Consider the following 57,671-nt stretch of genomic DNA (forward strand, 5'->3'; position numbering starts at 1 on the left):
GGCAAAAGGATTAAAACTATGTGAGTTTGCTCATATTTTGGGGCTTTTGCCACAACATCATATAATTAATATGTGTTAAATTTTAATTAAACATTGTATTAACTTGGGGATAGCCATTTATTTTTTGTTAAATGTATGCTATTATACACAAGTATTTTATGATTATGAGAGTATAATAGAGGTTATTTATGAAGATACTATTTGTTTCGCTTGGCTGCGATAAGAATCTTGTTGATACTGAGAATATGCTTGGCATCTTAAAGAATAAGGGATTTGAGTTCACTGATGATGAATGGGAAGCTGATATTATAGCAATTAATACCTGCTGTTTTATAGGCGATGCCAAGCAGGAAAGTATTAATACAATACTTGAGATGGCAGAACATAAGAAAGATGCCAGATGTAAGGTGCTTGTAGTTGCAGGCTGTCTTGCACACAGATATCAGGATGAGATTATTAAGGAAATTCCGGAAGTAGATGCATTTGTTGGAACATCTTCTTATGATAAGATTGCTGATATGATTAATTCTGTACTTGAAGAAAAGGGCATATCTAATTTTGTTGAAGATGCGAACAGAATGCCAATGGTTGAAGCTGATAGAATTGTGACAACCCCGGGTTATTATGAGTATTTAAAGATTGCAGAGGGTTGTGATAAGCACTGTACTTACTGTGTAATACCTAAGGTAAGGGGAAGCTTTAGAAGCTTTCCTATTGAGTATCTTGTTAACCAGACTAAGAAGCTCGTTGAGGGCGGTGTTAAAGAGATTATACTTGTTGCACAGGAAACAACTCTTTATGGAGTTGATTTATATGGAAAGAAGTCGCTTCCTAAGCTTTTACATAATCTTGGCTTAATAGAAGGACTTGAATGGATAAGAATTCTTTACTGTTATCCGGAAGAGATTAATGATGAGCTTATAGAAGCTATTAAAAATGAGCCAAAGGTCTGTCATTATCTTGATATGCCTATACAGCACGCAAGCGACAATATTCTTAAGCGTATGGGTAGAAGAACTTCAAAGCAGGAGCTTACAGATATTGTTGCAAAGCTTAGAAGTGAGATTCCTGATATTGCCTTAAGAACTACACTTATTACAGGCTTTCCTGGTGAGACAGATGTGGATCACGAGGAAGTTATGCAGTTTATAGATGAGTGTGAGTTTGACAGATTAGGTGTATTTACATATTCTAGAGAAGAAGATACTGTAGCCGCACAGATGCCTGACCAGATTGATGAAGCAATTAAGGAAAAATACAGAGATGAGTTAATGCAGTTACAGCAGGAAATATCAGCAGACAGGTCAGCCGCTATGATTGGACGAACTGTGAGAGTTATGATTGAAGGCTTTATACCAGAAGATAATACATATGTTGGACGTTCATACAAAGATGCACCTAATGTTGATGGTCTTGTATTTGTTGAATGTGACAGAGAGCTTATGTCAGGTGATTTCATTGATGTTAAGATTACAGGCTCAACCGAATATGATCTTATTGGAACTATTGTTGAATAATTAACATCACAGATATTAATATGCACAATGCAGTAAGATTATATGCAGAAGTGTAGGAATGGAGAGTATTATGAATTTACCTAACAAATTAACAATTTTAAGAATGATTATGATTCCTGTATTTCTTGTTGTATTATATATACCGGGATTGGGAATGGCTGGAAATATAGCAGCTGCGGCAATATTTATACTTGCAAGCATTACAGATTTTCTTGATGGAAAGATTGCAAGAAAGTACAATCTTGTAACTAACTTTGGAAAGTTTATGGATCCACTTGCTGATAAGCTTTTAGTGTGTTCAGCACTTATTGCACTTGTTGATTTTGATAAAGTTGCTGCCTGGATTGTAATAATTATTATTGCAAGAGAATTTATAATAAGTGGTTTCAGGCTTATCGCGGCTGATAATGGTGTTGTTATTGCAGCAAGCTACTGGGGCAAGTTTAAGACAACTTTCCAGATGATAATGATAATTCTTCTTATATTAGACCTGAATTATCCATTTAGCGGGGTTGTTAATATGGTAGTCACATATATTGCCCTTATACTTACGGTTGTTTCACTGATTGATTATATTGTAAAGAATTATAAAATCTTTATAGAGGGTTCTAATAATTAGTTGATATTGATAAGCTGTTTTATTAAAAATTGATAAAGACAGATTAATTAATAAACAGAGGTGATTGTTAATTGCTGATTGATATGGAATAGCTATTCGATGTTTTTATGTGTTAAATGTTTATGGTTAATATTTGCAGATGATGGTTCGGGTGTATTGTGCATCCGAACCATTGTTGAATTATGAAGGGATTAATAAAAGGAGTCGAAACGAAATATGAAATTAGAGGAAGAAGTTGTTAAGAAATTAAAAGAGTGCAACTGCCTGCTGACAACTGCTGAGTCCTGCACAGGCGGTATGGTTGCATCTTCAATTGTAAATGTAAGCGGTGCATCAGAAATATTTCACGAAGGCTATATTACTTATTGCGATGAAGCTAAGCACAAAATACTTGGTGTCAGCAATGATACACTGCAACGATATAAAGCGGTGAGCAGTAATACAGCCTGTGAAATGGCAGACGGAGCATTAAAAGCCGCCAATGCGGATATAGCTGTATCAGTGACAGGCGTTGCAGGTCCGTCTATGGAAGACGATAAACCTGTAGGTCTTGTATATATTGGAATAGCACATAATTGCAGAAGCTATGCTAAAGAATTCAACTTTACAGGTGACAGGGAGACTGTACGCAAAAAAGCCTGTGAGAAAGCTTTGGATATGATACTGAAAGAATTGTCATAGATATAGGCCGGATATGATCGAAGTATAATATGAAATCATATTTAATATGATTTGAAGTACGATTTAAGATTATATTTAATATGATTTGAAGTGCGATTTAAAATAATATTTAATCTGTAATTTGAAATGATATAAATGTTATTATATCAATAAAAATATATTGGTAAAATATTATTTATATCTTTACATAAAGGACGATATATGATAGGATATATGTATCCAATATGTTACATAGTAATAATAATTAAGACTTGGTCTAAGACTGCAATTATAATTTGAATTAGGTTGAATTGATTTGGATTAAGCTGAATTAGGTTGTAATTAGATTTTAAGTTAAGTTGACATTATATAATTGGCCTGGATTATGATTAACGTTTTGCAACGCTGTAATGTACTGGCTGGTATAGATTTCAGGTGAATATATACAGTGTTTAATTAAATTTACTATTTTACAGAATGAATGTTCGAAAAGCTATTGACAAATGACACAGTATATAATATTATCATTAAAGACGAACGAATGTTCATTGATATGGAGGTATTTATAATTGGTTAATAATGAAGATAAGATGAAAGCACTTGATGCTGCGATTTCTAATATTGAGAAACAGTTTGGTAAGGGTTCTGTAATGAAGCTTGGTGATTCAGCTACTAATATGAATGTTGAATGTATTCCGACAGGTTCATTAAGCCTTGATATAGCACTTGGTTTAGGTGGAGTGCCTAAGGGAAGAGTTGTTGAGATATATGGTCCTGAATCATCAGGTAAGACAACAGTAGCACTTCATATGGTTGCAGAAGTTCAGAAGCGTGGCGGTATAGCTGGATTTATAGATGCAGAGCACGCACTTGACCCTGTATATGCTAAGAATATAGGTGTAGATATTGATAATTTATATATATCACAGCCCGACAGTGGTGAGCAGGCACTTGAGATATGTGAGACAATGGTAAGATCTGGTGCTATTGATATCGTTATTGTCGATTCAGTAGCTGCACTTGTACCTAAGGCTGAGATTGATGGTGATATGGGTGATTCACATGTAGGTTTACAGGCAAGACTTATGTCACAGGCTTTAAGAAAGCTTACTCCTGTTGTAAGTAAGAATAATTGTGTTGTTATATTTATCAACCAGTTAAGAGAGAAAGTTGGAGTTATGTTCGGTAACCCAGAGACAACCACAGGTGGACGTGCACTTAAGTTCTATGCGTCTGTAAGACTAGATGTCCGTAAGATAGAGACATTAAAGTCTGGTGGAGAAGTTATTGGTAACCGTACAAGGGTTAAGATAGTTAAGAACAAGGTTGCACCTCCATTCAGGGAAGCGGAATTTGACATAATGTTTGGTAAAGGAATATCAACAGAGGGCGATTTAATTGATTTAGCTTCTAATGTGGGAATTGTACAGAAGAGTGGAGCTTGGTTTTCATATAATGGAGAGAAGATTGGACAGGGTAGAGAGAATGCTAAGCAGTTTCTTCTTAACAATCCGGAATTAAAGGATGAGATAGATAAGAAAGTTCGTGCCCATTATGGAATAGGTGAAGAAGCTGATACGGCAGAAGCAGAAGATACTAAAGCTAAGTCTAAGAAAAAGACTGGCGAGAAAGAGGCGGAAGAAGTAAATGTATAATGATGAAGTTTCTTCAGATATACAATATTTAGTCACTTCGATTGTCGATGTTAATAAACAACGCAGGAGAGTATTTGTTAATTACGAACCTGCGTTCGTTTTATATAACTCAGAGATAAGAAAGTATCAGATTAAAGTGGACAGTGTTATTATGTCCGATATTTACAATGAGATAATAACTATACTTACTAAAAGAGCTAAGATAAGGGCGATGGCTCTGCTTAAGAGCCACGATTATACAGAAGGCAGGCTAAGGGAGAAGCTACAGGCTAATGGTTATCCTAAGTGCTGTATTGATGAGACTGTAGCATATATATATTCATATGGTTATATTGATGACAGAAGATTTGCTGATAATTATATAATATCGAGGTCATCTTCTAAATCAAGGCGTGTGATTGAGACATCTTTGTTAAAGCTTGGTGTTTCTGCTGATATTATTAAAGAAGCCTGTGATGAATTTTATTGTGAGGAAGATGATTATGCAAAGGAGATTAATGTAATAATCGGACATATCAATAAAAAGATTAATTCAATTGATATTAAAGATTATAATCAATTACAGAAATTAAAAGCTTCACTTTACAGAAAGGGCTTTAGGCTTGATGATATCAATAAAGCACTTGATATGGTATGTGATACTAATGAGTATTAATAGGCCGGATAATATATGCAAGATAATGACAAGTTAGGTTGATGTAACCTTGACATAATGCCGTTTAGAGTATAATATTAGTATGTTGTATTTTTTGTACAATGAAAACTTAATAAGGAGGTGCTCCTGTGTCATTTATTCCGGCAGTTGTCACATTTTTTGTTACACTTGTGATAGTCGCACCTATTACCTGGGTTGTATCTAGTAAAGCCATCAATAAAAGCAATGATGAAAAGATTGGCAATGCGAACGAAAGAGCCAGAGAAATAATAGATGAAGCGTTGAAAGCGGCTGAGACTAAGAAGAAAGAGGCACTCTTAGAAGTTAAAGAAGAATCTTTAAAGACTAAGAATGAGCTTGAGAAAGAGACTAAGGAAAGACGTGCAGAAATTCAGAAGTACGAGAAGAGAGTCCTTTCTAAAGAAGAAACTCTTGACAGAAAGATTGAAGCAGTAGAGAAGCGTGACTTAGGTATTACCAGAAAAGAAGAAGAACTTGGTAAACAAAGACAGAAGGTTGACGAACTTGAAAAGAAAAGACAGCAGGAACTTGAAAGAATCTCTGGATTAACCTCCGAACAGGCAAAAGAATATCTATTAAAAACTGTTGAAGATGAAGTTAAACATGATACTGCTGTAATGGTTAAGACATTAGAAAGCAGGGCAAAAGAGGAAGCAGATAAAAAGGCAAAGGAATTAGTGGTTAATGCAATTCAAAGATGTGCCGCTGACCACGTTGCCGAGACAACTATATCAGTTGTACAGCTTCCTAATGATGAAATGAAAGGCCGCATTATTGGTAGAGAGGGTCGTAATATAAGAACTCTTGAAACACTTACTGGTGTAGAACTTATAATTGATGATACACCTGAGGCTGTAGTTTTATCAGGCTTTGATCCAATTAGAAGGGAGATTGCAAGAATCGCTCTTGAGAAGCTTATTCTTGATGGAAGGATTCATCCAGCAAGAATTGAGGAGATGGTTGAAAAAGCCCAGAAAGAAGTTGAAACATTAATTAAAGAAGAAGGTGAAGCTGCAACCCTTGAGGTTGGTGTCCATGGAATTCATCCTGAATTGGTTCGCTTACTTGGTAAGTTAAGATACAGAACCAGTTATGGTCAGAATGTATTAAAACATTCAATTGAAGTAGCTCAGATTACAGGATTGTTAGCCAGCGAATTAGGTCTTGATGTAAAGATGGCAAAGAGAGCTGGTTTATTACATGATATAGGTAAAGCTGTCGACCATGAAATGGAAGGTTCACATATTCAGTTGGGTGTTGACCTCTGTAGAAGATACAAGGAATCAGCACTTGTTATTAATGCGGTAGAAGCTCATCATGGTGACGTTGAACCAGAAAGTTTAATAGCCTGTCTTGTACAAGCTGCTGATACAATCTCAGCCGCAAGACCTGGTGCTAGAAGAGAGACGTTAGAAACTTACACAAACAGATTAAAACAATTAGAAGATATTACCAACTCATATAAGGGAGTTGAGAAGTCTTTTGCTATTCAGGCAGGTAGAGAGGTTCGAGTAATGGTTGTTCCTGAAGTGATTAGTGATTCAGATATGGTATTACTTGCAAGGGATATTTCTAAACAGATTGAAAATCAGATGGAATATCCAGGACAGATTAAAGTTAGTATTGTAAGAGAATCAAGAGCTGTTGATTACGCTAAGTAATTACGAACATATTTAAAGAACCAGAGAAGCTACCAAGAATTCAAAATTCTTGGCAGCTTCTTTTTTTATGTTTTGTATTAGTATTTACTATAATATTTCGTCTTATACTATTGTGTAGCCTTTTATTGATGTCAAATTGGTGAATAGACTAAATTACCTTTTGATTTTAAGTGTTAATATGCCAGAATTAAACATATGGCAGTTATATACAATAATTATTACAATGCTTATTGAAATGTAATTCTTAGTATAAAATTCAAAGGCTGACTTAATAATATTAAGCTAACACTTAATTTTATTAATAAAATTCTTAAAAATGTCTAATTAATTAATATTTTTAATCAAAATTCATAAATATAATGTGAAAACTATTGCTAAAAAATCATCTTCATAGTATAGTATTTAAGACCTTTTAATTATGAAATGGAGGATTAATATGCAGTACAACGAAATGAGCAAAGAACAGTTATTACAGTTAAAGGCTGAACTTGATGAAAGATACAAGGAAGCAAAGGCTAAGGGACTTAACCTTAATATGTCAAGAGGTAAGCCATCAGCAACGCAGCTTAATGTAACAATGGATATGCTTGATGTAATCAATAGTTCATCTGACTTAAAGTCAGAGGACGGAACAGATTGTAGAAATTATGGTGTTCTTGATGGAATTCCTGAAGCTAAGAAGCTTATGGCAGATATGATGGGAACAACACCTGAACACGTTATTATATATGGTAATGCAAGTCTTAATATTATGTATGATCAGGTATCAAGAGCGTATACACACGGTATTCTTGGAAATACACCTTGGTGCAAGCTTGATAAAGTAAAGTGGCTCTGTCCAGTTCCAGGCTATGACAGACATTTTGCTATAACAGAAAGATTTGGAATTGAAATGATTAATATTCCAATGTCTGTTGATGGACCTGATATGGATATGATAGAGAAGCTTGTAAGCGAAGATGAGTCTATTAAGGGTATCTGGTGTGTACCTAAGTATTCAAATCCTCAAGGCTACACATACTCAGATGAGACAGTAAAGAGAATGGCAGCATTAAAGCCAGCAGCTAAGGACTTTAGAATATTCTGGGATAATGCGTATGTTATTCATCATCTTTATGATGACAAGCAGGATGAAATCCTTGATATTATTTCTGAATGTGAGAAAGCTGGAAATCCAGACATGGTATTTGAATTTGCCTCTACATCTAAGGTTACATTCCCAGGTTCAGGTGTGGCAGCACTTGCAACATCAAAGGATAATGTAGCTGATATTAAGAAGCAGATGACAATTCAGACAATTGGTCACGATAAGATTAACCAGTTAAGACACGTAAGATATTTCAAGAATGTTGCAGGTCTTAAGGAACATATGAAGAAGCACGCTGAATTTATGCGTCCAAAGTTTGAAGCTACTTTAAAGGTGCTTGAAGATGAACTTACAGGTCTTGGAATTGGTACTTGGTCAGAGCCAAGAGGAGGATACTTCATATCATTTGATGCTATGGAAGGCTGCGCTAAGGCAATAGTTGCAAAGTGTAAAGAAGCAGGTGTTATCCTTACAAACGCAGGTGCTACATTCCCTTATGGAAAAGATCCTAAGGACAGCAATATAAGAATTGCACCATCTTTCCCTACACCAGAGGAAATGTCTGAAGCAGCAGAATTATTTGTATTATGTACAAAATTAGTAAGTGTAGAAAAGCTTCTTGAGCAGAAGTAATTTAATAGAAGAACATTAATAAAATGTTGATAAAAATTAAAACTAAATCCTGAAAGGAGCAGGCAGTATGGCAAAGATAGGCTTTATTGGAATGGGTAATATGGGATATGCTATGCTTAAAGGTGTCCTTAATGTATTTGAACCATCAGATATTATATTTACCTGTCCAGACCTTGATAAATGTAAAAGAATAAGTGATGAAACAGGTGTCAAATATGCTGAGAGCAATGCAGAGTGTGCTAACAATGCCCAGTATATAGTATTAGCAGTTAAGCCACAGGTATATAGTGCTGTAATGAAGAATATAGTTAATGTCATAAGAGAAGACAGCGTTGTTATATCTATAGCACCTGGAATTACAATAGACTCTATTAAGGATAATCTTGGAATTAATACTAAGGTTGTAAGAGCAATGCCTAATACACCCGCTCTTGTCGGAGAAGGGATGACTGGTGTATCATACAATAAAGATGAATTTTCATTTGAACAGAGAGATGTTGTAGACAGATTTTTTAATTCATTTGGAAAGATTGTCTATGTTGATGAGAAGCTTATGGATGTTATTGTATGTGCAAGTGGAAGTTCGCCAGCATATGTATATATGTTTATTGAAGCACTTGCTGATAGTGCTGTCAAATATGGAATTAAGAGAGATGATGCTTATAAATTAGTTGCACAGACAGTTCTTGGCTCAGCTAAGATGGTTCTTGAAACTAACGAGCATCCGGGAGTGTTAAAGGATAAAGTATGCTCACCGGGTGGTACAACAATAGCTGGTGTAGCAGCACTTGAAGAACACAATTTCCGTAATGCTGTCATAAAAGCCACAGATGCATGTTATGATAAGTGTCATAATATTAAATAATAAAAATGAGGATTCAATATGGAACATATAAAAAGAGTTGGCAGAGAGTTGATGTATAAAGGTTCAATGCTTGAATTTTATAAAGATACGATTGTTACACCAGACGGCAAGACAGTGTATTGGGATCATATTGAGCATAAGGGAGCTGCGGCTGTTGTTGCTGTTCGTGATGATGGCAGAATTATTATGGTAAGGCAGTTTCGTAATTCACCAGATAAAGAAACTCTTGAAATACCAGCAGGAGGAATTAATAAGGGTGAACCTGTCAAGACTGCGGCAATAAGAGAGTTGGAAGAAGAAACAGGGTATAAAGCTGACCCTGATAATGTAAGAAAGCTTATATCTATAATTACGGCAGTTGCTTTCTGCAATGAAAAGGTTGATATATATGTGGCTGATAAGCTTACAAAGTCAGTACAGCAGCTTGACGAAGAAGAATATATTAATGTTGAGTATTATACATTGCAGGAATTAAAAGATATGATTATGAACGGAATAATAGAAGATTCCAAGACAATATCTGCTATACTTGCATATGAGCAGACATTATAAATGAAGTAAATAAAGTAATTAAAACAATCAAATGATTAAATTCAATAATTAAATTCAATAATCAAAACATATTAAAAGAAATCCCGGCATATAAATAGCCTGACCTGATAAATAAGGAGGCGTTTATATGGCTGGGATTTTTTTAAAACGATACAGATATATGTTGGCAGTTATGGTGGGAGTTATTGCTGGGACACTGATAGCTAATTATGCAATAATAAATATAACGGATAAGGTTGGAGTACTGAATAATGATTTCAGATTATCTATTATTGATATGAAGGTAAATAATGTGGCGTTGTGGCAATATATTTTCAAAACGAGAATAAAAGAATTTGCACTTCTTATATTACTGCTTATTACACCTGTTGCAGTTCCGGCAGTATATATAATTTTCGGAATTATTGGAATGAGCGTTGGAATGGTTGTGAGCGTAAGTGTAATGAATATGGGGATAAAAGGAATGTTTGTATACATAGTGATGACATTTCCACATTATATAATATATGCCATTACTATATTCATACTAATATCCATATGGGAAACCAGCAGAGGGTCATATGTGAATATTAATATAAGGAAAATAGCAATGGCATTATTAGTCAGTTTTATATTATTGTTGGCAGGCACGTTGTTCGAAGCCTACGTAAATCCGGGGTGTCTGAAAATGTTACTTGAGCATATCAGCTATTGTGTATAATAACTTTTCAGATTCTTCCCAGCCAAGGCAAGGGTCTGTTATTGATTTGCCATATACACCTTCGCCGACTTTCTGGCAGCCAGGTTCAATATAACTTTCAATCATAACACCCTTAACAAGCTGTTTAACATCATTTGAATGATTGCGGCTGTGAATTACTTCTTTAGTAATTCTTATCTGTTCAGCATACATTTTGCCAGAGTTGCTGTGGTTAGCATCAACGATACAAGCTGGATTGAGTAAATCCTTAGTCTTATACATATTGGCAAGTCTTATTAAATCTTCATAATGGTAGTTAGGAATGTTCTGTCCGTGTTTGTTGACAGCACCTCTTAATATAGTGTGAGCCAGAGGATTACCAGGTGTTTCAACTTCCCAGTTTCTGTATATGAAAGACTGCTTTGCCTGAGCAGCGATTACAGAGTTAAGCATAACTGAGAAATCACCGCTTGTAGGGTTCTTCATACCAGCAGGAACGTCCATACCACTTACAGTAAGTCTGTGCTGCTGGTCTTCAACAGATCTTGCACCAACGGCAACATATGAGAGTACATCAGCAAGGAACCAGTAATTCTCAGGGTATAACATTTCATCGGCTGGCATAAGTTCTGTTTCTTCCATAACTCTTATGTGCATTTTTCTGATAGCAACAAGTCCAGCAAGAAGGTCAGGCTTTTTCTCTGGGTCAGGCTGGTGGAGCATACCTTTATAGCCAGTGCCTGTGGTTCTTGGCTTGTTAGTATATACTCTTGGAATGATTAGTACTTTGTCAGCAATCTTTTCCTGAACTTTTTTAAGTCTTAATGTATAGTCTAATACAGCGTCCTCGTTATCGGCAGAACAAGGTCCGATTATAGCAAGAAATTTATCTGACCTGCCAGTAATTACATCGGCAATTTCTTTATCTCGTTCTTTCTTTAATTCAGCAACCCTTTCAGGAACTGGAAAATCACGCTTGATATCCGTTGGTGTAGGAAGCTTTCGTATAAATTCAAAACTCATTATTATATCTCCTTGTATTATATTAATAACCGCAGGCAATAACTGCTGCCTGCATTCTTATTTTAAGAATTCTGCTAATAATAATAGCATAAATTACAGAAAAATGTTAGTATATAATCAAATACAATGTTACGAAACAGAAATTCACAAAAATGTAAAATAAAGCAGAGTGTTACAATTAAAAATCAATTGTTTGAGGAGTGATAGCTATGAGAATGTTTGATATAATATCCAAGAAAAAATATAATGAATCATTGTCAAAAGAAGAAATTGATTATGTTATTAATGAATATACCAATGGCACAATTCCGGATTATCAGATGTCGGCACTTCTTATGGCGATATATTTTAATGGAATGAATTATGAGGAAACAACCAATCTTACGCTTGCGATGGCACATAGCGGTGATATGATGGATTTGTCAGAGATAGGCGGCATTAATGTAGATAAACACAGCACAGGCGGTGTTGGTGATAAGACAACACTTATACTTGCACCAATGGTAGCTGCCTGTGGAGGCAAGGTTGCCAAGATGAGCGGACGTGGACTTGGCAATACTGGCGGAACAATTGATAAGCTAGAGAGTATTAAAGGCTTCAGGACTAAGTTAAGTGAAGAAGAATTTATTGATAATATTAAAGAGATAGGACTTGCACTTACAGGACAGACAGGCAATCTTGCTCCGGCAGATAAGAAGATATATGCTTTAAGGGACGTTACTGCCATTGTTGACAGCATACCGCTTATAGCAAGCAGTATAATGAGCAAAAAGATTGCCGCAGGTGCAGGGGCGATTGTGCTTGATGTTAAAGTCGGAAGCGGTGCATTTATGAAAAATATGCAGGATGCCGAGGAACTTGCAGAAGAGATGGTTAAGATAGGAAGTCTTGCTGGCAGAAACACAATAGCAGTAATATCAGATATGGATGAACCGCTGGGCCTTGCTGTAGGTAATGCACTGGAGGTTGCGGAAGCGGTAAAGACTTTAAAGAAAGAAGGTCCAGAAGACCTTATTAATCTCTGCCTTGAATTAGGCACACAGATGCTTATTGCTTCTAAAGTAGAAGAAAATGCAGACAAGGCACGAGGTATGTTACAGAATTCCATAGATGATGGAAGTGCATATAATAAATTCTTGGAATTCATTAAACGTCAGGGTGGGGATATAACTGTATTTGACGATTTAGATGAATTTACAGAATGTAATTATAAAATAGAGGTTAAAGCAGATAAAGAAGGCTATGTTCAAAGAATTGAGTCAGAACTTATAGGAGAAGCCTCGATGATATTAGGTGGCGGAAGAATGACAAAAGAAGATGTTATAGATTATTCTGTCGGCGTAAAGCTGTCAGCCAAGCGCGGAGATTATGTAAAATGTGGTGACTGCCTTGCCACAATCTATGCCGCCAATAAAGATAAAATATTAGAGGCAGAGGGCTTAATTATCAAAGCATTTGAAATATCAGAGGATATTGTAAAGACAAGTCCGCTTATTAAACGAATTATTAGTTGTAAAAATATATAAATAATGGTATTATATTATATAAAATGAGCTGGATGATATTATTGTAAGTTATCCATAATCATATTTGAACAAGAAAAGGAGACATAAAAATGGAAGTAAGACCAGGAGCAAATCCTGCTGATGTCAAGAACTATGACACAGACAGATTAAGACATGACTTTTTAATTCAGAATTTATTTGTAGCTGATGAGATTAAGACAATCTACAGTCAGATTGACAGAATTATAGTAGGAGCTGCTACACCAGTTAATAAGGAACTTGTTCTTGAAGCAGGTGCTGAACTTAGAGCTAAGTATTTCCTTGAAAGAAGAGAGATGGGTATCATTAACATCGGTGGTAACGGAACAGTTACAGTAGATGGCAAGGAATATAACTTCAAATATAAAGACGGTATGTACATAGGTATGGGTGCTAAGGATATCTCGTTCAAGAGTGAAGACCCTAAGAACCCGGCTAAGTTCTATCTTAACAGTGCACCAGCACATAAGACATACCCAACAGTATTTATTGATCCAGCTAAGGACATTTTACCTGAGAATAAAAAGGAACTTGGATGTCTTGAGAGTGCTAACCATAGAACAATCAATAAGTATATCCTTCCAGGACAGGTTGAAAGCTGCCAGTTAGAGATGGGTATGACTTGCCTTGAACCAGGAAGCGTATGGAACACAATGCCATGTCATACACATGACAGAAGAATGGAAGTATATCTTTACTTTGAAGTTCCGGAAGATGCTGTTGTATTCCACTATATGGGTGAGCCAACAGAGACAAGACACATTGTTATGAGAAATGAAGAAGCTGTTATATCACCAAGCTGGTCAATTCACTCAGCTTCAGCTACTCACGCTTATACATTCATCTGGGGTATGGTTGGTGAGAACCAGGACTTCGATGATATGGATGATGTAGATATGAAGGATCTTAGATAATCAGAATGTCTTTATGATTGCTTAACAAGATTATTTTATTGTTATTGATTGATATATAAAGAGTAGCTGTATTATTATAGGTTACATACACATTATGCTGTTTAATATTATTAATGGCATAATCCATTATGATGGATGATTCTCATAGAGGTATGGAGTATATTGTGATATTCCATATGCTCTGGAGTTCATTGATATAATATTAAGAGAAAAGGAGATTTTAAAATGTCAGTAAATTTTTCACTTGAAGGAAAAGTTGCTTTAGTTACAGGTGCTTCTTATGGTATCGGTTTTGCTATCGCTAGCGGAATGGCTAAGGCAGGTGCTACAATCGTATTTAACGATATTAAGCAGGAATTAGTAGATAAGGGATTAGCAGCTTACAAGGAAGCTGGTATCGATGCTCACGGTTATGTATGTGACGTAACTAATGAAGAGAAGGTTAACGCTATGGTTGCTCAGATTGCTAAGGATGTAGCTCCTATCGATATCCTTGTTAACAATGCTGGTATCATTAAGAGAATTCCAATGTGCGATATGACAGCTGCTGAATTCAGACAGGTTATCGACGTTGACCTTAATGCACCATTTATCGTATCTAAGGCAGTTATTCCATCAATGATCGAAAGAGGTCACGGTAAGATTATTAACATCTGCTCTATGATGTCAGAGTTAGGCCGTGAAACAGTATCAGCTTATGCTGCTGCTAAGGGTGGTCTTAAGATGCTTACAAGAAATATTTGTTCTGAGTATGGTCAGTACAATATCCAGTGTAATGGTATTGGACCTGGTTACATCGAGACACCTCAGACAGCTCCATTAAGAGAAAGACAGGCTGATGGTTCTAGACATCCATTCGATCAGTTCATCTGTGCTAAGACACCTGCTAACAGATGGTTAAAGCCAGAAGAATTAGCTGGTCCAGCTGTATTCCTTGCTTCAGAAGCTTCAGATGCCGTTAACGGACATATTCTTTATGTTGATGGTGGTATCCTTGCTTACATCGGAAAGCAGCCACAGTAATAAATAATATTACATATTACAAGCACGATGTGCGTGTATAGATAATGACAGAAGAGTCTGAAACAAGTTTGCTTGTTTCAGACTCTTTTTGGTTTTAAACTTCAACAGGAATATACAGAAAGAATATTTCTTGAAATTCCTGAAATTCTTGAAATTCTTAAAATTCAACAAAAATTTGACTGTCAAAATATTCGTTCATATGATACAATTACTATAAAAGTTTTACAAATATGAGAGGAGAACATTTTAATGAAACTTGAAGTAAGAAACCTGACAAAGTCTTTTGAAGGTAATCAGGTTCTACACGGCATTTCTTTTGAAGTTGAAAGTGGCAGTGCACTTGGACTTCTTGGAAGAAATGGAGCAGGTAAGACAACTACGATAAGAATTATTATGGATGTCTTTAAAGCAGATGAGGGTGAGGTATATCTTGACGATGAGCCGTTTAACCCTAAGAAGCATCTTATAGGGTATCTGCCAGAAGAGAGAGGGTTATATCCTAAGAAGACAGTGCTTGAACAGATAGTATATCTTACAAGACTTAGAGGACTTTCCAAGAAAGAGGCAGTCAATAATGCAAAGAAGTGGCTAAAGCGTCTTGAGATAGATGAGTATGCCAACAGAAAGTTAGAGACATTATCCAAGGGTAATCAGCAGAAAGTACAGCTTGCTTCAACACTTGCGTGTGAACCAGAGATAGTTATACTCGATGAGCCATTTAGCGGGCTTGATCCGGTGAATTCAAAGATACTTCAGGATGTTGTGACAGAAGTCATAAACGAAGGAAGAATAGTTATATTTTCAAGCCACCAGATGAGTTATGTAGAGGAGTTCTGTCGTGACATAGCGATAATAGATAAGGGAAATATAGCACTTGCAGGCAATCTTAAAGACATTAAGAGACAGTATGGCGAGAATCAGCTGGTTATATCAGATGTTAATATGGGGCTTGATGAGTTGTCACAGATTATAAAAGACAATGTGTCTGACATAATAACAGAGACTGGAAGAACAAGAGAGGAGATTATTGTAAGGAATATAAATGGCGTGTCAAGGGCGGATATTCTTAAAAGAATGATTGCGTGTGGTATAGAAATTGAGCATTTTGAAACTTATAAGCCATCTCTTAATGATATATTTGTATCTCTTGTAGGTGATGATATTGAAGACGACAAAGTGGTAGATTATAAGAATAATAGTAATGATGATAATAGTTATAATAGAGATAATGTTGATGAGTTACCGCAAGGCGAAAGCAGTGAACATAAAAAGGCTGTTGAGGGAGGTGTACGCTGATGAAAAAGTTAGGTGTAGTTCTTCAATATGAGCTTATGACTTATATTAAGAATAAGTCGTATGTAATCAGTACGGTTGTTATAGCTGTTATAGCTGCTGCTATTATGTTTGTGCCAAGATTTATAGATATAAGTGCCATCACAGGAATTACTAATAGTACAGAACAGAATTCTGGTGATTCTGACAGCGATAAAGATAATGTTGATGGTAAGAGTGATTCTGATAAAGATAATAAAGCAGACAATAATAAAGATGTAATTCTTATATATGATGAGTCTGGAACATTTTCAGATATTCAGATAATTCAGGCGGCTTTTGATGATATGAAGGTTGAAAAAGTGTCATCAGAAAGTGAATTAAAGGATAAAGTGTCAGATGAAGAAGTCAAGGCAGGCTTTGTGGTTCACAGTCTTACAGATTATGAGTATATTGTATACAATAAGAGTATGACTGACAGCATTGATATGCAGTTTAATCAGGTACTTACAGCACTTAACCAGATGGTGTACTGCAGTATCCATAATCTTGATTATGAGCAGATAATAACGGCATTTAATCCAGAGATTAACAGTCAGACAGTTGTTCTTGGCAAGGATATGGGAAATAATTATTTTTATTGTTATGCACTCATTATCATTATATTTATGATAATAATATTCTATGGTGTTATGGTTGCGACATCAGTTACTCAGGAGAAGTCCAACAGGACTATAGAGGTGCTTGTAACAAGTGCTGATACTAAGATTTTATTTTTTGGAAAGGTGCTTGCTGGTACAATAGCTTCGTTATGTCAGGCTGGAATACTTATGCTTGCGATTGTCGGTGCATATAAGTTTAATCAGAGTGCGTGGGGCGGAATGTTAGATATGTTACTTGATATTCCTGCAAATGTACTTGTTACCTATGCGTTATTCGGACTTGGCGGTGTACTTTTCTATACATTTATATATGGAGCATTTGGTGCACTTGTTTCTAAGACAGAGGATATTAATAAGAGTGCCGGAAGCATACAGATGGTTATTATGATTGTATACTTTATTACTCTTTTTCAGCTTATGAATATAGATGGTATTGCTATGAAGGTATTGTCATATCTGCCAATCAGTTCATACAGTGCGATGTTTGCCCGTGTTGCAATGGGAAATGTAGCTGTGTGGGAAGTTGTTGTTTCATTTATAATACTTGTAGCAAGCATTATAGGTGTTGGTATGATAGGTTCATCAATATACAGAATGGGAACGCTTAGATATGGCAATCCAATTAAGATAACTACAGCAATAAAGAGCCTTCGCAAGCAGAAGAATAAATAATCGGAATATTTTATACAAGAAATAATTAATACCTCCAGATATTCATGTCATATCTGGAGGTATTATTATACATAAAACAATATGTGAGATAATCAGGGCTGCATACAGGTATTGATATAATGGCTTAACATATTGTAAATATAATTATAACTTTATAGTTTCTCCACCTGGTATCTCAATGACACGGACATTATTAACAGCAACCCAGACAGAACAGGCACTTGGGTTATAGATATATTCATTATCGGCGAATATCTGAAGCCTGTCAAAGGCTTCGTTGTAATCTACGATTTCGATGTTAGTAGCATACCATATATCATCACGGTGACCAATCATTTCACAGAATTCTTCCATAACTTCCCAATTGTTATTACGTTCAAATTCAAAGCTGTGTCCCCATACATACATCATATATAGGTACTGCTTTTTAGTAAGCTTCATAAAACGCTTGCCAAACTCAACAAGATTATGATTGTGGTGGCAGGTTGGTATCCAGTTCATATAATCTGTTGGCATAGAAAAGCCATTTTCATCACCAAGAAGAATAGGACCTTCACAATCGTTGGCATATTCGAGTGCTGATTTGACAACAGCGTACTGGTCAGTGGCTGGTCGTATATATTTAATGCCAAGGTCAGCAGCAATAGAAGTAATAAGCTTGTTGCCGGCTCCATTAGGAAGAGCCATTCCTCTTACGGGTTTATGTATTATTTTCTCAATATTAGTCTTATCTTCAAGAATTTCCCTTGCTATCTCATAGCTACCACATCTGTTCATAGTAGGGTGTGTGCATGTATGAAGGGCTATTTCATGATTGTCATATAAATCATTCCATTCGCTTGCAGGCAGTCTGATTGGCATATCTGTTAACCCTGAATTGACATTGAAGGTAGCACGTATGCCGTTCTTGTTAAATATATCAACTAGTCTTTTATCTTCAAGCTTGCCGTCATCGTAGCTTAATGTTAATACCTTGAATTTACCTCCTGGAAAGCATTTGTATATTCTGTTCATAATAATCCTCCATTCTTGTATATATTAACATAATGTATACAATCTCATATTTTATAATTATACTATATTAACATTAGTGTGTCATTATTTTGTTAATCAAATACACAAAAAATACAATAATCAATTATAATTTCTTGACTTTTTGTGTTATTTTACTAATAAATGAAACTTTTTTGATGTTTTCATTACAATATATATTGTATCTTTGAATTTCTTTATCATTAATGTTAACACATACATTTCCAATAATACACTCGTTATTAACCGGTGCAGCAATGCTTGATGGAATATTGTACACGACTTCTACATTATCATTATCGCTTATGCAGGCAGACAGTTTTTTATCAAATAGTATATCAATGGAACTTTTAGAGCCGTTTTTAATCTTTATATTAAAGACTTTAGGGCAGATAAGTATGTCCTGCTTTGTATAGCTGGCTCTGGCGTAGTCAAGAAGATGTTTTGCGTCAGACCATTTATAAGTCTTGTTGTCAGGCCAGCCACAGGCAAGCAGGGCAACAATAAATGTCCTGTCGTTATCCTTATAGGCACACACATAGCAGTAGCCGGCATCGCCAGTAAAGCCCGTCTTGCCGGATATAATGTTATCATACATATTAAGAAAAGCATTGGTATTGCTTACAGAATATTTTCTGCCGGAAAGACTTGTAAAACTGTAATCGTGAGTCTGTGTTATAGAAAGGAAATGTTCGTTTTTAATGCAGTAGGACATAACAACTGCTAATTCATAGGCTGTTGTCGAGTGAATGCCTGCATCATCAGAAGCATCAAGACCATTAGGCGTTATATAATGCGTGCTATTACAGCCAAGACTGGTGGCTTTTCTATTCATTAAATTAGTAAATACCAGCACAAGTGCTTTGCTTTGTTCTTTGGATATATTCTCAATAAAATGTGAGTTATAAGAGTAGTCATTTATAAAAGAAATGTCAAAGGTAAGTTCGTTGCGTTCTTTATCGGTTAAAGAACAGATATAATAGTAGGCGGTATTTTCTGCAATTATAACGGCGGTATCATTATGGGAACGAAGCATAAGGGAATAGTACAGGTCTTTTATTGAAAACTGTTCGCCTTTTACAGCATTAAGTTGTACATCTGGCATAGAAGCCGCATATGCAGAAGTGGTGGCAATATAATCATCAGGACATATCTCAAGGGCGGTTATTAATGTCATAATCTTGGTGGTGCTTGCCATAGGTGCTTTGGTGTCAGCATTTTTACCATATAGAAGCCTGTTAGTATCGGCATCTATTACTGCTGCAAATCTGGCGTGTATTTCATTATCTTTCAGAGATGAGTCGTTTTCTTTAGCATTTACACGATTAAATGGAGTTAAGACGATTGAAATAATCAGACATATTAAAATTATGAATTTTAATGGCTGTATAAGCTTTTGAAAAAAATAAGCAACTGCTGATAGCATAAATAAGAAACCCGGTTATTATAATTAATAAATTATACACTTTTATTTTGCTATTATACCTAAAATGAGTTATTATATATTTACTACATAAATAATCATATTAATTTACAGAGGTGCGTATGAGCTACATAGAATTTGATGATGTAAAGAAGATTTATAAAATGGGTGATGTAAAGATAAAAGCACTTAACGGTGCAAGCTTTACGATAGATAAGGGAGAGTTTGCAGTTATAGCAGGTGCGAGTGGTGCAGGTAAGAGTACAATACTTAATCTTATGGGCGGTATGGATACAGCTACGACAGGAAAGATTATTGTAGATAAAGAGATTGTGTCAAAGTTCACAGCTAAGAGGCTTACAACATACAGAAGATATGATATAGGATTTGTATTCCAGTTCTATAATCTTGTACAAAATCTTACTGTAAGGGAAAATGTTGAGCTTGCAACACAGATATGTAAGAATCCGCTTGACGTTGATGAGGTTATAGAAGCAGTGGGACTTAAGGAAAGAAGTTCTAACTTTCCGGCACAGTTATCAGGTGGTGAACAGCAGAGAGTTGCAATAGCAAGAGCGTTGGCCAAAAATCCAAAGCTTCTGTTATGCGATGAACCTACGGGAGCACTTGATTATAATACAGGCAAGCAGATATTAAAGCTGTTGCAGGATACATGCCGTGAAAGAGGTGTTACAGTTGTAGTTATAACACATAATCTTGCACTGACAGCTATGGGTGATAAGGTTATCAAAGTGAAAAATGGAGTAGTTGACAGTGTGACTGTCAATGAAAATCCGCTTCCAATAGAGCAGATAGAATGGTAGTTAATATGGAAAGGCGGAATTAACATAATGGGAAAGTCGGTATTTAAAGATTTAATAAGAGAGATAAAAGGTTCGCTTGGAAGATTTATTTCAATAATGGCAATCACAGCCATAGGAGCTGCATTTTTTGCAGGAGTCACAGCATCTTCGGGCGATATGAAGCGTTCGTCAGATAACTATTATGATGAATATAATATGAATGATATAAGAATAATATCATCTATAGGGCTTACAGATGATGATTTGCAAGTAATTGCAAAAGTGCAGGGAGTAAAGGCAGTATATGGTGCCAACAGCAAAGATGTGCTCATCAATTATGATGATAAAGAGTCAGTTGCACATGTTTTAAGTATTCCTCTTAATGCGGATGATAATGATGACAGCTATATTAACAGACTTCGCATTAAAGAGGGAAGACTGCCACAGAATGATAAAGAATGTGTTGTGAAGTACGAGTCTACAAGGGAAGCTGTCAAAGTGGGCGATGTATTAAAATTTAAGTCTGGAACTTCTGATGATATTAACGATACATTTAAGGATACTGAATATACAGTTGTAGGAGTAGTGTATTCGCCTTGTTTTGTTTCTTATGATTTAGGTTCGTCTGATATTGGTAACGGCAATATCAGCTATTGTGTATATGTTGGGGATGATGAATTTAAGAATGATTATTATACTGAGGCTTACGCTGTAGTAGACGGAGCAAAAGAGCTTGATACATATTCTGATGAATATGATAAAAAGGTTGAAAATGTACAGAACAGAATTAAGAATATAGCAGCAGGACAGCTTGATAACAGGAAGAAGGATATAAAAGAAGAATTTGCCAAAGCCAAGGAAGATAAGAAACAGGAACTGCTTGATACAATAAGACAGAAGGTAACAGAGTCTATTACGAAGCAGTATCAGGAATATTATCCGGGATATGATGTGTCTTCAATGATAGCACCTTATATTGAACCAGCGTATATTAAAGCAGTTCAAGAGTTTGACTTTGATGCGGTATATGCAAAGTATGATGAGCAGATGAATGAAACTTTGAATAACTCTGACGACTGGGAATGGTATGTGCTTACAAGACAGTCGCAATATTCGTATAGGGATTATGAGTCGAGTGCTGACAGAATGAAAGCTATAGCTACAGTATTCCCATTGTTCTTTATAATTGTTGCAGGTCTTGTGTGTCTTACAACAATGACAAGAATGGTAGAAGAACAGAGAAGTTTAATCGGAACATACAAGGCTTTAGGTTATGGAAAAGGTACTATAGTATTCAAGTTCGTTGCCTATGCTTTTATAGCTTCCTTTGCTGGAAGTGTAATAGGCTGTATTGTTGGTTTAAAGCTGTTTCCGTATATAATATATAATTCGTGGAACATAATATACCAGATGCCGCATATAACTTATGCAAGCCATACATTATTATCTGTGGCAGTTATTATCTGTCTTGTAGCGGTAACATTTCTTGCGGCATTCTATTCGTGTTACAATGATCTTTCAGAAGTGCCGGCTATACTTATGAGACCTAAAGCTCCTAAGAGTGGAAGAAAGATATTGTTAGAGCATACATTTATATGGAAGCATCTTTCATTTACAAGGAAGGTTACTATGCGTAATATATTCCTGTATAAGAAAAGATTTTTTATGACAGTAATCGGAATCGCAGGATGTACAGCGTTGACAACGGCAGGTTTTGGAATTAAGGACAGTATACAGTGTGTTATTGATAACCAGTATGAACAGATACTGCATTATGATAATGTAATTACATTTAAGAGTGATGTTGAAAGTGAAGAAATTAACAATATAATATCATCTATAAAGAAAGATGAATATTATAAAGAATACACTACAGATTATGGATATACTGCTGATGTGAAAGCATTAGGTGGTGGTGACAGTTATTCAACCGAGATAACTGTTGTTGATAATACAGATAAGTATAGTGATTTTGTTACATTCAGGACAAGAAAGAAGCATAACCAGTTAGAACTTAATGATGATGGTGTTATTATATCTGAAAAGCTTGCAAAGGATCTGAATGTTTCTGTTGGTGATAATATTACTATATGTGATATTAATGATAGGCAGGCAGCAGTTAAGGTGACTGGAATTATGGAAATATATATTAATAATTATATTTTTATGACATCAGGTTATTTCAATGATACATTTGGCTATACACCAGATAATAACAGAGTGTTAGGTATACTTGATGATGACAGTGATAATGTTCAGGCTGTTATCGGAGAACGATATTTGTCTAATTCAGCAGTTAAGTCGCTTACATTCTTAAAGGTTAATATGTCAAGATTTGAGAATATGATACAGTCCCTGGATCTTGTTACATGGGTGCTTATAATATCTGCAGGTATGCTGGCGTTTGTTGTATTGTATAATCTTACTAATGTTAATATATCTGAGCGAATAAGGGAGATTGCGACAATAAAAGTTCTTGGCTTTTATGATAATGAAGTTGGAGAGTATATATACAGGGAGAATATCATACTTACACTTATAGGCGGTCTTGCAGGACTTTTATTAGGAAGAGCACTTCATACATACATAATGACAACAATAGAATTAGACGGAGTAATGTTTGGAACAAGAATTAATTTAAGTTCATTCCTGTTATCATATGGAATTACATTAATTTTTTCATTGATTATTAATGCAATTATGTATCCGTCACTTAAGAAAATTCCAATGGTGGAATCTTTAAAGTCAATAGAATAATTCGTGATTGCTGATAAAGGATTTAATTGAGAATTTAATTAATGATTTGATGAATAATTTAGTGCAGTAATTAAAGAATAGATAAGCTGACAAGCCTGCACAAATAATGGTAATATTAATAAGAGCCTCCACATATATTGTGAAAAACGATATATGTGGAGGTTATTTTTGTATGGGGGATATTGGACAAATTATAAAAATTCTGCCGCCAGCTCTGGCTGACAAGCTTAGACTGCATACGTTGTCATTTAGCAGGCTCAACGAGCTAAGATTAAGAGTTGGCAGAAATGTAACTTTAATATATGACAATAAAGAGATAATGTATGATATTAAGGTTACCAAGGACTGCATAATGAAAATGCTGGAATTAGCTTCCAATTACTCTATCTATGCGTATGAGCAAAGTTTCAAACAGGGGTTTATTACAATAGAGGGAGGGCATAGGATTGGGATATCAGGACATGCGATTATAGAGAATAATGTCATTAAGAATTTTAATTACATAACCTTTCTTTGTATAAGGGTGGCACATGAGGTTATAGGGTGTAGTAATAAGGTTGTTGATTTCGTATATGGAGGAGGTATTGACCATACGCTTATTATTTCACCGCCGGGTTGTGGCAAGACAACGCTTTTAAGGGATCTTGTAAGAAATATATCTGATAATGACAGGCTTCATATTAATGTAAGTCTTATAGATGAAAGACAGGAGATAGCAGGCTGCTATATGGGAATCCCGCAGAATAATATAGGCAGACGTACAGATGTATATGATGGCTGTCCAAAAGATGCAGGAATGATGATGGCAATCAGGGCTATGTCGCCGGGTATAATAGCTGTAGATGAGATAGGTGGGCAGAATGATGTGCAGGCAATTAAATACTGCATAGCCTGTGGCTGTACGATTATTGCTACAATTCACGGTTATTCGCTTGAAAATGTAATGAACAAGCCTTTTATGGGTGAGCTTATAAGTTCTGATTACTTTAACAAGATAATAATATTGTCAGGAAGAATGGGAAAGGGGACGGTGGAGCAATGTTTAAATTATCGGGAGCAGCACTCATAATAACTGCATGTACATATTATGGCTTTTATTTAAGCAGTAACCTATATATGAGAACACGGATTATACAATCGCTAATAACAGCCCTTCATTATATTAAGGCACAGATAGGTTATGCTTCAAGCACGCTCCCTGACATATTCAGGGATTTATCTGTTAATTCTGATAACTGCTATGTTCAGGAAATGTTCAGTTATGCAGCGAAGACATTAAGTGATGAGGGCATTGTTACATATGAAGCTGTGTGGGAGGTAGCTGTAAATGTACTTAACAGGAGAAAAATATTAAAAAAAGACGAACTTAATGTAATGTATGAATTGTCGCATTTTAATTCGTATATTGATAAAAATATGCAGGTTCAAAATCTGGAATTATCAATTGAAAGGCTCAAAAGAATAAATGAAAATGTGGCAATGGATATTGCACCGAGAATGAAAATCTGCAGGATTGGTGGAATAACAGCAGGAGTGTTTATAGCAATAATGCTGATATGAACACAGCATAATAAAGAATGGGGATGTGTATGGAAATTAATTTGATATTTAAAATAGCTGCCGTTGGAATAATAATCTCTATACTTAATCAGATATTAAAGCATAGTGGAAGAGATGACCAGGCTTTCTTAACAGGGCTTGCGGGACTTCTGCTTGTGCTTTATTGGATACTTCCATACATATTAGAACTGTTTACAACTATGCAGAAATTGTTTGATATGTAAAAGGAGTAACAATTGCTGAAAATATCTATGCTTGCATTATGCACGGTTATAACATCACTGCTTATAAAAAAACAGTCACCAGTAACAGCTTCTGCTATAGGACTTTCGTTATGCCTTATTATTTCAATTAATATAATAAATAACATATCAGCCATAACAGGACAGCTTGGAGTAATGATTTCTTTAACAGGAATTGGTGATGTGTATATAAAGATAATAATGAAGATTATAGGAATAACCTTTATAACGCAGCTTATATCTGATGTGTGTAGGGATAATGGGTTTAACGCGGCGGCATCACAGCTTGAGATTATGTGTAAGATTGCTGTTGCAACAATAAGTATTCCAATTGTACTGTCGCTTATGGAGATGATTAATAAATGTATAAAATAAGATGTATATTAATGCACAATAACTGCCCCCAATATATGTTGTCATTATTAAGAAGCATATTTACTGGGTGGAAATATATATTTATGAAACTTAATTATATACTACCGCTATTAAAAAGCGTATTACTAATGTCAGTAATATTAATGCTTGTATACAATAATGCCAATGTGATTAAAGCAGAAACTAACGGACAGGAAACTGTCACGGATACATCTGGCTGGTCTGATTATGATTATAAGGATATTGATAAGATATTAAAAGAAAGCAGTTACAATTCGGTTACCTTTGAGGATATAGTAGACAGCATATATTCGGGTAATTCAACGAGGGATTCGGGTAAGAAGATTGTACAGTATATAACAGAGGTTATAAGCAGTAACCGTAATGATTGTATGAAGATACTTATTTTATGTATATTATCTGCATTTATAAATGTATTTGGCCCATTTTTTAATAAACAGCAGCTTACCGAAAGCACATTAAGTGTTATAGCAATATCTCTTATAACGGTATTGTTTGTTGTGTTCATACAGGCTTCAGATACAGCCAGAAGCACTCTTACATCGATTATTAATCTTTATAAAGCAATCAGTATGGTGTTCCTGCCGGCAATAAGTGCTTCTGGTGCAATAATGAGTAAAGCTGTGTATTACCAGATAATAATTGCTATGATTGCAGTCAGCAATATATTTTTTAAAAATATATTATTAAAAACAAATAAAATATATCTCATAATTTCGTTATGTGACTGCATAGACAAAGAAGCACATATGGATAAGGCGTGTAACCTTATTAAAAAAGGAGTGAAATGGTGCTGCTATACGATACTTACAGTGTTTATTGGACTTAATGCAATTAAGAGCATATTAACACCTGTTCAGGACACGGTTAATTCTAAAGGTATATTTATGGGGATAAGCCTTATACCTGGTATAGGTGACACAGCACAGGTGTTATCCAATACGATACTTTCATCTTCTGCATTAATAAAAAATGCAATCGGTGTGTCGGGAATTATTGCTATTGTTATGTGTATGTTCTTTCCGTTGCTGCGGATTGGTCTTCTTGCGGTTATATATCAGGGGATTGCTGCAGGACTACAGCCAATAAGTGATAAGAGAATGGTAAGGGCAGTCAGTTCGCTTGGGCAGGCACTTGGAATGATTGTATATATTATGATGATTACACTTGTCCTGTTTATATTAACAATAGCAATTATATGTGTTGCAACTAACTGTGTATCAGTATGAAAGGAGACACAATGAAGCTGTATTCGTGGCTTAGGGCATTGCTCATATTTATGGTTATGTCGGCTGTATTAATGAATATTATTCCACCCAGGTATGAGGGCAGCTATAAGGTGGTAATGAGGCTTATATTCCTTATGATTTTATTAAAGCCTGTACTTCTGCTTTTATTTAATGAGGAATATATAACTGACAGGGTAAATACATTGTATAATGATTATAGTAAAAACATTGCAGGCTATTCAAGTTCGTATACTGGTGATAGCAGCCTTCAATCAGACTATGACAGCTATGTGAGCAATGTAGTAAAACAGACAGTTATAAGCAGGGTGTTAAATATAGCAGAGGAGTGTGGAGTTGAAGTTAATAATGTAAAGGTTGAATTAAACGATAAGAGCATATTGAATAAATCAGACACCGATTATTCATCTGTAATTACAGGAATTGATATATCAGTAAAAAACAAAAAAAGTGTTTCAAGTTTGGAAAGCACACAGAATGTTAAAGCGACTTTGAATAAATCGGACATAGAGCAATTCGCTAAAATGGTAGCGGATAATTTTAGTATAGATGAAATACTTATCAATATACATTAAGCCAGGTACAGAGAATATTTTGTATTCCGATGTTCAGGACGGAAAGGAGAATTATTATATTTAATTATGAAAATATATTGAATAAATTAGGCAAAGATAAAATATTAATAGTAATACTAGCAGGCATACTGCTTATGGTTATATCAATTCCTGTAAAAGACAGACAGACTGTATCAGAAAACACAACATCTAATCAGGAAAGCGGTGAGGCCACACAGAAAATGTATGAGGAATATGTAGAGAAAAGATTAGAAGATACCTTATCTGATGTTGAGGGGGCAGGAAAGGTTAAAGTTATGGTCAGTCTTAAGAATTCGTCTGAAAAGATACTTGCCAAGGATACAGATTATTCTGATGAAGAAGTTAATGGGAATAATGATGAGAATTCCAATAGTACGCAAAAAACAGAGACACACATTTTTTATGATACAGCTAATGGTAATACGCCATATGTAGTAATGGAGAATATGCCTGTTATTGAAGGTGTGATAATAGTATGTGAGGGTGGTGATAATAAAGAGCTTGTAAGTGAGATTACGAATGCTGTATATGGGCTTTTAAATGTTCCTGTACATAAAATCAAAGTAATGAAAATGTCTTAAATATGGAGGTTTTTTGTGAAAAGAGTTAAGAAAAATCAGGTTATTATTACAGCACTTGCTATTATGATAGCTGTTGCGGGATATATTAATTATGCAGGAAACATTTCAGATATAATATCTGTCAGCAGTAAGAGCGGCAGTAAAGTTGTCAATACATCAACAGATGATACAATATTTACTGAGGAAGAACCAGATGATGAGAGTCTTGAAGAACCAGGAAACGTTATACTTACATCAGGACAGGGCGTGTCTTCAAGTGTAATCTCTGAAGCTAAGCTTAACAGAGAACAGATACGTGCCAAGAATACAGAAAATCTTACTAATATAGTCAATGATACAACAATCGATAAGGCTTCAAAGACAGAGGCGATAAATGAACTTGCCAAAATTGCAGAATATTCAGAAAAAGAGGCAGCTATTGAGTTGTTATTAGAGGCAAAGGGATTTAATGATGTGGTGGCTTCAGTGGCAGAAGACAGCGTTGATATTGTAATTAACCAGCAGACATTAGAAAACAGCCAGAAAGCTCAGATTGAAGATATAGCAAAGAGAAAGACAGGGGTTACATCGGATAAAATTACCATTAATGTTATTAAGTAACTTATCATTGCATTTATTTATATTTTTTATTATAATAGATTAAAGATTACGTTAATAACAGTCAGGAGGGCATTATGACAAAAGAGTTTGAAGATAGAGGTAATACTTATACAATTCACGAAAGCAAGGATATTGGCGAAGTAAGAGTTGCAGATGAGGTTGTTGCTATTATTGCAGGTCTTGCTGCTACAGAGGTGGAAGGCGTTGAGAGTATGGCTGGCAACATCACTAATGAACTTGTAAGCAAGCTTGGAATGAAGAATTTATCTAAGGGTGTTAAGGTTCACGTTGGTGAGAATGATGTGACAGTTAATCTTGCACTTAATATTAAATATGGCTGTGAGATACCTAAGGTATCAGCCACAGTACAGGACAGAGTTAAGACAGCAATCGAGACAATGACAGGTCTTGAAGTATCAGAAGTTAATATTAAGATTGCTGGCGTTAATATTGACAACTAAGTACAGTAAGCATTGGGGCTGTCCTTAATGGGCAGTCCTGTTTGAGTAATTAATTGATGAGAGGATTCCTATGACAAGATCAGAAATGAGAGAACACGTTTTTAAGCTTATATTCCGTGTTCCTTTCCACGATAAGAATGAATTAAGAGAACAGATTGACTACTATTTTGATGATTTGACAGATGTCAATGAGAAAGATTACGAATATATTAAGAATAAGGCACTTCTTGTATGTGAATTAAGCGATGAGCTTGACGAGAAGATTAATTCGGTATCAGAAGGCTGGCCGGTTGACCGTATTGGTAAGGCAGAGCTTGCTATTATGCGGCTTGCAGTCTATGAGATGCTTTATGATGATGATATTCCTGTTAATGTAGCTATTAATGAGGCTGTAGAGTTAGCTAAAAGTTATGGCTCTGATGATAATGCAGCATCATTTGTCAATGGTGTTCTTGCAAAGCTTGTATAATAACCTTTTGCTGAATTAAAGAGCATAATAAAGAGATTAAGAAAGAGGAACGATGGCTGGAGTATATACTGTAACACAGATTAATTCCTATATTAAGAATATGTTTAGACAGGATTTTGTACTTAATCGTATTCAGATAAAAGGGGAAATATCTAATTGCAAGTATCATACATCCGGTCATATTTATTTTACTTTAAAAGATTCGGGTGGAACGATTGCAGTTGTTATGTTTGCCTCTTATGCATCAAAGCTTGATATAAAGCTTGAAAATGGAATGTCTGTTGTAGTAGATGGCAGAATTGATATATATGAACGTGATGGCAGGTATCAGTTGTATGCCGTTAATATTACCGAAAGTGGTATGGGGGATTTATATAAGAAGTTTGAACAATTAAAACAGCAGTATGATGATATGGGATATTTTGATTCATCATATAAGCGCCCGATACCACGTTTTGCAAGAAAGATAGGAATTGTAACAGCTTCAACAGGAGCTGCTATACACGATATAATGAATATATCACACAGGCGCAATCCGTATGTAAGTCTGTATCTGTATCCTGCATTAGTTCAGGGCGAATATGCCAAGTACAGTATTGCCAAGGGAATAGCTGTGCTTGATAAGTTCGGGGTGGATTGCATTATTGTTGGACGTGGAGGAGGTTCACTTGAAGACTTGTGGGCATTTAATGAACCAGAGGTTATAGAGGCAGTATTTAGCTGTAATACACCGGTTATATCAGCGGTTGGGCACGAAACAGATTTTACAATCACAGACTTTGTGGCAGATTTAAGAGTTCCAACACCATCTGCCGCTGCAGAGTGTGCAGTATTTGATACGGTACAGGTTGATGATTATATGCAGGCATACAAGAGACGTTTAAGAAATGCTCTGGATAATGTATTTGCCAGGTATAAGAACAGGGCAGAGAAGGACAAGCTTTCTTTGCAGATATACAATCCTATTAACCAGATATATGAAAGAAGACAACGTCTTATTCATATAGAGGATATATTAAATAACCAGATGACACAAGCAGTGGAACGCTACAGGCAGAAGCTGTCATTAGCTGCGTACAGACTTGATAATGTAAGTCCTTTAAAGAAGTTTGACAAGGGCTACAGCTATGTAGAGAATAATAAACAGAGAGTACAGTCGGTTAACGATGTATCAGTAGATGATTTGTTAACGCTTTATTTAAAAGATGGTACTGTGACAGCTAAGGTCATAAATATTGATAATGTTTAATGAGGTATAATTAATGGCAAAGGCTTCTAATCTTGAAGATACATTTAATAAGCTTGAGGCAGTTCTTAATGAAATGGAACAGGGCGAGCTTACATTAGATGAGTCTTTTAAAAAATATAAAGAAGGTATGGAATTACTCAATAAATGTAATACTATGCTTGATAAGGTTGAAAAACAGATTGTTATAATTGATGATAATGGGGTGGTGGATAATAATGAATAATTTCAAAGAACAGTTAAGCAAAGAGACCTCCTGTATAGATAATATAATAGAAAAGTACCTGCCAGAAGCTAAGGGACACGCAGAATATATTAAATCTGCGATGGATTACAGCGTGGAAGCTGGCGGCAAGAGAATAAGACCAATGATTATGCTTGAAACTTACAAGTTGTGTAATGGTACTAACGAGGAAGAATTGTATCCATTTATGGCGGCTCTTGAGATGATACACACTTATTCTTTGGTGCATGATGATCTTCCTGCTATGGATAATGATGACTATAGAAGAGGAAAGCTTACAACACATAAGAAATTTGGTGAAGATTTTGGAATATTAGCGGGTGACGGACTTTTGAATCTTGCGTATGAAACAATGCTTTCAGCTATACATAAAGCAGCAAAGACAGGTGATGCACAGGCTGTATTAAGATATTCTGCTGCCGCAGATGTGATAGCTAATAAGGCTGGTGTTGATGGTATGGTCGGAGGACAATCGCTTGATGTAATGCTTACAGATAAGCCGATGAATGAAGAACAGCTTGATTACATTTTCAGATTAAAGACGGGTGCTCTTATAGAAGCAGCATTTATGGCTGGTGGAATTATTGCAGGTTGTGATGAAAATGTCACTAAGCTTCTTGAGGAAACAGGTTATAATATAGGCTTCGCATTTCAGATTAAGGACGATATTCTTGATGTTACAAGCACACAGGAAGTACTTGGAAAGCCTGTGTTAAGTGATGAGAGAAATAATAAAACAACATATGTTACACTTTATGGAATGGAAAAAGCAGAAAAAGATACTGCTGATATGTCCGTAAAAGCATTGGAAACACTCAAAACTATTGGACATAACGAGTATCTGGAGGATTTAATCACAATGCTTATACATAGGGATAGGTAATCGTGTGAAAGAGGTTAATTATGATACTTGAGAAAATCAATAAACCTAACGATATTAAGAAATTATCGCCAATAGAATACAACCAGCTTGCTGATGAGATACGCCAGTTTCTTATTGATAAGATAAGTGTCACAGGCGGACATCTGGCTTCTAATCTTGGCGTTGTGGAGCTTACTATGGCACTTCATATTGTATTTAATCTTCCAAAGGACAAGCTTATATGGGACGTAGGACATCAGTCATATACGCATAAGATACTTACAGGAAGGAAAAATCAATTTGATGAATTAAGAAAATTCGGCGGTATGAGCGGCTTTCCTAAGAGAAATGAAAGTGATTACGATGCTTTTGATACAGGTCACAGCTCGACATCAATATCAGCAGGACTTGGAATTGCTATGGCAAGAGATGTACAGCACGAAGATTACAGTGTAGTTTCTGTTATAGGTGATGGTGCACTTACAGGTGGTATGGCATATGAAGCTTTAAATAATGCTTCAGGTATTAAGGGTAATTTTGTGATTATACTTAATGATAATACAATGTCAATTTCTAAAAATGTCGGCGGCGTATCCAATATGCTTAGTGAAATACGTTCGTCAGACTCTTACTATGATTTAAAAGAGAATATAGGCAATGTATTATATAAGCTTCCTAAAGGGGACAAGGTTGTAAAGCTTATCCAGAAGACAAAGTCGAATCTAAAGCAGGTGATTCTTCACGATTCGATGTTTGAAAGTATGGGTATATATTACCTTGGACCAGTTGACGGACACGATATGGATAAGCTTATCAAGATACTTACAGTTGCAAAAAGAATAAATGGACCTGTGCTTGTCCACGTTGTTACGCAGAAAGGACGTGGTTACAAGCCGGCAGAGCGCAATCCAAGCAAGTTTCATGGTATTGGACCATTTGATGTGGCGACAGGTATGGAGATTAATAAATCTGACCGGCCAACATATTCGCAGGTGTTCTCTAATTCTATATGTGAAATAGCCAAGAAAGACAGGTCTGTATGTGCTATTACAGCGGCTATGCCAGACGGAGTTGGGCTTGCTAAGTTCTCAAAGTGGTTTCCGGATAGATTTTTTGATGTCGGAATTGCTGAGGCTCACGCTGTAACATTTGCGGCAGGATTGTCAGCAGGCGGATTAAAACCAGTGTTTGCGGTATATTCTTCATTTTTACAGAGAGCTTATGACCAGATATTACATGATGTGTGTATACAACAGCTTCACGTTGTGTTTGCAATAGACAGGGCAGGACTTGTTGGAAGTGATGGAGAGACACATCAGGGGATATTTGATATATCATTCCTGTCATCAATACCTAATATGACTATTATGGCACCAAAGAATGATTATGAATTAAAGTCATCACTTGAGTTCGCTCTGGAAGAATTTAATGGGCCGATAGCTATAAGATATCCAAGAGGCGAGGCAGTTGTCAGATTTCGCGAATTTAATGCACCGGTTGAATACGGCAAGGCTGAGCTTATGTATGAAGAAAGTGATATAGCAATTCTTGCACTTGGAAGTATGGTTGATACAGCATTTAATGTAAGGGAAAGACTTAAAGAGCAGGGCTATAACGTGACACTTGTAAATGCACGTTTTGTAAAGCCTATAGACAGTGCAATGATTGATAAAATAAGCACAACACATAAGCTTATAGTAACACTTGAAGAGAATGTATCATCGGGCGGATTTGGGCGTGCAGTCTGTCAATATATCAATGATAAAGAACTTCATAACTATGTGCTTGACATATCACTTCCTGATGATTATATAGAACACGGAAGTGTTGATATATTACGGCGTGAGACAGGAATAGATGAAGATACAATTGTTAAACGTATAACAGCAGTTTATAATAATATTGGAGATAATAATAATGAGCAGTAAAGAAAGATTAGATGTTCTGTTAGTGAACAGGGGGCTTGCTGATTCCAGGGAAAAGGCAAAGGCTATAATTATGTCTGGAAATGTATATGTTGACGGACAGAAGGAAGATAAAGCTGGGTCATCATTTAATGAGACTGTTAATATTGAGGTAAGAGGCAATACACTTAAGTATGTAAGCCGTGGCGGGTTAAAGCTTGAAAAAGCTATGGAGAATTTTGATGTAACGATTGAAGGGAAAATATGTATGGATGTTGGTTCATCAACAGGTGGTTTTACAGATTGTATGCTTCAGAATGGTGCTGTTAAAGTATATTCTGTTGATGTAGGGCACGGACAGCTTGCTTGGAAGCTTCGTAATGATGAGCGTGTTGTATGTATGGAAAAGACTAATATACGATATGTAACACCGGAAGATATTGCGGATAAGATAGATTTTTCAAGCATTGACGTATCATTTATATCGCTTACAAAGGTGCTGCTTCCAGTGAAAAATCTTCTTACAGATGACGGGCAGATAGTATGTCTTATAAAGCCACAGTTTGAAGCTGGAAGAGAAAAGGTTGGTAAACACGGTGTTGTAAGGGATAAGGCGGTACACATCGAAGTTATAGAAATGGTTATTAATTATGCAATTTCAATTGGATTTGAGATACTTAACCTTGAATTCTCGCCAGTTAAGGGTCCGGAAGGAAATATCGAATATCTTCTTCATTTACAGAAACATATAGAAGGAACCTATGATAATATTCCTTTCACAATACAAAATATAGTAGACAAAGCCCACGAAACATTGTAATATATTCATATAGATATTAATATTAATTTAAAGTATAGAGGCGTTAATGAAATCTTTTTACATAGTCACGAATACAACTAAAGATCCAGACCTTGTATATACAAACAGTATTCTGGATTATCTTAACAAGCACAATGTAAGCTGTATATATAATCCTGACTCGGCAGATGTAGAACATACTGATTATTGTTATACGAATGCTGATATTGTGCCAGATGATACAGAATGCATAATTGTTCTTGGTGGGGATGGTACGCTTATACAGGCGGCAAGAGACCTTAATTCTAAGAATATACCTCTTCTTGGTGTTAACATAGGAACGCTGGGGTATCTTACTGATACAGATATGAACACAGTGTATGATACCCTTGAAAGCCTTATTAATGACTGTTATGAGATAGATACAAGGATGATGCTTGATGGAAAGATATACCGTGATGACGAGCTTATATATGAAGATGTAGCACTTAATGATGTAGTTCTTAGCAGAAGGGGAATATTAAGGGTTATAGATTTTGATATATATGTCAATGGAGAATATCTTAATTCGTTCGCGGCAGACGGAGTTATAGTATCTACGCCGACAGGTTCTACAGCTTATTCTTTATCGGCAGGCGGACCAATTGTCCAGCCGAATGCACATCTTATAATGATTACACCAATATGTGCACATACACTTACTCAGAGAAGCATAATATTTGAACAGAATGATGAGATTGTAATACAGATGAATGATAATAAGAAATTATCAGAAGAAAGAGTAGCTACATATGATGGAGAAAGCTATTGTAATGTCATAACAGGGGACAGAGTTGTTATTACCCGTTCTGATAAGACAGCACGGCTTATAAAGACAAGCAGAATTTCTTTCCTTGAAAGGATAAGGAATAAAATGTAGCCGGAATAGGAGAAGAAAAGTGAAATCAGACAGACATAAAAAAATATTAGAACTTATAGCTGATAATAATATAGGAACTCAGGAAGAGCTTGCTGATGCACTTAATAAAGCAGGATATAATGTAACTCAGGCGACTGTTTCAAGGGATATAAGAGCACTTAATCTTACCAAGGTCACAATTGACGGGGTTAATCAGAAGTATACAACTCTTTCACATAGCAGTCCTGTACCTAATGACAAATATATAAGAGTGCTAAAGGAAGGCTATCTTTCTATGGATATGGCACAGAATATTCTTGTTATAAGGACTGTTCCGGGTATGGCAATGGCGGTGTGTGCGGCACTGGATGCACTTAAGCTTGATGAGATAGTTGGTTCTATTGCAGGTGATGACACTATTATGTGTGCTGTAAGGACTGTTAAGGATACTGTAAATGTTTCTAATAAACTTAAGAAACTTATAAAGGCATAGTATTATAAAGATATAGTATCAGAGGAGGAATATGTTATCTAATTTACATGTTAAGAATCTTGCACTTATAGAAGAAGAAAATATTGATTTTGAAGAGGGGCTTAATATTCTGTCAGGAGAGACAGGTGCAGGTAAGTCTATTATATTGGGTTCTATTAATGCGGCACTAGGTGCCAAGACATCGCCTGATTTTATAAGAACAGGTGCAGAATATGGACTTTCAGAACTGCTTTTTAATATTGAAGATGATAATGTAATTGAACGCATAAAAGAGCTTGGAGTTATAGATATTGAGAATGGTGAACTGCTTATTTCAAGAAAGATAACACCAACACGTTCGCAGATAAAGGTTAATGGACAGAATTTTACGGCGGCACAGACACAGAAGCTTGCACGCTATCTTATAGATGTTCATGGACAGCACGATAACCAGATACTTATGGATGATGCTAATCATCTGACGGTTGTAGATACATTCTGTGCTGATGAAATAGCTGAATTAAGAGAGGCTATGGAAGAGGCATATAAAGATATGGTTAAAGCAAAGAAAGCGTTAGAACTTATTGATAAGGATAAAGATGAACTTCAAAAAGAGATAGCATTTCTTGAGTATGAAGCTAATGAGATACAGACTGCCGATATACAGCCAGATGAAGATGAGGAGCTTGAAGCAAGATATCATAAGCTTAATAATTACCAGAAGATTACTAATGAGCTTTCGTATGCAGATATGCTTTTGAATTCAGGTAATGATAATATAAGTGATATGATAGGAACTGCATTAAAGTCACTTATAACAGCAAGTGAATATGATGATGTATTGAAAGAGTGCTGTGATACTTTGTCTGATGCTGAAGGACTTATTCGTGATGCCGGACACAGTATCAGTTCATATATAGAGAACTCTGAATATGATCCAAGAGAGTTTAGCGAACTACAGGAAAGACTTGATCTTATTAATAATCTTAAGAACAAATATGGAAGTTCAATAGAGGCTATTAATGATACCTTAAAGGCTGTTAATGCGAAGCTTGCAGATTATTACAATTTTGATGAGCTTATAAGCAGAAGGAAAAAAGAGTATGAAGAAGCATGCTGTAAGGCGTGGGATATAGCCCAAAAGCTAAGTTCCATAAGACAGCAGGCAGCAGTAAAGCTTGCAGAGCAATTCATAGCTTCTTTAAAGAATCTTAACTTTTTAGATGTAAAGTTCAGAATAGATTTTGCTAAAGAACCATCTTTATCTTCAAAGGGCTGTGATAATGTAAGATTTATGATATCAACGAACCCTGGTGAGAATTTAAAGCCATTATCAAAGATTGCTTCGGGTGGTGAACTTTCAAGAATTATGCTTGCCATAAAGACAGTTATGTCAGAAGATGCAGATAAGACACTTATATTTGATGAGATTGATGCAGGTATAAGTGGTAAGACGGCTTCAAAGGTATCTAATCAGCTTGCAAGGCTTTCGTTATCGCATCAGATAATATGTATAACACATCTGCCACAGATTGCGGCTATGGCAGATGCCCATTACATAATAGAAAAGAGTGTACACGATAATAAGACCTACAGTAATATCCAGAGGGTCGCAGGAGATGATAGTCTTAATGAAATTGCCAGAATGTTATCCGGTGAGACACTTACAGACTCTGTGCTTGAGAATGCCAAAGAATTAAAGATTATGGCTGATAAAGTGAAATCAGAGTTGTGATTTTTAGATATAGTTATTATAATAATTATATCTGGAACAGTAAAAGCACTCTGAAAAATTAACGGCTGGTATGTATATACCAGCTGTTAATTTTATGAAGCATTAAGCATATTTTCTATATATATGCCATATCCGCTTCTTGAGTCATCAATAAGAACGTGTGTTACAGCACCTATTATCTTTCCGTCCTGAATAATAGGACAGCCAGACATACCTTGTACAATTCCATTAGTCATATCAAGAAGTTCTTCAGAGGTAACAACAAAACTGATATTTTTGGAATCGTTATTGTTAAGCTGTGTAATTTTAATTTCGTAGTCATCATATTTATTATTCCTGTAAAATCTTACATATGCTTTACCCTTGTGGACACTGTATCTGTAACCGACACTCATAAGTGAAAGAGAATGCTTCTTTACAATAGAGTTGTCGATTGTTCCATATATTCCGTAAGAGCTGTTCTTGTCAATTGTTCCTATCGGGGTACTGTTCTTGTAGTCTATAATTCCCTGCAATTCTCCAGGAGTGCCATTCTGTCCTTTTATTATTGATAGAATTCTTGTGTTATATAATCTGCCATATTTAATATTAAGGGCTTTGCCGGTGGTATTATCAGTTATCGGGTGACCAAGTGCAGCGTAGTTATAATCTGTATCAATATAAGTTATTGTTCCTATACCCTGTGCATCATCTTTTACCCACAGACCTAGCTTATATTCACTGTTTTTATCCTCAACAGGGGTTACAGTTACATTTATTATTTCATCATTACGCAGTAATTCTATATTAAGCTTCTCGCCAGCACATTCATTTACCTTGCAAGATAACTGCTTCTTGGAATTGATTTCTTCATCATTGATTCTTAAAATGTAATCGCCTTTGGTAATAATATTTTCGCAGGGGGTTATTGTACCACTTGATTTGCTCTCGATGGAATCGGTCTTTACTACAAGTATTCCGCTGCTTTTCAGATATAAGCCAGCCTGAAAGCCACAGGGATAGACGTATTTTTCATCAACTACATTGACATTTACTGTCTTTAAAAATAAGAAGCCGAACAGATGAAGGTCGATGTGGTAACTTCCAGGACTGCCGGTTATAAAAGTAACCTCTCGGCTGAAATCAGCATTTGCAAGACTGTTATTAGTACCATTCTGCGTGTTGTGAACGCTTCCGGTAACGGGGAGTGACAGGTTGATACTTGTATCGCTTTGCTCAGTTATATATATCTGTTCAGGAAAATGCTTATTAACATAGTTTACATAAGATGTAATAAGAATAAATAAAAGTGTTATTATTCCTGACCAGTAAATATACTTATTTAATAATTTATTAGAAAATGTATTTTTATTAATAAGCATAGTTTTCCTCCTTTAAAATTTATTTGAAATTTATCTGATGATATTATTATCTGCAATAATGAAGCTAAATAAAAAGGTTTATAATGCCAATATATTTATATGATTTAATTTTATTTGTCGAATTATGTCGATAGTTGCGATGTGTTTTCGTTGTAAAATTACATTTTTAAATATATAATAATAAATATATTCATTATGCGGTGCTGAAAGATAGGTTCTTTTGGCGGATAGCATATTTATATATTATTATATGACGAGGGGAAGAATTGCTTATGAATCCATTGAAAATTGTAATTGCGGATGATAACAAGAGAATGGTAGAAGTAATCAAAGAGGTTATTAATGGAGAGCCGCAGTTAGATGTTGTAGGTACAGCAACGAATGGCGAGGATACAGTTGATGTCATTAAAAAGACACAGCCTGATATTGTACTTCTTGATATTATTATGCCGCAGATTGACGGACTAACTGTTATGCAGAGGATAAGGGAGGATAATGATTGTGTTAATCCTGCATTTATTGTTATTAGTGCAGTTGGAAGGGAAGCAGTGACAGAGGATGCTTTCAATATGGGAGCTACATATTATGTTATGAAACCATTTGATAATAATATGCTGATTGACCGCATTAAATATATTGGAGGAATTATTAATATAAAGCCTGTCAATATAAAAAAATCGGTTAACGACAGTATTCCTCATAACAAACATATCCTTGAGAATGAGATTACAGGAATGATACACGAGATTGGTGTTCCAGCACATATAAAGGGTTATCAGTATCTGAGAGAGTCTATAACACTTGCGGTTAATGATCCGGATATAATAAATAGTATTACCAAAGTCCTTTATCCAACTATAGCCAAAAGTTTGACACAACACCAAGCCGTGTTGAAAGAGCTATAAGACACGCTATTGAAGTTGCATGGAACAGAGGTAATCCGGATATTCTTAACGATTTGTTCGGATATACAATCAGTAATGGCAAAGGCAAGCCGACTAATTCAGAATTCATAGCACTTATATCAGATAATATAAGGCTTCATCAGACAGCAGTTTGATGGTTTTTTAGGAATTATACTGACAGTTTATCAGCTTTTTTGCGGTTTTTTCTTGCTATATTGAACTTTGTATATTATAATATTAACGTATTTGTAAAAATGTTTTAACAAAATTGTAATATTTAGGAGTTTTATATATGCGTAAAAGAGTATTCAAAACGTTTGCTGCAGCAGCATTGGCAACAACTATTGCGGGAACAACAATTATAGGTTCAACAGCATTTGCTGACGAAATCAGTACACTTACACAGCAGAAGCAGGATAAACAGAATGAACTTGATCAGCTGCAGCAGCAGGCTGCCTATCTTCTTACAGAGATGAGTTCTTTAGAACAGGATATGGCAGATCTCTCAGATGAGATTGACCAGACTAACGCTGATCTTGAAGCTGCACAACAGTTACAGCAGAAACAGTTTGATGATACTAAATTAAGAATTAAATATATGTATGAAGACCAGTCAACATCAATTTCAGATGTATTCCTTACAGCATCTGATATGAGTGATGTTATTAATAAGGCAAGTTATATGCAGCAGGTATATGACTATGATCGTAACAAGCTTGAAGAGATGGCTGCAACAGCAGCATCTATCGCTGAATATAAAAGTGATTTAGAGACTAAGCAGGCAGCTCTTAATGACAAGCAGAAGGAGCTTACTAACAAGCAGGCTACACTTTATACAGCAATTGATGCTGCACAGAGTGATATCAGCAACTTTGACGAATTATTAGCAGAAGCTAATGAAAAAGCTGCTAAGGCATTAGAACAGAAAAGACAGGCAGAAGCAGCAAGAGCAGCTGCAACAAGCGGTCAGACAACAACTAAGACAAAAGTTACATCAATACCTACATCAGCTAATAATGATTCATCAGTTGCATCTAACATTGTTTCAATAGCTTACAGATATGTTGGTGTTCCTTATAGAAGTGGTGGAGCTTCACCAAGTGGATTTGACTGTTCAGGTCTTGTATCATATGTACTTGCACAGGCAGGTATATCTGGTGTTGCCCGTTCATCAAGTTCACAGGCATATGGAGGCGTTGCTGTATCAGGTGGCATAAGTGCCGCACAGCCAGGTGATGTAATATGTTACCCGGGACACGTTGGTATCTACATCGGCGGAGGACAGATGATACATGCTTCTGTACCTGGTGATTATGTAAAGGTTTCTTCAGTTAATATCGGAATGCAGATAATTGGTGTAAGAAGATACTGGTAATTGATATATTTTGAAAAATATGTTTTAATATAGTTATTACATTGATTATATTTATACATTTAGTTACATAGATGTATAGAAAGGGGATTATATGAAGAATGTTTTATTTATTGCATCAGAAGCAGTACCTTTCATTAAAACAGGAGGTTTAGCTGACGTTGTTGGTTCGCTTCCTAAGTATTTTAATAAGGATGAATTTGATGTTCGTGTTATGATTCCAAAGTATACATGTATTCCTTGGGAGTACAGAGAGAAGATGGTATACAAGACTCATTTCTATATTGATTTAGCTTGGCGTACACAGTACGTTGGCGTATTTGAAATGGAGTATGATGGAGTTACATTCTATTTTATTGATAATGAATTCTATTTTGGAGGACCAAAGCCTTATAGCTGGATACACGAAGATATTGAGAAATTTGCATTCTTTAGCAAAGCTGCTTTGTCAGCAATACCTGTTATTGGTTTTAAGCCAGACATAATACATTGCAATGACTGGCAGACAGGACTTATTCCGGTATATTTACACGAGCGTTTTGCACTTGGGGATTTCTACAATGGTGTAAAGTCAATAATGACTATACATAACCTTAAGTTCCAGGGTATATGGGATCTTAAGAAGGTAAAGGATATTACCGGATTAGATGACAGCTATTTTACATCAGATAAGCTTGAAGCATATAAAGATGCTAATTATCTTAAGGGTGGCATAGTATACGCTGACAGGGTAACTACTGTTAGCGAGACATATGCAGAGGAGATTAAGACACCTTTCTATGGTGAGAATCTTGATGGTCTTATGAATGCAAGAGCTAATGTTCTTAGTGGTATTGTTAATGGCATAGATTACGAAGTATATAATCCTATGACAGATAAATCTCTTGCGGCTAACTATAATCAGATTACTTTCCGTAAAGAAAAGTGGAAGAATAAAGTTGCTCTCCAGAAAGAACTGGGACTTGCACAGGATAAGAGCAAGTTTATGATAGGTATAGTATCAAGACTTACAGACCAGAAGGGTCTCGATTTAATTGCTTATGTTATGGACGAGTTATGTGCAGAAGATGTACAGCTTGTAGTTCTTGGAACTGGTGAAGAGAAATATGAGAATATGTTCAGACATTTTGACTGGAAATATAATGACAGAGTATCTGCTAATATTTACTATTCAGAGGAGATGTCACACAAGATATATGCAGCTTGTGATGCATTCCTTATGCCTTCATTGTTTGAGCCTTGTGGACTCAGCCAGCTTATGTCTTTAAGATATGGTACAGTGCCTATAGTTAGAGAGACAGGTGGTCTTAAGGATACAGTTGAGCCATATAATGAATATGAGAGTACAGGAACAGGCTTCTCATTTGCTAATTACAATGCCCACGAAATGCTTGGGATTATTAATTATGCTAAGAGCGTATACTATAACCACAAGAGAGAGTGGAACAAGATAGTTGACAGAGGAATGAAAGCAGATTTCTCTTGGAAGAGTTCAGCTAAGAAGTATGAGGAATTATATAATTCTTTGTTCTAGGGTATAATGAGCACAAGAGTGCTCATCTTAAAAGTTCCTTACGGAACTTTACATGTGCAGAAAAACTGCACGAGAATTATGATATAATATGACTACTTCGTAATCACTTAGAAGTTTCTTCGAAACTTCATATGCGTTGAAGAACAACGCAGAAAATAGGATATAATATGACTACTTCGTAGTCACTAAGAAGTTTCTTCGAAACTTCGGATGCGTTGAAGAACAACGCAGGGCATATGGTATAATGAGCACAAGAATTATAAAATATAGTGCTGTGTGTTATGTAATTGAATATTGTTATTTACCTGCCAGACTGATGTATGTTGGTCTGGCATTTTTTTAACAGTAAAAGAAACTTTCTACTTGCCTTTTTAATTATGTTATGGTATTATTTTATTGTTATGCGGAAGTGGCGGAATGGCAGACGCAGCAGACTCAAAATCTGCCGGTGGTGACATCGTGTGGGTTCAAGTCCCATCTTCCGCATTAATAGATTAAGGAAGTCTTTGTATAAAGGCTTCCTTTTTGTGATTTTTGGTGTAAGATATGGCTAGAATCGTTCTGTATCAATTTCCAGACAGCGTTTTAGCCTTTTATACATTCCCTGCTTGGTCATTCCAAGCTTGGCGGCTGCCTGCTCTGCACCCAGTGTATTAATCATTTCCCTGACTTCTTTAACGGAAAGATTATAGTAATTGCTTGTGCGGCCTGCATTTCTTGTTTTCCATTTTTTGAGCTTTTCTTCATCGTAGGATAATACAAGCTGGTTTCTATCGAACTTATTTTTTATCTCTGCTTTGCCGCCAAAGAGACTTAACAGGTTGTTTAATGTCTTTACCTGTTCCTCATCTTCGGCAGTTTTATTTATATCAAATATCAATACATTTAAGTCGTACATAATAACCTCCATAAGTAAACTAATTAATTATTTGTCTAAAGTATAACATATAGACTATGTAATAGAAATGGCTTATATACAATTTGGCATTTACTTATAGATTGCTTGTTATGTGTTTATATATAGTTGTCTGTGTATTTATATTATTTGTTATGCTTATATATTGTTTGTTGTATTTTTATATATTAATGCTGTGTGAAAAGCGAAAAGTGGTTTGTTGTTTTTAAATAAAAACTTAATAATGCTTTTATTTTTTTTATAAATGGACTATAATTCTTTAGCAATAAACATTGAGGTTATGTTTATCTAATAAATAATCATTATTATGAACAGGAGGAATTTATTATGTTGCCATTATGGCTTTGTATCCCTTTCGCAGGATTACTTTTATGTATTGCAATTATGCCACTTGTGAAAGCTGAATGGTGGGAAAGTCATCAGATACACGCAGTTATATTCTGGTCACTTTTATTTATCATTCCATATGCGGTAACAAAAGGTGCATCAACAGCAGCGGAAACGGTGCTTGAATGTATAATTAACGATTATCTTAGTTTTATTATTTTATTATTTGGTTTATTCTGTGTTACAGGTAATATATCTGTTGATGGTGATTTGGTTGGTTCACCAAGAGTAAATACAATTACATTATTAATAGGAACATTTCTTTCCAGCCTAATAGGAACAACTGGTGCAAGTATGTTATTGGTTCGTCCGCTTATTAAGATGAACTCCTGGAGACATAGAAGAAGTCATATTATGATATTCTTTATATTCCTTATCTCTAATATGGGTGGCTGTCTTACACCAATTGGTGATCCACCACTTCTTATGGGATTTATGAGAGGGGTTCCGTTTACATGGAGTTTACATCTGCTTCCAGTATTATGCTTTAACCTTGTAATTCTGCTTCCAATATTCTATATGATTGACAGACATAATTACAGACTTGATATTGCTGAGGGTAGTGTGCCTGATATAAGTAAGGAATCAACAGAATTAAAGCTTCAGGGTGCTCACAATATTATATTTATAGTAACAATCGTAATTGCCGTTGTACTCAGTGGTACACTTACTAATGTCCCAGCATTTATCGGAGCTAACGGAGAGCTTAAGGGATTACATATTGGAGAAGTAACATTCTCATTTGTTACAATGATAGAGATTGCAATAATTCTTTTATCAGCGTTATTGTCATTTAAGACAACACCATCTGAGATTAGAACCAAGAACCATTTCAACTGGGGTGCAATTCAGGAAGTAGCTGTACTTTTTATAGGTATATTTATTACAATGCAGCCAGCTTTGATGATTCTTAAGGCTGTTGGTCCAACACTTGGAATTAACAAGGCATGGCAGATGTTCTGGACAACAGGTGCACTTTCAAGTTTCCTTGATAATACACCAACATACCTTGTATTCTTTACCACTGCTGGTACATTAGGATTTACAAATGGTATTACAACAAGTGCAGGTATTATAACTGTGAAGCTTCTTACTGCTATATCTTGTGGTGCGGTATTTATGGGAGCTGGTACATATATCGGTAATGCACCTAATTTTATGGTTAAATCCATTGCAGACGAGAATGGTGTCAGAATGCCTGGTTTCTTCGGATATATGCTTTGGTCTATAGGTATTTTAGTTCCTGTGTTTATACTTGACACATTAATATTCTTTTTATAGGAGGAAGGCAATATGAGCGATAATAATGTTAATAATATTGATAATAGTATCAATAATGAGAATAAGTCATCAAATGATGATGCTAAGACAATTGCCTACAATCTTGCTAAGAAGATATATGAACTTGATAGCAATGTATATGAGAGTGTAGGTTCAGAACTTGGACGAGTATTTATAGGTGATGCGGACAAATGTCTTGATAAGCTTAGTGCACTTATATATACTAACCCACACGGATATCTGTTAAGAAGTGAAGTTGCTCTTGTAGGAAATATGGCAAGAACAATTAAGGATAAGGAAGCTAAGTCTAAGTTTATGCGTCAGTATAATGACATATTAAACGAGATAGCAGAACTTCCTCACGGATTTGGTTCAGTTGATATACTTGATACATCAATCAGTGAGTTAAATGTATCTAACTTCCATAGAAATAACAACGATAATAGAATGATAATATGTATAAGCCGTACAGAGGGAAGTGCTGGTACTGATATCGGATTTGCACTTGCTGATAAATTAAGACTTAACTATTATGATGCTGAGATTTTCAAGGATCTTGTTATCCGTAAAGATGCAGAAAAAGATGCAAGATGGAAGAGCAAGAAGATTGACTTAAGCCACGAAATGATTAATCCAGAAAAGGCAAGACGTTTCAGCCGTAACCACGGACTTCCAGCTAATGATGCGGCATTCTTTAATGAATCAGAAATTCTTAGGGAACTTGCTGAGAAAGAGGATTTTATTGTTATCGGACGTTGTGCTGACGTTATTCTTAAGAATAACAATATACCTCACGTCAGTGTATTTATTACTGCACCTGTACAGCAGAGAGCAAGACGAATTATGGAACTTGAGAAAATTCCATATTCTAAGGCATTAAAGAGGTTGGTTAAATTGGATAAAAAGCGAGAACGTTACTATAAATTCTACACCAATAATATATGGGGGCAGGCATACAACTATGATTTATGTATTAACAGTGCAAGCTATGGTATAGATGAAGCTGTCAACCTCATATTAAGAGTTATTAACAGGGATAAATAAATATCCGTTAAATGTAACAACCTGAAATTAGTAATGTATTTTTTAATAATGCACAGACTTTTAATGGAAAGTCTGTGCATTTTCTGCTATAATGTGCGTAAGCAATGAGCCGTGCCAGTCTGAAGCCTGAGGAAGAACTGTGCTTGCACAAAGTTCTTCTTTGGGCTTTAGACTGATAGGGCGAATGCCCGACAGTTCTGGAAAGCAAAGCTTTCCAGAACCTGCACGGCGTACTAAAATACCCCAATGGTTTTAGCCTGAATTAAGAACTAAATTCGGATACCACCAGAAGAGCACATCTTGTGCGATTTCGTCCGTCCGACAAACTATTGGCTCAGTGAGGCATATTATGGATAATTGCAAGCAAATTCAGAAAATGATTAAAGATTACGACAAAGGCAATCTTTCATTAAAGCAGGAAGAACAATTCATACAGCATATACTTAACTGTGAGGACTGCAAAGAAGAACTGGAGATATATTATATTGTGTCATACGGACTTGATGAAGACAATATATCAAAAAATACCCCTCCAGCTATCAAAGCCTGCATAGACAGCTATGATTTTAAGACATTAGTTGACTTGAAATTATCTCTAAGCATAGATAAATGCAATGCAATAAGAGAATGGAATCATAATATAACAATATTGAATATTATGATAGAAGTAATTATGCTTCTGACTTTTATTATTTGTATAATAATCAGATATTATTAAAAGCTGGAATGTTGTAATACGGCATTTTGTATCCTGCTATTTACAGGATTTCCAGCTGGAATGGAGATTTAGAATGAGTAAATTGCTGCTTATAGATGGGCACAGTATATTAAACAGGGCATTCTACGGAGTGCCTGATTTAACTAACAGCGAAGGAATACATACTAATGCAATGTATGGATTCCTTAATATTATGTTTAAATTTATAGATGAGGAAAAGCCTGATTATGTTACAGTTGCATTTGATCTTAGTGCACCAACTTTCAGACATAAAGTATATGATGGTTATAAAGGCACAAGAAAGCCGATGCTTCCTGAGTTAAGACAGCAGGTTCCGCTTATGAAGGAACTACTTACAGCTATGAATATAACTATAGTAGAAAAAGAAGGCTTTGAGGCAGATGATATTCTAGGAACAATAGCCAAGAACTCGCAGAAGCAGGGAATTGACGTGTCTATTGTATCTGGTGACAGGGATTTGTTGCAGCTTGCAGATACTAATATCAAAATCCGTATACCAAAGACTAAAAAGGGAGTTACAGAGGTTGAAGATTATTATCCAGAAGATGTAAAAGAACTTTATGGCGTAACACCTGCGGAATTCATAGAGATGAAGGCACTTATGGGTGACAGCTCTGATAATATACCTGGTGCACCGGGAATAGGCCCTAAGACAGCCTCAGCTTTAATAATAAAGTATCATAATATAGATAATATTATTGATAATATATCAGAATTAAAGCCGCCAAAGGCTAAGAAATCAATAGAAGAAAATATTGAGCAGATTAAATTAAGCCGTTATTTATCAGAGATTAAGATAGATGTTGATGTCGATTATGACATTAATAATGCGGATATTAATGATATGTTTAATCAGGAGTCATATAAGCTTTTTAAGCGTTACGATTTCAAGAATATGCTTAAAAGATGTGACAATGGTACACAGTCAGAGCCTGAATGTTGTAAACATTTTTATAAGGTGGAGGATTTTGCCAAAGCCGAGGAAGTGTTTGAAACAGCAGCTTCACATATTAAAGAAAATAAAAAAATCGGACTTGGAATAATTGCAGAAGACGAGCTTCTTGGAGTTTCGATATCATATTCTGATGAGGATATATATTATATTCCAGCTGGAGGCTTTATTACATCTGATTATTTAAAAGATAAGCTTATGATATTAATAAAGTGTTCAGATAACAGGAATGTTGTAATTGATAATCTTAAAGACTATCTTTACATTTTTGATAACTATAAAGATGGAAATAACGATGACAGCCTTGAAGTATCAGAACAGGCATTTATGGATATAGCAATTGCGGCATATCTTATTCATCCTAATAATGAAAGATATGATTATGAAGCACTGGCAAGAGAATACCTTTCAATGCTTGTTATGTCACAGACAGAGCTTCTTGGAAAGAGAAGCATAAAGGAAAGCTTTGATATTGATGATGCGAACTTGTTTAAACTTGCCTGCTTTAAGGCATATGTAAATTATAGATGTGCACAGCCTGTTATAGATGTCCTTATATCAGAGGATATGTATTCATTATACAATGATATAGAAATGCCTCTTGTATTCGTGCTTTACGATATGCAAAGATTCGGTATAAGGGTTGACAAGAATGAGCTTGATGATTACTCAAAGGTACTTACAGAGAAGATAAATGTCCTTGAGAAAGAGATATATGAGCTTGCAGGCGAAGAATTTAATATTAATTCGCCTAAACAGCTTGGTGTTATTCTGTTTGAGAAAATGGGTATGCCTAACGGAAAGAAGACAAAAAGTGGTTACTCTACAGCCGCAGATATTTTAGATAAGCTTGCACCAGATTATCCAATTGTTAAGAAGATACTTGAATATAGACAGTTAGCAAAGCTTAATTCAACATATGCTGTCGGACTTACAGCATATATTAAAGAAGATGGCCGGATTCACGGAACATTTAACCAGACAATTACTGCTACGGGAAGAATAAGCAGTACAGACCCTAATCTTCAGAATATACCAATACGAATGGAGATGGGAAAGAAGATACGAAAGGTATTCATTCCAAAAGACGGCTATGTGTTTATTGATGCCGATTATTCACAGATTGAGTTAAGAATACTTGCCCATATGTCAGGTGATGAGAAGCTTATAGCTGCATATAATTCATCAGAAGATATTCACAGGGCAACAGCGGCAGAGGTATTTAATACTCCTATAGATGAGGTTACACCATTACAGAGAAGCAATGCCAAGGCAGTTAATTTTGGAATAATATACGGAATGAGTTCGTTTGGTCTTAGTCAGGATTTAAGTATTACACCAAAAGAAGCTAAGGCTTATATTGACAAATATTTTGCGACATATCCATCAATTAAAGAATTTATTGACGGACTTGTAAGCTCTGCCAAAGAAAAAGGATATTCTCTTACAATGTTTAACAGAAGAAGAGAGATACCTGAACTTTCATCTGGTAACTTTATGCAGCGTTCATTTGGGGAACGAGTTGCTATGAATGCACCAATACAGGGAACAGCGGCTGATATTATTAAGCTTGCTATGATTAGGGTCAGCAGGGCTTTAAAGGAAAAAGGTCTTAAATCACACCTTATATTACAGGTTCACGATGAACTTTTAGTTGAAACAGCTATAGATGAAATTGATGAAGTACGACAGATATTAACAGAGGGTATGAAAGAGGCAGTAAGTCTTAAAGTGCCACTTGAAATAGATATAAAGCAGGGTAAAAACTGGCTTGAGGCACATTAATGCTATAGGCATAGAAAAGTATATTATAACTATAAATGAGGACTACTTATGAAGACAATTGGAATAACAGGTGGAGTTGGTGCTGGTAAATCAGCAGTTCTTGAATATTTAGCTGATAATTATAACTGTGATATTATTATGACAGATGATGTAGCAAAAGGATTGTATACAAAAGGTTCTAAGACATATGAAATGATGATAGCATTGATTGGCGAAGATATTGTCGATGAAACAGGAGAGATTGATAAAAAGAAGCTGGCAGATATAATATTTTCTAATGCTAATAAACGTATGGCAGTAAATAGTATAGTCCACCCGGCAGTAAAGCAGGAGGTTATCACACGCATAACGAATAATAAAATAGCTGGAAGATTAGATTATACATTTGTTGAGTCAGCACTGCTGCTTACAGAACATTATGATGTATTCTGCGATGAGGTATGGTATATAGACACATCAGAGGATATAAGAAGACGGCGCTTAAAAGAAAGCCGTGGCTATAGTGATGAGAAGATTGATAATATATTAAAGAGCCAGCAGGCATTAGAGAATATTAAAGATAAATGCAGCTATTGTATTGATAATAATAAGGATTTAGAATATACTTTCAGACAGATACAAAACATTTTATTGAGCTAAAGTGGCTCTTGTGTTAAAATGTGGGCAGAAATGAGGATATGATATGGATAAAGAAAGGAATTCCAACAATAGTTATGTGTTTGGTCTTGATATAGGAACAAGGAGCGTTGTTGGCGTTGTAGGTTATCTTGAATATGGCAGATTTAAAATAGCAGCAATGGCACAGCAGCTCCATACAACGCGTGCTATGCTTGATGGGCAGATACACGATATATATAAAGTAGGTGATACAATACGTCAGGTTAAGCTTGCACTTGAAAGGCAGCTTAATATGGAACTTAAAGATGTATGTATAGCTGCTGCGGGCAGGGTTTTAAGAACAGTTAATGCGACTGCCGAGTATGAATTTGAAGAAGAGACAAGAGTTACAGCGGAGGATATATATTCGCTTAATCTTCTTGCGGTAGAGAATGCACATCATTCAATCAATGATGCCACACAGAAAGACAGATTTTACTGTGTAGGCAATACACCTATAAGATATCAGCTTAATGGTTATGATATAGGTAACCTTGAGGGGCATAAGGCTAGAAAAATATTTGTTGAGCTTATTGCTACATTTCTTCCGGAAGAAGTTGTAGATGGACTTTACGAGGCAGTAGAGTATGCTGGACTTAATGTTGCTTCACTTACATTAGAGCCAATAGCTTCAATGAATATTGCGATTCCAGAACAGTACAGACTTCTTAACATATGTCTTGTCGATGTCGGAGCGGGTACATCGGATATATGTATTACTAAAGATGGAAGCATTGTGGCTTATGGTATGATTCCATTAGCAGGTGATGAGATAACAGAAAAGATTGCAAAGAATTATCTTGTTGACTTCAACACAGCGGAGACTATTAAGATATCCGCAAGCAATCCGGACAATAAAGAGGTTGTGTTCAATGATATTATGGGACTTGAACAGAGGGTTGCTTCAAGCGAGATACAGGCAATAGCAGAAGAATCAATTGATAATATGGCAAAGTCGACATCAGATAAGATTATCGAGCTTAATGGCGGTAAGCCGGTAAATGCTGTATTCGTTGTAGGTGGTGGCGGTAAAATGCCAAGTTACACCAAGGTACTTGCTAAGAATCTTGGCATAGCACCTGAAAGAGTTGCAATAAGAGGAAAGGAAGTCCTTACAACAGTGGATTTTAATGTTGAAGGCTTTGAGAAAGATTCTTTATATGTAACACCAGTAGGTATATGTACGAATTATTATACACAGAAGAATAAGTTTATATTTGTTAATGTCAATAATGAGCGTATTAAGTTATATGATAATAATAAGCTCACAGTATTTGATGCGATTATGCAGATAGGTTATCCTAATGAGAAGCTTTTCCCAAGACGGGGTGCTCAGATTGAATTTATGGTTAATGGCAAAGTAAGGCTTGTAAGAGGTCTTGCCGGGGAAGGTGCAGTCATTACACTTAATAATAAGCCTGCCAGCCTTAATACAGCAATTGAACAGAATGATGTCATATTTGTTGAGGAGTCAACGATTGGTGAGCCGGCTTCAATTACTTTAGGACAGATAGAAGAATTTGGTTCAGATATAACATTTGTTGTCAATGGAAAGAATATCGTCTGCCCAAGATTTGCATATGTTAATGGTGAATTAAAGTCAGAATTCTATGATATCAGAAATGAAGACTCAATAAGAATAGAGAACTTCTATACAGTAGAACAGTTATTTACATTCCTTGACCTGGACTATAAAGATTATGATGTATTAGTTAATAATATGCCAGCTAATAAACATACTAAGGTTTATGAGAATTTTATGGTTTCATTCAGCAATGTGCCTAAGCAGACAAGCTATGCTGATTTAGAAGATGATACAGAAAATGAAGATGCTGACAGAGGTTATTATTCAGATAACAATACTGAGCAGAATAATGAAGCTGGAAATGGACCGGCAGTCCAGAATGATAGTGATGATAATAATTCGTCTGATATGTCTGATGCGACTAAAGGTAATAATAATGCTGGTGATACACAAGAATCAGCCGATGGAGCTTCATTTAATACAGCACCAGATATTCAAAGGCCAATCAGGGATGTGTCAATAATCGTTAATGGGACACCTGTTGTATTAAAGGGAAAGAGTGATTATGTGCTTGTTGATTTATTCCAGTTTTATGACTTTGACCTTTCCAAACCCAAGGGAAATATTGTAATATTACATAATGGTATCAGAAGTGAATATACAGCACCGCTAAATGATGGTGATGATATAAAGATATTCTGGGAATAACAAGCTTTAAGTAATGTGAAGAATTTATAATTCATAATAATAGAAATGAGGATTGACTTATGAGAATGATGCCGATTGCAAGCGGCAGTAGTGGCAACTGTATATATATTGGTTCAGATGATACACATATATTAATAGATGCTGGAATAAGCCGTAAGAAGATAGAAGAAGGGCTTAACAGCATAGATGTATCATTAAAGGATATAGATGCAGTATTTGTTACACACGAACATATTGACCATATAAAAGGACTTGGCGTAATGTCAAGAAAAGATGGAATACCAATATATTCAACAGACGGAACAATTAATGGAATTAAGGCAGCTACGAGCCTTGGAAATATAGACTCAGATTATTACCATATAATTGAAGCTGATACAGATATTCATCTTAAAGATATGACAATACATAGTTTCAGGGTATCGCACGATGCCAATGAACCAGTTGCCTACAGTGTATATTGTGATAATAACAAGGCATCGGTCATAACAGATCTTGGATATTATGATGACTATATTATTGATAATCTTGAAAATTCGGATATGATGCTTGTTGAAGCCAACCACGATATTAATATGCTTCAGATAGGAAGTTATCCTTATTATCTTAAACAGCGCATACTTGGCAATAAAGGACATTTGTCGAATGATTCATCAGCAAGGCTTATCAATTCTCTTCTTAATGATAACATTAAAGGGATATACCTTGGACATTTAAGCAAAGAGAATAATTATGATAAGCTTGCATATGAAACAGTTAAGTTAGAGATAGACTTAAGTGATAATGAATACAAGTCTAAAGATTTTCATATAGAGGTAGCAAAGAGAAGTGAGCCATCAACACTTCTTGAAATATAGCACTACAGTGGTATAAATATGCGAGAGCATATTTACATAAATACATATGCACAAATGCAAAGAATGGAGGACTATTATGAAAAAATGTGTAATTACAGTTGTAGGAAAGGATACTGTTGGTATCATAGCAAAGGTGTGTACATATCTTGCTAAGACAGAAATTAATATTCTTGATATTTCACAGACTATCGTATCAGGTTATTTTAATATGATGATGATAGTTGATTTATCAAATTCCAATACAGGCTTTGATGAAGTTGTAACAGCACTTGAGAATCTTGGCAAGGAAATTGGTGTTGTAATTAAATGTCAGAGAGAAGAAATCTTTGATATGATGCACAGAATTTAATTAACTATTATTAAGTATACGCCATTGGCGATGCGGAAATGAGGAGAAAAATGATTAACATATATGAAGTTACTGAAACCAACAAAATGGTTGAGAAGGAAAATCTTGATGTAAGAACAATTACACTTGGTATCAATCTTCTTGACTGTGCAAGCGAGAATCTTGATGAAGTAAATGAAAAAATATATAAAAAAATCACAACTCTTGCTAAAGACCTTGTAAAGACAGGAGAGGATATTTCAAGGGAAATAGGTATTCCAATAGTTAATAAAAGAATTTCTATAACACCTATTTCATTAGTTGGTGCCTCATGCTGTAAAACACCTGACGATTATGTAACTATTGCAAAGACACTTGATAAGGCTGCTCATGAAGTCGGAGTTAATTTCATAGGTGGTTATTCTGCTGTTGTATCAAAGGGTATGACAAAGAGCGACGAACTGCTTATCCGTTCAATTCCTAAAGCACTTGCATCTACAGAACTTATATGCAGCTCAGTAAATGTTGGCTCTACAAAGACAGGCATTAATATGGACGCTGTAAGACTTATGGGTGAAATAGTTAAAGAGACTGCCGCATTAACGAAAGATGCAGACTCTCTTGGCTGTGCAAAGCTTGTTGTATTATGTAATGCTCCAGATGATAATCCATTTATGGCAGGAGCTTTCCACGGAGTTACAGAAGATGATGCTATTATCAATGTAGGTGTCAGTGGTCCGGGTGTTGTTAAGTATGCACTTGAAAGTGTAAGAGGAGAAAGTTTTGAAGTACTCTGCGAAACTATCAAGAAGACAGCATTTAAGATAACAAGAGTAGGACAGCTTGTTGCTCAGGAAGCTTCTAGACGACTTGGTATACCATTTGGTATAATCGATCTTTCGCTTGCCCCAACACCGGCAATTGGTGATTCTGTTGCAGAAATTCTTGAAGAAATCGGACTTGAGAGAGCCGGTGCTCCGGGAACAACAGCAGCACTTGCACTTCTAAACGATCAGGTTAAGAAAGGCGGCGTAATGGCTTCATCATATGTAGGCGGACTTAGTGGTGCATTTATTCCGGTCAGTGAAGATCAGGGAATGATTGATGCAGTTAATGCGGGTTCACTTACTATTGAAAAGCTTGAAGCTATGACATGTGTATGTTCTGTAGGTCTTGATATGATTGCTATACCAGGAGATACAAAGGCATCTACAATATCTGGTATCATTGCAGATGAAGCAGCTATCGGTATGGTAAACCAGAAGACAACAGCCGTAAGAGTAATACCTGTTGTTGGAAAAGGTGTTGGCGAAACTGTAGAATTCGGCGGACTTTTAGGCTATGCTCCTATTATGCCGGTTAATACATTTGACTGCTCAGCATTTGTAAACAGACCAGGAAGAATACCAGCGCCTATACATAGTTTTAAGAATTAATTACACATTTTAGAATTAATTACACATTTTAGAATTAATATATTGCTGTAAGTTATATGACAACATAAGTTATATGGTGGTTAATATATATAACGAAGTGACATATATATTGAAATAACTTACATAGTAAAAATTCCCCCGGAGCAAAAGCTTCAGGGGCATTTTTATGTGTTGGATATATTCGCTGTGTTTAATATTAATTATAATTTATGTTATGATATAATATGACTACTTCGTAGTCACTTAGAAGTTTCTTCGAAACTTCGGATGTGTGGAAAAGCAACGCAGGGCATATGATATAATATGACTACTTCGTAGTCACTTAGAAGTTTCTTCGAAACTTCGGATGTGTGGAAAAGCAACGCAGGGCATATGATATAATATGACTACTTCGTAGTCACTTAGAAGTTTCTTCGAAACTTCGGATACGTGGAAAAGCAACGCAGAGCACATAATATTTATGGAATTTATTCATAGAATTAAAATACAAGGGGATTTATATATGAAAGCAGTAGGACTTGTAACAGAATACAACCCATTTCATAATGGACATTTATATCATCTTAATAAAGCAATGGAGCTTATAGGGGCGGATATAAGTGTTGCTGTTATGAGCGGGGATTTTGTACAGCGTGGAGAACTGGCTGTTCTTGATAAATATACGCGTGCTTCTATGGCACTCAACAGCGGAGTTAATCTTGTCGTTGAACTGCCTGTTAATTATGCTGTGTCTAGTGCTGAGAGCTTTGCCGCTGGTGCTTTAAAGGTTCTTGATTATATAAAAGCCGACAGTATTGCTTTTGGAAGTGAGAGCGGGAATATAGAAAGGCTTTCTAAGCTTGCACACATTTTGTGTGATAACGAAGATACACTATATAAGGAAATATCTAAATACACTGCCAATGGAATATCCTATGCTGCCGCAAGACAGAAGGTTGTGGAGAAGCTGACGGATAAAGACACTGCGGCAATGCTTACAAGTTCTAATAACATACTTGCGGTTGAATATCTGAAAGCTATCATAAAAAATAATTATGCTATCAAGCCTTATACCATAAAGAGGCAGGGAGATAGTTATAATGATACAGATATAATGAGTGATTATGCAAGTGCAACGGCGTTAAGAGGAAATCTTAAAGCAGATAATATTTCTAAATATATACCTGTAAAAGCAGGTTTAATATTATCTTCAAATACGAATTATATATATCCTGATGACATAACGGAAGCGTTATTTACAAGACTTTTAGATATACTTTTTGCGAGTAGTTATGATAAAAATGTATTTATAGAAAATGTTATGAAGTATCCAGATGTAAACAAGGAGATTGCTGGCAGATTATATAAGTCGGCTATGGATATGATAACAAGGACAGTACCACATGGGGCAGGAAGTAAAGATAATGAGGCGTTTTCATTTGGAAGCCTGTGTGAACATATAAAGACGAAAGAAGTGCCGCTTTCTAGAATAAAAAGAGCACTTGTAAGGATAACGCTAGGGCTTGATAAAAAACATATGGAAAAATATTCCAATGAGCCATATATAAGAGTACTTGGATTTGATAAAAAGGGGCAGGAGTATCTTTCACATATAAGAAAAACTGTGGAAGTCCCACTTATAACAAAGATCGCTGACTATAAAGAAATACTTCTTGATGATATACACGCGGCTAATATTTATAATATGATTGTTGCTGGAAAGTATGGAGTTAAAGAACTGGGCGATTTTGTGAGAGGACCGGTCAGGGTATGATAAAAAGTGTGAGTTAAATTAAGAGGAAACATATACAATTCAACTGTTGGAAAATAGTATGCTGTTGGCACAGATTATATATTCAGGGAG

52 protein-coding genes, 1 tRNA gene and 1 pseudogene are annotated in these 57,671 nt (G+C 35.5%); 49 read left to right on the forward strand and 5 right to left on the reverse strand.

Translation table 11 applies throughout. The annotated features are described in order from the left end of the window. The first annotated feature begins 188 nt into the window (after positions 1 to 188). The 10 genes from rimO to WMO42_RS02925 all read left to right on the forward strand — a co-directional run bounded on the left by rimO (position 189) and on the right by WMO42_RS02925 (position 10,625). Positions 189 to 1,517 (forward strand): 30S ribosomal protein S12 methylthiotransferase RimO, encoded by a 1,329-nt coding sequence (gene rimO / locus WMO42_RS02880; protein WP_349191524.1) that lies wholly within the window; start codon positions 189 to 191, stop codon positions 1,515 to 1,517. 70 nt (positions 1,518 to 1,587) lie between these two features. Beyond that, the gene (pgsA, locus tag WMO42_RS02885; RefSeq protein ID WP_022503150.1) at positions 1,588 to 2,136 is read left to right on the forward strand and encodes a CDP-diacylglycerol--glycerol-3-phosphate 3-phosphatidyltransferase; all 549 of its coding nucleotides are present in this window, start codon (positions 1,588 to 1,590) and stop codon (positions 2,134 to 2,136) included. A 216-nt stretch (positions 2,137 to 2,352) separates the two neighbouring features. Beyond that, on the forward strand, positions 2,353 to 2,817 hold the full coding sequence (locus tag WMO42_RS02890; protein ID WP_349172262.1) for a CinA family protein: 465 nt from the start codon (positions 2,353 to 2,355) through the stop codon (positions 2,815 to 2,817). 569 nt (positions 2,818 to 3,386) lie between these two features. Continuing rightward, on the forward strand, positions 3,387 to 4,451 hold the full coding sequence (gene recA, locus WMO42_RS02895; protein WP_055175080.1) for a recombinase RecA: 1,065 nt from the start codon (positions 3,387 to 3,389) through the stop codon (positions 4,449 to 4,451). After that, positions 4,444 to 5,106, forward strand: a complete 663-nt coding sequence (locus tag WMO42_RS02900) for a RecX family transcriptional regulator (protein WP_055306638.1) — start codon at positions 4,444 to 4,446, stop codon at positions 5,104 to 5,106. The genes recA and WMO42_RS02900 overlap by 8 nt, the downstream gene beginning before the upstream one ends. A 128-nt stretch (positions 5,107 to 5,234) precedes the next feature. Next, positions 5,235 to 6,788 carry a ribonuclease Y gene (rny, locus tag WMO42_RS02905; RefSeq protein WP_022503154.1) on the forward strand — a complete coding sequence of 518 codons (1,554 nt, stop codon included), beginning with the start codon at positions 5,235 to 5,237 and terminating at the stop codon, positions 6,786 to 6,788. A 436-nt stretch (positions 6,789 to 7,224) separates the two neighbouring features. Next, entirely contained in the window at positions 7,225 to 8,508 is a 1,284-nt protein-coding gene (locus WMO42_RS02910; RefSeq protein ID WP_055174895.1) for an aminotransferase class I/II-fold pyridoxal phosphate-dependent enzyme, read from the forward strand. Between the two features lie 67 nt (positions 8,509 to 8,575). Then, positions 8,576 to 9,373 (forward strand): pyrroline-5-carboxylate reductase, encoded by a 798-nt coding sequence (gene proC / locus WMO42_RS02915; RefSeq protein WP_055174891.1) that lies wholly within the window; start codon positions 8,576 to 8,578, stop codon positions 9,371 to 9,373. An 18-nt stretch (positions 9,374 to 9,391) separates the two neighbouring features. After that, positions 9,392 to 9,925: an NUDIX hydrolase gene (locus WMO42_RS02920; RefSeq protein WP_022503156.1), complete on the forward strand. Its 534-nt coding sequence runs from the start codon at positions 9,392 to 9,394 to the stop codon at positions 9,923 to 9,925. Between the two features lie 127 nt (positions 9,926 to 10,052). Further along, a complete protein-coding gene (locus tag WMO42_RS02925) occupies positions 10,053 to 10,625 on the forward strand; it encodes a stage II sporulation protein M (protein ID WP_055174889.1) in 573 nt (190 codons plus the stop codon). Here the strand turns inward: WMO42_RS02925 and WMO42_RS02930 are convergent. Continuing rightward, positions 10,596 to 11,627, reverse strand: coding sequence for a 3-deoxy-7-phosphoheptulonate synthase (locus tag WMO42_RS02930; protein ID WP_055174886.1), 1,032 nt, complete (start codon positions 11,625 to 11,627; stop codon positions 10,596 to 10,598). The genes WMO42_RS02925 and WMO42_RS02930 overlap by 30 nt on opposite strands. Positions 11,628 to 11,836: 209 nt before the next feature. Here WMO42_RS02930 and WMO42_RS02935 point away from each other — a divergent pair, with 209 nt between their 5' ends. The 5 genes from WMO42_RS02935 to WMO42_RS02955 all read left to right on the forward strand — a co-directional run bounded on the left by WMO42_RS02935 (position 11,837) and on the right by WMO42_RS02955 (position 17,714). Continuing rightward, entirely contained in the window at positions 11,837 to 13,153 is a 1,317-nt protein-coding gene (locus WMO42_RS02935; protein ID WP_055174883.1) for a pyrimidine-nucleoside phosphorylase, read from the forward strand. Positions 13,154 to 13,242: 89 nt separating this feature from the next. Next, positions 13,243 to 14,085 carry a 5-dehydro-4-deoxy-D-glucuronate isomerase gene (gene kduI / locus WMO42_RS02940; RefSeq protein ID WP_022205276.1) on the forward strand — a complete coding sequence of 281 codons (843 nt, stop codon included), beginning with the start codon at positions 13,243 to 13,245 and terminating at the stop codon, positions 14,083 to 14,085. Between the two features lie 225 nt (positions 14,086 to 14,310). Beyond that, entirely contained in the window at positions 14,311 to 15,108 is a 798-nt protein-coding gene (locus tag WMO42_RS02945; protein ID WP_022503160.1) for a gluconate 5-dehydrogenase, read from the forward strand. A 249-nt stretch (positions 15,109 to 15,357) separates the two neighbouring features. After that, positions 15,358 to 16,404, forward strand: coding sequence for an ATP-binding cassette domain-containing protein (locus WMO42_RS02950; RefSeq protein WP_349191528.1), 1,047 nt, complete (start codon positions 15,358 to 15,360; stop codon positions 16,402 to 16,404). Next, positions 16,404 to 17,714, forward strand: a complete 1,311-nt coding sequence (locus WMO42_RS02955; protein WP_022503162.1) for an ABC transporter permease — start codon at positions 16,404 to 16,406, stop codon at positions 17,712 to 17,714. The genes WMO42_RS02950 and WMO42_RS02955 overlap by 1 nt, the downstream gene beginning before the upstream one ends. 144 nt (positions 17,715 to 17,858) lie before the next feature. On the opposite strand, the gene WMO42_RS02960 is transcribed toward WMO42_RS02955, so the two are convergent. Further along, on the reverse strand, positions 17,859 to 18,728 hold the full coding sequence (locus WMO42_RS02960; protein WP_349191529.1) for a polysaccharide deacetylase family protein: 870 nt from the start codon (positions 18,726 to 18,728) through the stop codon (positions 17,859 to 17,861). A gap of 124 nt (positions 18,729 to 18,852) precedes the next feature. Continuing rightward, the gene (locus WMO42_RS02965) at positions 18,853 to 20,172 is read right to left on the reverse strand and encodes a D-alanyl-D-alanine carboxypeptidase (RefSeq protein ID WP_349191530.1); all 1,320 of its coding nucleotides are present in this window, start codon (positions 20,170 to 20,172) and stop codon (positions 18,853 to 18,855) included. A 119-nt stretch (positions 20,173 to 20,291) separates the two neighbouring features. On the opposite strand from WMO42_RS02965, the gene WMO42_RS02970 reads away from it, so the two are divergent. The 20 genes from WMO42_RS02970 (at position 20,292) to recN (ending at position 38,041) form a co-directional block, all read left to right on the forward strand. Continuing rightward, positions 20,292 to 20,993, forward strand: a complete 702-nt coding sequence (locus WMO42_RS02970) for an ABC transporter ATP-binding protein (RefSeq protein WP_349191531.1) — start codon at positions 20,292 to 20,294, stop codon at positions 20,991 to 20,993. A 27-nt stretch (positions 20,994 to 21,020) separates the two neighbouring features. Next, complete coding sequence (locus WMO42_RS02975) at positions 21,021 to 23,729, forward strand: FtsX-like permease family protein (RefSeq protein ID WP_349191533.1); 2,709 nt, start codon at positions 21,021 to 21,023, stop codon at positions 23,727 to 23,729. Between the two features lie 172 nt (positions 23,730 to 23,901). Next, positions 23,902 to 24,798: a stage III sporulation protein AA gene (spoIIIAA, locus tag WMO42_RS02980; RefSeq protein WP_022503167.1), complete on the forward strand. Its 897-nt coding sequence runs from the start codon at positions 23,902 to 23,904 to the stop codon at positions 24,796 to 24,798. Beyond that, a complete protein-coding gene (locus tag WMO42_RS02985) occupies positions 24,768 to 25,289 on the forward strand; it encodes a stage III sporulation protein AB (protein ID WP_055306632.1) in 522 nt (173 codons plus the stop codon). Before spoIIIAA ends, WMO42_RS02985 begins: the two co-directional genes overlap by 31 nt. A gap of 29 nt (positions 25,290 to 25,318) precedes the next feature. Beyond that, positions 25,319 to 25,513: a stage III sporulation protein AC gene (spoIIIAC, locus tag WMO42_RS02990; RefSeq protein WP_022503169.1), complete on the forward strand. Its 195-nt coding sequence runs from the start codon at positions 25,319 to 25,321 to the stop codon at positions 25,511 to 25,513. Positions 25,514 to 25,525: 12 nt separating this feature from the next. Next, a complete protein-coding gene (locus WMO42_RS02995; protein WP_349191535.1) occupies positions 25,526 to 25,906 on the forward strand; it encodes a stage III sporulation AC/AD family protein in 381 nt (126 codons plus the stop codon). 128 nt (positions 25,907 to 26,034) lie between these two features. After that, positions 26,035 to 27,156: a stage III sporulation protein AE gene (locus tag WMO42_RS03000; RefSeq protein WP_349191536.1), complete on the forward strand. Its 1,122-nt coding sequence runs from the start codon at positions 26,035 to 26,037 to the stop codon at positions 27,154 to 27,156. An 11-nt stretch (positions 27,157 to 27,167) separates the two neighbouring features. Beyond that, positions 27,168 to 27,749, forward strand: coding sequence for a stage III sporulation protein AF (locus WMO42_RS03005; protein ID WP_055174860.1), 582 nt, complete (start codon positions 27,168 to 27,170; stop codon positions 27,747 to 27,749). A 134-nt stretch (positions 27,750 to 27,883) separates the two neighbouring features. After that, a complete protein-coding gene (locus tag WMO42_RS03010; RefSeq protein ID WP_022503173.1) occupies positions 27,884 to 28,351 on the forward strand; it encodes a hypothetical protein in 468 nt (155 codons plus the stop codon). Between the two features lie 15 nt (positions 28,352 to 28,366). After that, a complete protein-coding gene (locus tag WMO42_RS03015) occupies positions 28,367 to 28,951 on the forward strand; it encodes a SpoIIIAH-like family protein (protein WP_349191538.1) in 585 nt (194 codons plus the stop codon). A 74-nt stretch (positions 28,952 to 29,025) separates the two neighbouring features. Beyond that, complete coding sequence (locus WMO42_RS03020) at positions 29,026 to 29,412, forward strand: Asp23/Gls24 family envelope stress response protein (RefSeq protein WP_116443389.1); 387 nt, start codon at positions 29,026 to 29,028, stop codon at positions 29,410 to 29,412. A gap of 70 nt (positions 29,413 to 29,482) precedes the next feature. After that, positions 29,483 to 29,881 carry a transcription antitermination factor NusB gene (gene nusB / locus WMO42_RS03025; RefSeq protein WP_022503176.1) on the forward strand — a complete coding sequence of 133 codons (399 nt, stop codon included), beginning with the start codon at positions 29,483 to 29,485 and terminating at the stop codon, positions 29,879 to 29,881. 52 nt (positions 29,882 to 29,933) lie between these two features. Next, a complete protein-coding gene (xseA, locus tag WMO42_RS03030) occupies positions 29,934 to 31,130 on the forward strand; it encodes an exodeoxyribonuclease VII large subunit (protein ID WP_349191539.1) in 1,197 nt (398 codons plus the stop codon). A gap of 13 nt (positions 31,131 to 31,143) precedes the next feature. Further along, entirely contained in the window at positions 31,144 to 31,353 is a 210-nt protein-coding gene (gene xseB, locus WMO42_RS03035) for an exodeoxyribonuclease VII small subunit (RefSeq protein ID WP_022503178.1), read from the forward strand. Next, entirely contained in the window at positions 31,346 to 32,254 is a 909-nt protein-coding gene (locus WMO42_RS03040) for a polyprenyl synthetase family protein (protein WP_022503179.1), read from the forward strand. The genes xseB and WMO42_RS03040 overlap by 8 nt, the downstream gene beginning before the upstream one ends. 20 nt (positions 32,255 to 32,274) lie before the next feature. Then, positions 32,275 to 34,161 (forward strand): 1-deoxy-D-xylulose-5-phosphate synthase, encoded by a 1,887-nt coding sequence (gene dxs / locus WMO42_RS03045; protein ID WP_022503180.1) that lies wholly within the window; start codon positions 32,275 to 32,277, stop codon positions 34,159 to 34,161. Then, entirely contained in the window at positions 34,151 to 34,957 is an 807-nt protein-coding gene (locus WMO42_RS03050) for a TlyA family RNA methyltransferase (protein WP_022503181.1), read from the forward strand. Before dxs ends, WMO42_RS03050 begins: the two co-directional genes overlap by 11 nt. A 46-nt stretch (positions 34,958 to 35,003) precedes the next feature. Then, a complete protein-coding gene (locus tag WMO42_RS03055) occupies positions 35,004 to 35,855 on the forward strand; it encodes an NAD(+)/NADH kinase (RefSeq protein ID WP_022503182.1) in 852 nt (283 codons plus the stop codon). Positions 35,856 to 35,874: 19 nt separating this feature from the next. Then, the gene (gene argR / locus WMO42_RS03060; RefSeq protein ID WP_022503183.1) at positions 35,875 to 36,327 is read left to right on the forward strand and encodes an arginine repressor; all 453 of its coding nucleotides are present in this window, start codon (positions 35,875 to 35,877) and stop codon (positions 36,325 to 36,327) included. Positions 36,328 to 36,358: 31 nt separating this feature from the next. Then, complete coding sequence (gene recN, locus WMO42_RS03065) at positions 36,359 to 38,041, forward strand: DNA repair protein RecN (RefSeq protein ID WP_055306627.1); 1,683 nt, start codon at positions 36,359 to 36,361, stop codon at positions 38,039 to 38,041. Between the two features lie 92 nt (positions 38,042 to 38,133). Here recN and spoIVB read toward each other — a convergent pair whose 3' ends face one another. Beyond that, entirely contained in the window at positions 38,134 to 39,402 is a 1,269-nt protein-coding gene (spoIVB, locus tag WMO42_RS03070; RefSeq protein WP_055174844.1) for a SpoIVB peptidase, read from the reverse strand. Between the two features lie 272 nt (positions 39,403 to 39,674). On the opposite strand from spoIVB, the pseudogene spo0A reads away from it, so the two are divergent. From spo0A to WMO42_RS03090, 4 genes and pseudogenes are all read left to right on the forward strand, one after another. Next, positions 39,675 to 40,462: pseudogene (gene spo0A / locus WMO42_RS03075) on the forward strand (sporulation transcription factor Spo0A). A gap of 137 nt (positions 40,463 to 40,599) precedes the next feature. Beyond that, positions 40,600 to 41,682 carry a C40 family peptidase gene (locus tag WMO42_RS03080; RefSeq protein ID WP_055174840.1) on the forward strand — a complete coding sequence of 361 codons (1,083 nt, stop codon included), beginning with the start codon at positions 40,600 to 40,602 and terminating at the stop codon, positions 41,680 to 41,682. Positions 41,683 to 41,773: 91 nt separating this feature from the next. After that, positions 41,774 to 43,213, forward strand: coding sequence for a glycogen synthase GlgA (gene glgA / locus WMO42_RS03085; RefSeq protein ID WP_022503188.1), 1,440 nt, complete (start codon positions 41,774 to 41,776; stop codon positions 43,211 to 43,213). A 403-nt stretch (positions 43,214 to 43,616) separates the two neighbouring features. After that, a tRNA-Leu gene (locus WMO42_RS03090) sits at positions 43,617 to 43,699 on the forward strand. Positions 43,700 to 43,763: 64 nt separating this feature from the next. Here WMO42_RS03090 and WMO42_RS03095 read toward each other — a convergent pair. Continuing rightward, positions 43,764 to 44,111: a hypothetical protein gene (locus WMO42_RS03095; protein WP_090141423.1), complete on the reverse strand. Its 348-nt coding sequence runs from the start codon at positions 44,109 to 44,111 to the stop codon at positions 43,764 to 43,766. A gap of 345 nt (positions 44,112 to 44,456) precedes the next feature. Here WMO42_RS03095 and WMO42_RS03100 point away from each other — a divergent pair, with 345 nt between their 5' ends. The 10 genes from WMO42_RS03100 to WMO42_RS03145 all read left to right on the forward strand — a co-directional run bounded on the left by WMO42_RS03100 (position 44,457) and on the right by WMO42_RS03145 (position 57,581). Beyond that, positions 44,457 to 45,797: a sodium:proton antiporter gene (locus WMO42_RS03100; protein WP_082421575.1), complete on the forward strand. Its 1,341-nt coding sequence runs from the start codon at positions 44,457 to 44,459 to the stop codon at positions 45,795 to 45,797. A 12-nt stretch (positions 45,798 to 45,809) separates the two neighbouring features. Further along, entirely contained in the window at positions 45,810 to 46,841 is a 1,032-nt protein-coding gene (locus WMO42_RS03105; RefSeq protein ID WP_349191542.1) for a cytidylate kinase family protein, read from the forward strand. A gap of 349 nt (positions 46,842 to 47,190) precedes the next feature. Beyond that, a complete protein-coding gene (locus tag WMO42_RS03110) occupies positions 47,191 to 47,559 on the forward strand; it encodes a zf-HC2 domain-containing protein (protein WP_022503192.1) in 369 nt (122 codons plus the stop codon). A 73-nt stretch (positions 47,560 to 47,632) separates the two neighbouring features. Further along, positions 47,633 to 50,317, forward strand: coding sequence for a DNA polymerase I (gene polA / locus WMO42_RS03115; protein WP_349191544.1), 2,685 nt, complete (start codon positions 47,633 to 47,635; stop codon positions 50,315 to 50,317). A gap of 48 nt (positions 50,318 to 50,365) precedes the next feature. After that, a complete protein-coding gene (gene coaE, locus WMO42_RS03120; RefSeq protein WP_022503194.1) occupies positions 50,366 to 50,956 on the forward strand; it encodes a dephospho-CoA kinase in 591 nt (196 codons plus the stop codon). A 43-nt stretch (positions 50,957 to 50,999) separates the two neighbouring features. Further along, a complete protein-coding gene (locus tag WMO42_RS03125; protein WP_349191545.1) occupies positions 51,000 to 53,207 on the forward strand; it encodes a cell division FtsA domain-containing protein in 2,208 nt (735 codons plus the stop codon). A gap of 59 nt (positions 53,208 to 53,266) precedes the next feature. Then, the gene (locus tag WMO42_RS03130) at positions 53,267 to 54,064 is read left to right on the forward strand and encodes an MBL fold metallo-hydrolase (protein WP_022503195.1); all 798 of its coding nucleotides are present in this window, start codon (positions 53,267 to 53,269) and stop codon (positions 54,062 to 54,064) included. Between the two features lie 76 nt (positions 54,065 to 54,140). Then, positions 54,141 to 54,413, forward strand: coding sequence for an ACT domain-containing protein (locus WMO42_RS03135; protein WP_022503196.1), 273 nt, complete (start codon positions 54,141 to 54,143; stop codon positions 54,411 to 54,413). Between the two features lie 50 nt (positions 54,414 to 54,463). After that, on the forward strand, positions 54,464 to 55,828 hold the full coding sequence (locus tag WMO42_RS03140) for a PFL family protein (protein WP_022503197.1): 1,365 nt from the start codon (positions 54,464 to 54,466) through the stop codon (positions 55,826 to 55,828). Positions 55,829 to 56,330: 502 nt separating this feature from the next. Further along, entirely contained in the window at positions 56,331 to 57,581 is a 1,251-nt protein-coding gene (locus tag WMO42_RS03145) for a nucleotidyltransferase (RefSeq protein ID WP_349191546.1), read from the forward strand. The last annotated feature ends 90 nt before the right edge of the window (positions 57,582 to 57,671 follow it).

Source organism: Lachnospira sp. CLA-JM-H23, from assembly GCF_040096425.1.
Taxonomy (GTDB): domain Bacteria; phylum Bacillota; class Clostridia; order Lachnospirales; family Lachnospiraceae; genus Lachnospira; species Lachnospira rogosae.

Bases quoted from the DNA above. Each gene is read 5' to 3' on its own strand.
- rimO (WP_349191524.1), top strand. From the start codon at position 189: ATGAAGATACTATTTGTTTCGCTTGGCTGCGATAAGAATCTTGTTGAT.
- pgsA (WP_022503150.1), top strand. From the start codon at position 1,588: ATGAATTTACCTAACAAATTAACAATTTTAAGAATGATTATGATTCCT.
- WMO42_RS02890 (WP_349172262.1), top strand. From the start codon at position 2,353: ATGAAATTAGAGGAAGAAGTTGTTAAGAAATTAAAAGAGTGCAACTGC.
- recA (WP_055175080.1), top strand. From the start codon at position 3,387: ATGAAAGCACTTGATGCTGCGATTTCTAATATTGAGAAACAGTTTGGT.
- WMO42_RS02900 (WP_055306638.1), top strand. From the start codon at position 4,444: ATGTATAATGATGAAGTTTCTTCAGATATACAATATTTAGTCACTTCG.
- WMO42_RS02910 (WP_055174895.1), top strand. From the start codon at position 7,225: ATGCAGTACAACGAAATGAGCAAAGAACAGTTATTACAGTTAAAGGCT.
- proC (WP_055174891.1), top strand. From the start codon at position 8,576: ATGGCAAAGATAGGCTTTATTGGAATGGGTAATATGGGATATGCTATG.
- WMO42_RS02920 (WP_022503156.1), top strand. From the start codon at position 9,392: ATGGAACATATAAAAAGAGTTGGCAGAGAGTTGATGTATAAAGGTTCA.
- WMO42_RS02925 (WP_055174889.1), top strand. From the start codon at position 10,053: ATGGCTGGGATTTTTTTAAAACGATACAGATATATGTTGGCAGTTATG.
- WMO42_RS02930 (WP_055174886.1), bottom strand. From the start codon at position 11,627: ATGAGTTTTGAATTTATACGAAAGCTTCCTACACCAACGGATATCAAG.
- WMO42_RS02935 (WP_055174883.1), top strand. From the start codon at position 11,837: ATGAGAATGTTTGATATAATATCCAAGAAAAAATATAATGAATCATTG.
- kduI (WP_022205276.1), top strand. From the start codon at position 13,243: ATGGAAGTAAGACCAGGAGCAAATCCTGCTGATGTCAAGAACTATGAC.
- WMO42_RS02945 (WP_022503160.1), top strand. From the start codon at position 14,311: ATGTCAGTAAATTTTTCACTTGAAGGAAAAGTTGCTTTAGTTACAGGT.
- WMO42_RS02950 (WP_349191528.1), top strand. From the start codon at position 15,358: ATGAAACTTGAAGTAAGAAACCTGACAAAGTCTTTTGAAGGTAATCAG.
- WMO42_RS02955 (WP_022503162.1), top strand. From the start codon at position 16,404: ATGAAAAAGTTAGGTGTAGTTCTTCAATATGAGCTTATGACTTATATT.
- WMO42_RS02960 (WP_349191529.1), bottom strand. From the start codon at position 18,728: ATGAACAGAATATACAAATGCTTTCCAGGAGGTAAATTCAAGGTATTA.
- WMO42_RS02965 (WP_349191530.1), bottom strand. From the start codon at position 20,172: ATGCTATCAGCAGTTGCTTATTTTTTTCAAAAGCTTATACAGCCATTA.
- WMO42_RS02970 (WP_349191531.1), top strand. From the start codon at position 20,292: ATGAGCTACATAGAATTTGATGATGTAAAGAAGATTTATAAAATGGGT.
- WMO42_RS02975 (WP_349191533.1), top strand. From the start codon at position 21,021: ATGGGAAAGTCGGTATTTAAAGATTTAATAAGAGAGATAAAAGGTTCG.
- spoIIIAA (WP_022503167.1), top strand. From the start codon at position 23,902: ATGGGGGATATTGGACAAATTATAAAAATTCTGCCGCCAGCTCTGGCT.
- WMO42_RS02985 (WP_055306632.1), top strand. From the start codon at position 24,768: ATGTTTAAATTATCGGGAGCAGCACTCATAATAACTGCATGTACATAT.
- spoIIIAC (WP_022503169.1), top strand. From the start codon at position 25,319: ATGGAAATTAATTTGATATTTAAAATAGCTGCCGTTGGAATAATAATC.
- WMO42_RS03000 (WP_349191536.1), top strand. From the start codon at position 26,035: ATGTCAGTAATATTAATGCTTGTATACAATAATGCCAATGTGATTAAA.
- WMO42_RS03005 (WP_055174860.1), top strand. From the start codon at position 27,168: ATGAAGCTGTATTCGTGGCTTAGGGCATTGCTCATATTTATGGTTATG.
- WMO42_RS03010 (WP_022503173.1), top strand. From the start codon at position 27,884: ATGGTTATATCAATTCCTGTAAAAGACAGACAGACTGTATCAGAAAAC.
- WMO42_RS03020 (WP_116443389.1), top strand. From the start codon at position 29,026: ATGACAAAAGAGTTTGAAGATAGAGGTAATACTTATACAATTCACGAA.
- nusB (WP_022503176.1), top strand. From the start codon at position 29,483: ATGACAAGATCAGAAATGAGAGAACACGTTTTTAAGCTTATATTCCGT.
- xseA (WP_349191539.1), top strand. From the start codon at position 29,934: ATGGCTGGAGTATATACTGTAACACAGATTAATTCCTATATTAAGAAT.
- xseB (WP_022503178.1), top strand. From the start codon at position 31,144: ATGGCAAAGGCTTCTAATCTTGAAGATACATTTAATAAGCTTGAGGCA.
- WMO42_RS03040 (WP_022503179.1), top strand. From the start codon at position 31,346: ATGAATAATTTCAAAGAACAGTTAAGCAAAGAGACCTCCTGTATAGAT.
- dxs (WP_022503180.1), top strand. From the start codon at position 32,275: ATGATACTTGAGAAAATCAATAAACCTAACGATATTAAGAAATTATCG.
- WMO42_RS03050 (WP_022503181.1), top strand. From the start codon at position 34,151: ATGAGCAGTAAAGAAAGATTAGATGTTCTGTTAGTGAACAGGGGGCTT.
- WMO42_RS03055 (WP_022503182.1), top strand. From the start codon at position 35,004: ATGAAATCTTTTTACATAGTCACGAATACAACTAAAGATCCAGACCTT.
- recN (WP_055306627.1), top strand. From the start codon at position 36,359: ATGTTATCTAATTTACATGTTAAGAATCTTGCACTTATAGAAGAAGAA.
- spoIVB (WP_055174844.1), bottom strand. From the start codon at position 39,402: ATGCTTATTAATAAAAATACATTTTCTAATAAATTATTAAATAAGTAT.
- WMO42_RS03080 (WP_055174840.1), top strand. From the start codon at position 40,600: ATGCGTAAAAGAGTATTCAAAACGTTTGCTGCAGCAGCATTGGCAACA.
- glgA (WP_022503188.1), top strand. From the start codon at position 41,774: ATGAAGAATGTTTTATTTATTGCATCAGAAGCAGTACCTTTCATTAAA.
- WMO42_RS03095 (WP_090141423.1), bottom strand. From the start codon at position 44,111: ATGTACGACTTAAATGTATTGATATTTGATATAAATAAAACTGCCGAA.
- WMO42_RS03100 (WP_082421575.1), top strand. From the start codon at position 44,457: ATGTTGCCATTATGGCTTTGTATCCCTTTCGCAGGATTACTTTTATGT.
- WMO42_RS03105 (WP_349191542.1), top strand. From the start codon at position 45,810: ATGAGCGATAATAATGTTAATAATATTGATAATAGTATCAATAATGAG.
- WMO42_RS03110 (WP_022503192.1), top strand. From the start codon at position 47,191: ATGGATAATTGCAAGCAAATTCAGAAAATGATTAAAGATTACGACAAA.
- polA (WP_349191544.1), top strand. From the start codon at position 47,633: ATGAGTAAATTGCTGCTTATAGATGGGCACAGTATATTAAACAGGGCA.
- coaE (WP_022503194.1), top strand. From the start codon at position 50,366: ATGAAGACAATTGGAATAACAGGTGGAGTTGGTGCTGGTAAATCAGCA.
- WMO42_RS03125 (WP_349191545.1), top strand. From the start codon at position 51,000: ATGGATAAAGAAAGGAATTCCAACAATAGTTATGTGTTTGGTCTTGAT.
- WMO42_RS03130 (WP_022503195.1), top strand. From the start codon at position 53,267: ATGAGAATGATGCCGATTGCAAGCGGCAGTAGTGGCAACTGTATATAT.
- WMO42_RS03135 (WP_022503196.1), top strand. From the start codon at position 54,141: ATGAAAAAATGTGTAATTACAGTTGTAGGAAAGGATACTGTTGGTATC.
- WMO42_RS03140 (WP_022503197.1), top strand. From the start codon at position 54,464: ATGATTAACATATATGAAGTTACTGAAACCAACAAAATGGTTGAGAAG.
- WMO42_RS03145 (WP_349191546.1), top strand. From the start codon at position 56,331: ATGAAAGCAGTAGGACTTGTAACAGAATACAACCCATTTCATAATGGA.